The sequence below is a fragment of the Methylopila jiangsuensis genome (genome assembly GCF_027922305.1).
GTDB lineage: Bacteria > Pseudomonadota > Alphaproteobacteria > Rhizobiales > Methylopilaceae > Methylopila > Methylopila jiangsuensis.
Window position 1 is genome coordinate 1 of the sequence record NZ_BSFK01000007.1, and the last position, 53,333, is coordinate 53,333.

Here is a 53,333-nt window from a genome sequence, read left to right on the forward strand (position 1 = left end):
GCGATGGAGGAGAAGCTGCGCTTCGCCATCCGCGAAGGCGGCCGCACCGTCGGCGCCGGCGTCGTCGCTTCCATCATCGAGTGATCTGAGCTCGTCGTTTCAAGCTGCCGGGGCGGGCGCGCCCTGATCTCGTAGACAGGGCGCCGCCCTTACCTCCGTGGAGACCGAAGTAAAATGAACGGTCAGAACATCCGGATCCGCCTCAAGGCGTTCGACCACCGCATCCTCGACAGCTCGACCCGCGAAATCGTGTCGACGGCGAAGCGGACGGGCGCGCAGGTGCGTGGTCCGATCCCGCTCCCGACGCGCATCGAGAAGTTCACCGTGAACCGCTCGCCCCACGTCGACAAGAAGAGCCGTGAGCAGTTCGAGATCCGGACGCACAAGCGTCTGCTCGACATCGTTGATCCGACCCCGCAGACCGTGGACGCGCTGATGAAGCTCGACCTCGCGGCCGGCGTGGACGTCGAGATCAAGCTCTGATCGGCTGAGGAGAAGGACGACGCTCATGCGGTCCGGAGTTATTGCACAGAAACTGGGCATGACCCGCATCTTCACGGATGCCGGCGAACATGTTCCGGTCACCGTCCTGAAGGTCGAGCAGTGCCAGGTCGTGGCGCATCGCACCCTCGAGGGCAACGGTTACGTGGCGCTGCAGCTGGGCGCCGGCGTCCGCAAGGCGAAGAACGCGACGCGCGCCGAGCGCGGCCACTTCGCCAAGGCGGAAGTGGAGCCCAAGCGCAAGGTGGTCGAGTTCCGGGTCTCGCCCGACGCGGTGATCCCCGTCGGCGCCGAGATCACGGCCGACCACTTCGTGGCGGGCCAGCGGGTCGACGTGACCGGCACCTCCACGGGTAAGGGCTTCGCCGGCGCCATGAAGCGCTGGAACTTCGGCGGTCTGCGCGCCACCCACGGCGTGTCGATCTCCCACCGTTCGCACGGCTCCACCGGCGGTCGCCAGGATCCGGGCAAGGTGTTCAAGAACAAGAAGATGGCCGGTCATCTCGGCGCGGAGCGGGTCACGACGCAGAACCTGCGCGTGGTCTCCACCGACGTGGAGCGCGGCCTGATCCTGGTCGAGGGCGCGGTTCCCGGCGTGAAGGGCGGCTGGATCCTGGTCCGCGACGCGGTCAAGACCAAGCTGCCGGACGGCCTGCCGCTGCCGGGCGCGTTCCGCGAGCGCGGCGCCAATGGCGCGACGCCGGCCGAGACCGCTCCCGAGGCCGCCGCTGAGACGGAGAACGCGTGATGGTCGACATCGCAATCACCACCGCCGACGGCGCCGCGGGCGAGAAGATCTCGCTCTCCGACGACATCTTCGGCCTGGAGCCGCGCGCGGACATCCTGCACCGGGTGGTGCGCTGGCAGCTCGCCCGCCGTCAGGCCGGCACGCACCAGACGCTCGGCCGCTCGGACATCGCCCGCACGGGCAAGAAGATGTATAAGCAGAAGGGCACGGGCCGCGCCCGTCACGCCCAGGCTTCCGCCCCGCAGTTCCGCGGCGGCGGGCGCGCCTTCGGTCCGGTCGTGCGCTCCCATGCGCATGAGCTGAACAAGAAGTTCCGCGCGCTCGGCCTGAAGCACGCCCTCTCGGCCAAGCTGAAGGACCAGCAGATCGTCGTGCTCGAGAGCTTCTCGCTCGCCGAGCCGAAGACCAAGGCCCTGAAGGAGCGGATCGAGAAGCTCGGCTTCGTCAACGCCCTGATCGTGGACGGCGCCGAGGTCGAGAACAACGTCAAGCTCGCGGTCCGCAGCGTGCCGTATGTGGATGTGCTGCCGGTCCAGGGCATCAACGTCTATGACATCCTTCGCCGCGACACCCTCGTGCTGACGAAGGCCGCCATCGATGCGCTGGAGGCGCGCTTCAAATGACCGACGTGCGCCACTTCGACGTCATTCGTTCGCCGGTGATCACCGAGAAGGCGACGTTCGCGTCCGAGCAGAACAAGGTGGTCTTCCGCGTCGCGGACACGGCCACCAAGCCGCAGATCAAGGCGGCGATCGAGAAGCTCTTCGACGTCAAGGTCGTGAGCGTCAACACGCTTGTCCGCAAGGGCAAGGAGAAGCGTTTCCGCGGTCGCATCGGCCGCCAGAGCGACGTCAAGCGCGCGATCGTGACCCTCGAAGAGGGCCACTCGATCGACGTGACGACGGGTCTCTGAGCCGGACCGGGGAGGGAGCCTGAACCATGGCGCTCAAGACATTTAACCCGATCACCCCTGGCCTGCGCCAGCTCGTGATCGTCGACCGGTCGGCCCTCTACAAGGGCAAGCCGGTCAAGCAGCTGACCGAGGGCCTGTCGTCCTCGGGCGGCCGCAACAACTACGGCCGCGTCACGGTGCGTTTCCGCGGCGGCGGCCACAAGCGGACCTACCGCCTGATCGATTTCAAGCGGCGCAAGCTCGACGTGCCGGCGACGGTGGAGCGGATCGAGTACGATCCGAACCGCACCGCCTTCATCGCGCTGATCCGCTATGAGGACGGCGAGCTCAGCTACATCCTGGCCCCGCAGCGCCTCGCGGTCGGCGACACCGTCGTCGCCGGCGCCCAGGTGGACGTGAAGCCCGGCAACGCCATGCCTCTCGGCGCGGCGCCGGTCGGCACCATCGTCCACAATGTGGAGCTGAAGATCGGCCGCGGCGGCCAGATCGCGCGTTCGGCGGGCGCCTACGCGCAGATCGTCGGCCGCGACCAGGGCTACGTGACGCTGCGCCTGAACTCGGGCGAGCAGCGCATGGTGCATGGCCAGTGCTTCGCCACCGTGGGCGCGGTGTCGAACCCCGACCACGGCAACATCAGCCTGGGCAAGGCGGGCCGCTCGCGCTGGCTCGGCCGTCGCCCGCACAATCGTGGCGTGACCATGAACCCGGTCGACCATCCGCACGGCGGCGGCGAAGGCCGCACCTCGGGCGGCCGTCACCCGGTCACCCCGTGGGGCAAGCCGACCAAGGGCAAGCGGACCCGTTCCAACAAGGCGACCGACAAGTTCATCGTGTCGAGCCGCCACGCCCGTAAGAAGAAGTAAGCGGAGAGCGGACAATGGCGCGTTCTGTTTGGAAGGGTCCGTTCGTCGACGGCTATCTGCTGAAGAAGGCGGACGCTGCGCGGTCCTCGACCCGCAATGAAATCATCAAGATCTGGAGCCGTCGCTCCACGATCCTCCCGCAGTTCGTGGGCCTCACCTTTGGGGTCTACAACGGCCAGAAGCACGTCCCGGTCAGCATCTCGGAAGAGATGATCGGCCACAAGTTCGGCGAGTTCGCCCCGACGCGCACCTTCTACGGCCACGCGGCGGACAAGAAGTCGAAGAGGAAGTAATCATGGGCAAGCAGTCCGCTCCCCGCGCGCTTCCCGACAACGAGGCGAAGGCCGTGCTCCGCATGGTCCGGATCTCGCCGCAGAAGCTGAATCTGGTCGCGCAGCTGATCCGCGGCAAGAAGGTCGAGACGGCGCTTGCCGACCTGACCTTCTCGCGCAAGCGCATCGCCGGCCAGGTCAAGAAGACGCTCGAAAGCGCCATCGCCAACGCCGAGAACAACCACGACCTGGACGTGGACGATCTCGTGGTCGCGCAGGCCTATGTGGGCAAGTCGATCGTCATGAAGCGGTTCTCCCCCCGCGCCCGCGGCCGGGTGGGAACCATTCAGAAGCCGTTCTCGCACCTGACGATCATCGTTCGCCAGGTCGAGCGCGACGCGGCCAAGGCCTGAGGAGGAGACGATGGGTCACAAAGTCAACCCGATCGGGCTTCGGCTCGGCATCAACCGCACGTGGGACTCGCGCTGGTTCGCCGGCAAGGGCGAGTACGGCAAGCTGCTGCACGAGGACATCAAGATCCGCGACGCTCTGCTGAAGGACCTGAAGCAGGCGGCCGTCTCGAAGATCGTCATCGAGCGCCCCCACAAGAAGTGCCGCGTGTCGATCTACTCCGCCCGTCCGGGCATCGTGATCGGCAAGAAGGGCGCGGACATCGACAAGCTGCGCAAGAAGGTCGCCTCCATGACCTCCTCGGAGGTGCACATCAACATCGTTGAGGTGCGCAAGCCCGAGATCGACGCGACCCTGGTCGCCGATTCGATCGCGCAGCAGCTCGAGCGCCGCGTGGCGTTCCGCCGCGCCATGAAGCGCGCCGTCCAGTCGGCGATGCGTCTGGGCGCCGAGGGCATCCGCATCAACTGCGCCGGCCGTCTCGGCGGCGCGGAGATCGCCCGCACCGAGTGGTACCGCGAAGGTCGCGTGCCGCTTCACACGCTGCGCGCCGACGTCGATTACGGCGTCGCCACGGCCAAGACGGCCATGGGCACCTGCGGCGTGAAGGTGTGGATCTTCAAGGGCGAGGTCATGGAGCACGATCCCATGGCCCAGGACCGTCGTCTGGCCGAAGAATCGGCTGGCGGCGGCGGCCGTCCGAACCGCCGCGACGCGGCGTGATCGGGGGGCGTGGAGACTAAGTCATGCTGCAACCGAAGCGCACCAAGTTCCGCAAACAGTTCAAGGGCCGCATCAGCGGCGCCGCCAAGGGCGGATTTGACTTGAACTTTGGAGCCTATGGCCTTAAGGCCCTCGAACCCGAGCGAGTCACCGCGCGTCAGATCGAGGCGGCCCGTCGGGCGCTCACCCGTCATATGAAGCGCGCCGGCCGCGTCTGGATCCGAGTGTTCCCGGACGTGCCCGTCTCGTCGAAGCCGGCGGAAGTTCGAATGGGTAAAGGCAAGGGCGCGCCCGAGTTCTGGGCCGCCAAGGTCAAGCCCGGCCGTATCATGTTCGAGATCGACGGCGTTCCCGCCGAACTCGCCCGCGAAGCTCTGTCCCTGGCGGCCGCCAAGCTGCCGATCCGGACCCGCTTCGTCCAGCGCATCGCTGAGTGAGGGAGGACGTCATGGCGAAGGCTCAAGACCTTAAGACGCTGTCCGTCGACCAGCTCGACGACGAACTCGTGAAGCTGAAGAAGCAGCAGTTCAACCTGCGCTTCCAGAAGGCCACGGGTCAGCTGGAGAACACTGCGCAGGTGCGCCAGGCGCGTCGCGACATCGCGCGCATCCGCACCGTGGCTTCCGCCAAGCGGGCGGAAGCCAAGTAAGGCCTGAGGAGGACATCATGCCGAAACGCGTCCTTCTGGGGACTGTCATTTCCGACAAGAACGCCAAGACCGTCGTGGTCAAGGTGGAGCGTCGGTTCACGCACCCGCTTCTCAAGAAGACGGTGCGCCGGACCAAGCACTACCACGCCCATGACGAGAACGGCCTGTTCAAGGTCGGCGACCTCGTGTGGATCGAGGAGAGCCGTCCGATTTCCAAGCTGAAGCGCTGGGTCGTCCGTCCCGACGCTGCGGTCGACGCGGCTCCCACGCCGGCCGAATGAATTTCATCTGAAGACCAAGGCCCGCCGGGCGAGGTCCGCTCCTTCGCGAGAGGATACCGGTCCGGGCGTTACGTGAAAGGCTCAAGGCCATGATTCAGATGCAGAGCAACCTCGACGTCGCTGACAACAGCGGCGCCAAGCGCGTGATGTGCATCAAGGTTCTGGGCGGCGCAGGCCGCCGCTACGCCGGCGTGGGCGACATCATCGTGGTGTCGGTCAAGGAAGCGATTCCACGCGGCCGCGTGAAGAAGGGCGACGTCATGAAGGCGGTCGTCGTTCGCACCGCCAAGGACATCCGCCGCCTCGACGGTTCGGTGATCCGTTTCGACCGCAACGCGGCCGTGCTGATCAACAACCAGAAGGAGCCGGTGGGCACCCGTATTTTCGGGCCGGTCCCGCGCGAGCTGCGCGCCAAGAACCACATGAAGATCATTTCGCTCGCGCCGGAGGTGCTGTGATGGCCGCGAAGATCAAGAAGGGCGACAAGGTCGTCGTTCTCGCCGGCCGCGACAAGGGCAAGACCGGCGAAGTGCTGCAGGTGCTCCCGCAGGACGAGCGCGCCGTGGTGCGCGGCGTCAACGTGGTGAAGCGCCACCAGCGCCAGAGCCAGACCCAGGACGGCGGCATCATCGCCAAGGAAGCCGCCATCCACCTGTCCAACATCGCGCTCGCCGATCCGAAGGACGGCAAGGCCACGCGCGTGAGCTTCAAGGTCCTGGACGACGGCCGCAAGGTGCGCGTCGCGGCCCGTTCGGGGGAGCAGATCGATGGCTGAGGCCGCTTACACGCCCCGCATGAAGGCGCATTACGCCGAAGTCGTGCGCCCGAAGCTCCTGGAGGAGTTCGGCTACAAGAACCCGTTCGAGGTGCCCGCGGTCGAGAAGATCGTGATCAACATGGGCATCGGCGAAGGCGTGGCCGACTCCAAGAAGGTGACCAACGCGGTCGCCGAGCTCGCCAAGATCGCCGGCCAGAAGCCGGTGGTGACCAAGGCGCGCAATTCGATCGCGACCTTCAAGCTGCGCGAAGGCCAGTCGGTCGGCGCCAAGGTCACCCTGCGCCGCGAGCGCATGTTCGAGTTCATGGATCGTCTGGTCACGATCGCGCTGCCGCGCGTCCGCGACTTCCGCGGCCTGAACCCGAAGAGCTTCGACGGCCGTGGCAACTTCGCCATGGGCATCAAGGAGCACATCGTGTTCCCCGAGATCGAGTACGACAAGATCGATCAGGTGTGGGGCATGGACGTCATCGTCTGCACGACGGCGAAGTCTGACGACGAGGCCCGCGCTCTGCTGCGCGCCTTCAACTTCCCCTTCAGGCAGTGACGGGAGGATCGCATGGCTAAGAAGAGCGCGATCGAAAAGAACAACCGCCGTCGGCAGCTCGTCGACCGCTTCGCCGCGAAGCGGGCCGAGCTGAAGGCCATCGCCAAGAACGAGAGCCTCGAGCTCGAGGAGCGCTTCGCGGCGCGCCTCAAGCTGGCCGAGCTTCCGCGCAACGGCTCCAAGACCCGCATCCGCAACCGGTGCGAAGTCACGGGACGTCCGCGCGCGTACTACCGCAAGCTCGGCATCTCCCGCATCGCCATCCGTGACCTGGGCTCCAAGGGCCTGGTCCCGGGGCTCCTGAAGTCCAGCTGGTGAGGAGGACGGATCCATGTCTCTGATCGATCCCCTCGGCGATATGCTGACCCGCATCCGCAACGCGCACATGCGGAGCAAGTCGTCCGTCTCGACGCCGGGCTCGCGCCTGCGCCAGCACGTCCTCGACGTGCTGCAGGCCGAAGGCTACATCCGCGGCTACACGCAGACGGAGCTGGCCAACGGCCGCACCGAGTTCGAAATCGAACTCAAGTACTATGACGGCGCTCCGGTCATCCGTGAGATCCAGCGCGTGTCGAAGCCGGGCCGTCGTGTGTACGCCTCGGTGAAGAACCTTCCGCGCGTGGCCAACGGCCTCGGCATCTCGATCCTCTCCACGCCGAAGGGCGTGATGGCGGATCACGACGCCCGCGACAACAACGTGGGCGGGGAGATCCTCTGCCGCGTCTTCTGACGCTGGCGGAGGTTCTTTCCCAACGGATAACGGAGAGCGATTATGTCGCGCATCGGCAAGAAGCCGGTCGACGTGCCGTCGGGCGTGACCGCGACGGTCAACGGCCAGGACGTCAACGTGAAGGGACCCAAGGGCGAGCTCGCCTTCCGGGTTCATGACGAAGTCGTCGTCGAGTTCAAGGACGGCAAGGTGTCGGTTCAGCCGCGCACCGAGAGCAAGGGCGCACGCTCCAAGTGGGGCATGTCCCGCACCATGGTGTCGAACCTCGTCGAGGGCGTCACCAAGGGCTTCGAGAAGAAGCTCGAGATCAGCGGCGTGGGTTACCGCGCGGCGGTGCAGGGCAAGGAGCTCGTGCTCGCGCTCGGCTACAGCCACGACGTGAAGTACCCGATCCCCGAGGGGATCGAGATCAAGTGCGCCAAGCCGACCGAGATCCTGATCTCGGGCATCGACAAGCAGCGCGTGGGTCAGGTCGCGGCCGAGATCCGCGAGTTCCGCGGCCCCGAGCCCTACAAGGGCAAGGGCGTCAAGTACGCCAACGAGTTCATCTTCCGCAAGGAAGGGAAGAAGAAGTAAGGGCCCGGAACCATGGCGAAAAATCTCGCGTCTGAAGCGCGCCGCAAGGCGCGTGTCCGCCGGAGCCTTCTCGCGGCCGCCAACGGTCGTCCGCGTCTGTCGGTGTTCCGGTCCTCGAAGCACATCTACGCCCAGGTCATCGACGACTCCAAGGGCGTCACCCTGGCTGCGGCGTCGACCCTGGACAAGGGCCTGCGCGGCGAGCGCACCGGCGCCGACATCGAGGCGGCGACCGCGGTCGGCAAGCTGGTGGCCGAGCGCGCGGCGGCGGCCGGCGTCAAGGACGTCGTGTTCGATCGCGGCGCCTACATCTATCACGGTCGGGTCAAGGCCCTGGCCGAGGCCGCCCGCGAGGGCGGGCTCAACTTCTGACGCCCGCTCGGCTGGAGGATATTCGATATGGCTCGTGAGCCCCGAGACAACCGCAGGAACGATCGCGAAGAGCGCGACAGCGAGTTCGTCGACAAGCTCGTTCACATCAACCGCGTCGCCAAGGTGGTGAAGGGCGGCCGTCGCTTCGGCTTCGCCGCTCTCGTCGTCGTGGGCGACCAGAAGGGCCGCGTCGGCTACGGTCACGGCAAGGCCCGTGAAGTGCCGGAGGCGATCCGCAAGGCCACCGAGTCGGCGAAGCGCGGCCTGATCCGCGTTCCGCTGCGCGAGGGCCGCACCCTGCATCACGACGTCGACGGTCGCCACGGCGCCGGCCGCGTCGTGCTGCGCGCCGCTCCGGCGGGCACCGGCATCATCGCCGGCGGCCCGATGCGCGCGGTGTTCGAGACGCTCGGCGTGCATGACGTGGTCGCCAAGTCGCTCGGCTCGTCGAACCCCTACAACATGGTTCGCGCCACCTTCGACGCCCTGAAGCACGAGGACAGCCCGCGCTCCGTCGCGGCGCGTCGCGGCCTCAAGGTCTCCACGCTGCAGTCCCGCCGTCGCGACGTCGACGCGGACGCTGTGGCCGAAGGCTGACGGCGGGACAGAGGAGCTCTACCATGGCAGACGCCGCTCAGAAGACATCCGGCAGCGTGACGGTGGTGCAGACCGGCTCGTCCACCCGCCGACCGGCCGACCAGCACGCAACGCTCGTCGGCCTCGGCCTCGGCCGCATCGGCAAGCGCCGCACCCTGGAGGACACCGCCTCCGTCCGCGGCATGATCGCGAAGGTCGCGCATCTCGTGCGCGTCGAAGACGCCTCCGCGGGAGGGAAGTGATGGTCAAGCTTAACGATCTCCGGGACAACCCGGGCGCCACCAAGGACCGGATCCGCGTCGGACGCGGCATCGGCTCCGGCAAGGGCAAGACCGGCGGCCGCGGCGTGAAGGGTCAGAAGTCCCGCACCGGCGTGGCGATCAAGGCGTTCGAAGGCGGCCAGATGCCGCTCTATCGCCGCCTGCCCAAGCGCGGCTTCCACAACCTGTTCTCGACCAACCTCAACGAGGTCAACCTCGGCCGCCTGCAGCAGGCGGTGGAGGCGGGCAAGCTCGACGCGTCGAAGCCGGTGACGGAAGCGGCCCTGATCGAGGCCGGCGTGCTGTCCAAGAAGAAGGACGGCGTGAAGGTGCTCGGCCGCGGCGAACTCACCACCAAGCTCGACCTGGAGGTCTACGCGGTCTCCAAGTCGGTCGCGGACGTGATCGAGAAGCTCGGCGGCAAGGTGACGCTTCTGGCGCCCAAGGCGGATGCGGACGCCGCCTGACATCCTTATCTGAGGATTGCTCCCCCGCGCGGACGGGCCCTACCATCGTGGGGCGCCGTCCGCGCGGGTCTTGGCGTATAGCCAGACCAACAGACGAGGCGATCTATGGCGTCGGCGGCCGAGCAGCTTGCTGCGAACCTTAATTTCTCCGCCTTCTCGAAGGCGGACGAGCTCAAGAAGCGCATCTGGTTCACGCTCGGCGCGCTGCTGATCTACCGGCTCGGCACCTACATCCCGCTGCCGGGCATCAACCCGGCCGCGCTGGCCCAGGTGTTCCAGCAGCAGCAGACCGGCATCATCGGCCTGTTCAACATGTTCTCGGGCGGCGCGGTCGGCCGCATGGCGATCTTCGCGCTCGCCATCATGCCCTATATCTCGGCCTCCATCATCGTGCAGCTGATGACCACGGTCTCGCCGCACCTTGAAGCCCTCAAGAAGGAGGGCGAGCAGGGCCGCAAGATCATCAACCAGTACACCCGCTACGGCACCGTGCTGCTGGCGGTGGTCCAGGCCTACGGCATCGCGGTCGGCCTTGAAGGCCAGCCCAACGTGGTGGTCGACCCGGGCGTGTTCTTCCGCATCGCCACGGTGATCACGCTGACCGGCGGCACCATGTTCCTGATGTGGCTGGGCGAGCAGATCACCGCCCGCGGCATCGGCAACGGCATCTCGCTGATCATCTTCGCCGGCATCGTGGCCGAGCTTCCGGCCGCCGTCGCCGGCACGCTGGAGCTGAGCCGCACCGGCGCGATCTCCACCGCCATCATCCTCGGCGTCGCCGTGATGGCGGTCGCGGTCATCGCCTTCATCGTCTACATGGAGCGCGCCCAGCGCCGGCTGCTGATCCAGTATCCGAAGCGCCAGGTGTCCCAGAACCGCATGACCGGCGGCGAGAGCTCGCATCTGCCGCTCAAGCTCAACACCGCCGGCGTCATTCCGCCGATCTTCGCGTCGTCGCTGCTGCTGCTGCCGACCACGATCGCCAACTTCTCGGCCGCGGGCGCGGGCGGGGGCTGGCTCTCCACGATCACCACGCACCTGGCCCATGGGCGCCCGCTCTACATGGTGCTTTATGTGGCGCTGATCGTGTTCTTCTGCTTCTTCTACACCGCGATCGTGTTCAATCCGACCGAGACCGCGGACAACCTGAAGAAGTACGGCGGCTTCATCCCCGGCATCCGTCCGGGCGAGCGCACCGCGGAGTACATCGATTACGTGCTGACCCGCATCACCGTGGTCGGCGCCGCCTACATGGCCCTCGTCTGCCTTCTGCCCGAAATCCTGATCTCCTATGCGGCCGTGCCGTTCTACTTCGGCGGCACCTCGCTTCTGATCGTGGTTTCGGTCACCATGGACACGGTCGCGCAGGTGCAGGGGCACCTCTACGCCGCGCAGTACGAGGGTCTCATCAAGAAGGCCAAGCTCAGGGGGAAGCGTCGATGAGACTGATCCTGCTCGGACCGCCCGGCGCCGGCAAAGGCACGCAGTCGGAGCGTCTTGTCGGAGCCCATGGCATCGTTCAGCTCTCCACCGGCGACATGCTGCGCGCGGCGGTGGCCGCCGGCACGCCGGTCGGGCTCAAGGCCAAGGATCTGATGGCGCGCGGCGAGCTTGTGCCGGATGAGGTGGTGGTCCAGATCGTGGCCGACCGCGTCGAGGAGCCGGACGCCCGCGAGGGCTTCATCCTCGACGGCTTCCCGCGCACCCTGGCCCAGGCCCAGGCGCTCGAGGCGATGCTGGAGCAGAAGGGGCTGAAGCTCGATTCGGTGATCGAGCTCGCCGTGGACGAGAACGCGCTGGTGGAGCGCGTGGAGCGCCGCGCCCGCGAGGCCGCCGCCGCCGGCAAGCCCACCCGCAGCGACGACGCGCCGGACGTGGTGCGCAAGCGCATCGCCGACTACAAGGCGGTGACGGCGCAGCTCAAGCCGTTCTACACCGAGCGCGGCCTGTTCGCCGCCGTCGACGGCATGGCCCCGATCGAACAGGTCACCGGCCAGATCGACGACGTTCTGGCCCGTGTCGGCGCCCAGGCGGCCTGAGCGTTCGCTAAAAAAGACTTGACGCGCAGCGCCTGAGGCGCTACGCGCAACCCCTCACTGAGAACAAGCCGCGGAGCGAGGCGTTTTCACGCCCGCTCCGCGTGTCTTTGTCTATCCCGCGCAGGGGCCGGCCTCCACCGGACGCGCGCTGACCCTTTCCCGGCCTCGGGCCGGACATATGGAGATCTGAACGTGGCACGTATCGCCGGCGTAAACATTCCGACCAACAAGCGCGTCGTCATCGCGCTGCAGTACATCCACGGCATCGGCGCCAAGAAGGCCGAGGAGATCTGCACCAAGGTGTCGATCCCGGCCGAGCGCCGCGTGAACCAGCTCACCGACGCCGAAGTGATCCAGATCCGCGAGACCATCGACCGCGACTACATGGTCGAAGGCGACCTCCGCCGCGACGTGGCGATGAACATCAAGCGTCTGATGGACCTCGGCTGCTACCGCGGCCTGCGCCATCGGCGCGGCCTGCCGGTCCACGGCCAGCGCACGCACACCAACGCGCGCACCCGCAAGGGCAAGCCGAAGGCGATCGCCGGCAAGAAGAAGTGATTTTGAACCGGGCTCCTTCGGGCGGCCCGGTTTCCGTTCTCGGTCGAGAGCGGTTCTGATTTCGGCCCGGGCTTTGGCGTCCGGGCCCGACGGTTTCGCAGGTATCCCGGTTCGGCGCCGCGCCGGCCGGGATGACGAATATCTCCCGAGCGCCTGGAAGAACGGGCGCGCCTGAAGGATAAAGAGCCACATGGCCAAGGAAGCCCAGCGCATTCGCCGCCGCGAACGCAAGAACATCGCGTCCGGCGTCGCGCATGTGAACGCCACGTTCAACAACACCATGATCACCATCACCGACGCGCAGGGCAACACCGTGTCCTGGTCGTCGGCGGGCGCGCAGGGCTTCAAGGGCTCGCGCAAGTCGACCCCGTACGCCGCGCAGGTCGCGGCCGAGGACGCCGCCAAGAAGGCGGCCGAGCACGGCATGCGCACCCTCGAGGTCGAGGTTCGCGGTCCCGGTTCGGGGCGTGAGTCGGCGCTGCGCGCGCTGCAGGCCGCCGGCTTCATGGTGACCTCGATCCGCGACGTGACGCCGATCCCGCACAACGGCTGCCGGCCGCGGAAGCGCCGGCGCGTCTGACGCGTTTTCGTCGCCTGCGCCCCGGCATGGTCGGGGCGCATGTTCGTTTCGGGCCGCGCCTCGCCGGCGCGCCCCCGCGGGACCAGCGGACCCCGCGGCAGACTGACGAAGGGTGCAGTCGTGATCCAGAAGAACTGGCAAGATCTGATCAAGCCGAACAAGCTTGAGGTCGCCCCGAGCGGCGACGGCAAGCGCATCGCGACCATGGTCGCCGAGCCGCTGGAGCGCGGCTTCGGTCTGACGCTCGGCAACGCGCTGCGCCGCATTCTGCTGTCCTCGCTCCAGGGCGCGGCGGTGACCTCGGTGCACATCGACGGCGTGCTGCACGAGTTCTCGTCGATCCCGGGCGTGCGCGAGGACGTGACCGACATCGTCCTCAACATCAAGGACGTCGCCATCAAGATGCAGGGCGAAGGCCCGAAGCGGATGGTGCTGCGCAAGCAGGGCCCCGGCCAGGTGGTCGCGGGCGACATCCAGGTGGTGGGCGACGTTCAGGTGCTGAACCCGGACCTCGCGCTCTGCACCCTCGACGAGGGCGCGGAAATCCGCATGGAGTTCACGGTCGACACCGGCAAGGGCTATGTCCCGGCGGACCGCAACCGCCCCGAGGACGCGCCGATCGGGCTCATTCCGGTCGACAGCCTGTACTCGCCGGTGAAGAAGGTCTCCTACCGGGTCGAGAACACCCGTGAGGGCCAGATCCTCGATTACGACAAGCTGACGCTGACCGTCGAGACCAACGGCTCGATCACGCCGGACGACGCGGTGGCCTACGCCGCCCGCATCCTGCAGGATCAGCTCGAGGTGTTCGTCAACTTCGAGGAGCCGAAGAAGGAGACCGCCCAGGCCGCCATCCCGGAGCTCGCCTTCAACCCGGCGCTGCTCAAGAAGGTGGACGAGCTGGAGCTGTCGGTCCGTTCGGCCAACTGCCTGAAGAACGACAACATCGTCTACATCGGCGACCTGATCCAGAAGACCGAGGCGGAGATGCTGCGCACGCCGAACTTCGGTCGCAAGTCGCTGAACGAGATCAAGGAGGTCCTCGCGCAGATGGGCCTTCACCTCGGGATGGAAGTCGGCGGCTGGCCGCCGGACAACATCGACGAGCTCGCCAAGCGTTTCGAAGAACACTACTGAGGGTTCGGCCTCGTCCGCCTTTCGGGGCGCGGGCCTGAAGGAGACTAAACCATGTCCATGCACGGCAAGCGGGGCCGCCGTTTCAACCGGCTGCAGAGCCACCGCAAGGCGATGTTCGCCAACCTCGCCATCTCGCTCATCGAGCACGAGCAGATCGTCACCACCCTGCCCAAGGCCAAGGACCTGCGTCCCGTGGTCGAGAAGCTGGTGACGCTCGCCAAGCGCGGCGACCTGCACGCCCGCCGCCAGGCCATCGCCGAGCTGCGTCACGTCCCGACGGTGCAGAAGCTGTTCAGCGCCATCGGCCCGCGCTACAGCGAGCGCAACGGCGGCTACCTGCGCATCCTGAAGGCGGGCTTCCGCCACGGCGACAACGCGCCGGTCGCGGTCATCGAGTTCGTGGACCGCGACGTCAGCGCCAAGGGCGCCGGCGACCGCGCCCGCGCCGAGGCCGAGGAGAGCGCCGCGGCCTGATCCGCGTCGCCGTCCTGATCGCGATTGAGGAAAGCGGCCGGCGACGGCCGCTTTTTTCGTTTCGCCGTCATTCCGCCGCCCGTTGCGCGCTATGTCTCGGGCGATCCTTCGGTTCGAGACTGGAGCCCGCCATGAAGCCTGGCCGCGTGGTCGCCGCCATCGTCCTGTCCCTCGCCGCGCTGGCGCCGATCGGCGGCGCGAGCGCCCAGGAGCGACGGCCGCCGGACAGCGCCGCGGAGATGAAGCTGTCCTTCGCGCCCGTGGTGCGGCGGGTGACGCCGGCGGTCGTCAACATCTACGCCACCCGCACCGAGCGCCGCCGCTCCGCCTTCCTGGACGATCCGTTCTTCCGCCAGTTCTTCGGCGAGGGCAGGGGGCTCGGGCGCGAGCGTGTGCAGCGCTCGCTCGGCTCCGGCGCGATCGTGGGCGAGGACGGCCTCGTCGTCACCAACAACCACGTCATCGAGGGCATGACGGAGGTGAAGGTGGCGCTGTCGGACAAGCGGGAGTTCGAGGCCAGGATCCTGATCAAGGACCCGCGCACCGACCTCGCGGTGCTGAAGATCGGCGACGGCGCCGAAAAATTTCCGACGCTCGGCTTCGCGGATTCCGACGCGCTCATGGTCGGCGATCTGGTGCTGGCGGTGGGCAACCCGTTCGGCGTTGGGCAGACGGTGACCTCGGGCATCGTGTCGGCGGTGGCGCGCACGCAGGTGGGGGTGAGCGACTACCAGTCCTTCATCCAGACCGACGCCGCCATCAACCCCGGCAACTCCGGCGGCGCGCTGGTCGATCTGGATGGCAAGCTGGTGGGCATCAACACCGCCATCTTCTCCCAGTCCGGCGGTTCGGTCGGCATCGGCTTCGCCATTCCCGCCAACATGGTGCGGGTGGTGCTGGCCTCCGCCCGTTCGGGCGCCAAGGCGGTGACGCGGCCGTGGTTCGGCGCCTCGCTGCAGGCGGTGACGCCGGAGATCGCGGACAGCCTCGGCCTGAAGCATCCCGGCGGCGCCCTGATCGCCAATGTGGCGGAAGGCTCGCCCGCCGCCGCCGCGGGGCTGAAGGCCGGCGACCTGATCACCGCCGTGGACGGCCGGCCGGTCGACGACGTGGAGAGCTTCCACTACCGCTTCGCCACCCGTCCGCTCGGCGGGCTCGCGGAGGTGACGGCGAGCCGCGACGGCCGCGACCGGGCGGTGAAAGTGGCGCTGCAGGCGGCCCCGGAGACGCCGGCGCGCGACGTGCGCCGGATCACGGGCTATTCGCCCTTCGGCGGCGCCTCGGTCGCGAATCTCTCGCCGGCTCTGGCGGAGGAGCTGTCCATGGACGGCGCCGCCCGCGGCGTGGTGGTGATGGAGACCGAGGACGGCTCGCCCGCTCAGCAGCTCGGCTTCCAGAAGGGCGACGTGGTGCGCGAGGTGAACGACGCCAGGGTGGCGAGTTCGGCCGATCTCGCCCGGGTCGCCCGCGCCAATCCGCGCTACTGGAAAGTGACGATCGAGCGCGGCGGGCGCACCTTCACCACCGTGTTCGGCGGCTGAGGCGCGCTCGAACCGTTCGACCGTGTGGAAAAGACGGCATAGGAACGGGCCATAAGGCCGAGGGTCCTTCGCCGGACGGAGATCGCAAGCGTCATGAGCAACCTGTTCGAGGCGGCCGGGCTCGAACGCGAGGCCCCGCGGCCGCTCGCCGACCGTCTGCGGCCGCAGACGCTCGACGAGGTGATCGGGCAGGACCACCTGCTCGGCGCCGACGGCGCGCTGGGCCGTCTGGTGGCGGCGGGGTCGGTGGGCAGCCTGATCTTCTGGGGCCCGCCCGGCACCGGCAAGACCACCGTCGGCCGGCTGCTGGCGAAGGCGACCGATCTCGCCTTCGAGCCGATCTCGGCCATTTTCTCCGGCGTCGCGGACCTGAAGAAGGCGTTCGACGCCGCCCGCGGCCGCCGGGCCATGGGCCGGGGCACGCTGCTGTTCGTGGATGAGATCCACCGCTTCAACCGCGCCCAGCAGGACAGTTTCCTGCCGGTGATGGAGGACGGCACGGTGACGCTGGTGGGGGCGACCACCGAGAACCCGTCCTTCGCGCTCAACGCCGCGCTGCTGTCCCGCTCCCGGGTGCTGGTGTTCCGCTCGCTCGATTCGGACGCCATCGGGAAGCTGCTGGCGCGAGCCGAGGCGATCGAGGCCCGGCCGCTGCCGCTGGACGAGGAGGCGCGGCTGGCGCTGATCCGCATGGCGGACGGCGACGGCCGCGCGGCTCTGACGCTCGCCGAAGAGCTCTGGCGCGCCGCCCGGCCGGGCGAGGTGTTCGACGCCGCCCGCGCGCAGGACGTGGTGCAGCGCCGGGCGCCGATCTACGACAAGTCCGCGGACGGGCACTACAATCTGATCTCCGCGCTGCACAAGTCGGTGCGCGGCTCGGACCCGGACGCGGCGCTGTACTGGTTCGCGCGCATGCTGGACGGCGGGGAGGACCCGCTGTTCCTGGCGCGGCGGCTGATCCGCATGGCCTCCGAGGACATCGGCCTCGCCGACCCGCAGGCGCTGACGCTCGCCATCGCCGCCCGCGACGCCTATGAGCAGTTGGGATCGCCCGAGGGCGAACTGGCGCTCGCCGAATGCGTGGTGCATCTCGCCACCGCGCCCAAGTCCAACGCGGTCTATGTGGCCTACAAGCAGGCCCGCGCGGCGGCGAAGGAGCACGGCTCGCTGCCGCCGCCCAAGCACATCCTCAACGCGCCGACCAGGCTGATGAAGTCGGAGGGCTACGGCGCGGGCTACGCCTACGACCACGACGCGCCGGACGCGTTTTCGGGGCAGGATTATTTCCCGGAAGCCATGGGCCGGCGGCGGTTCTACGATCCGCCCGAGCGCGGCTTCGAGCGCGAGCTGCGCAAGCGGCTGGACTACTGGGCCAGGCTGCGGGCCGAGCGCGCCGGCGAGGACTGAGCGCCGACGGGGCGACGACGCCGTCGTCCGATCACGGATCGGGCGGCCTCATCGCCCGCCTGGACGAGGCGTTCGCCACCGCCGGGGACGCGGCGGGCGTTGGCGGTCGGCGCCGGCATCGAAAACCTCGCGGGCGCGGACTTCCGTCGACACGCTCCATGGCGACGAGGCGAGCACCGTGCCTGCGGGAAACGCCGGCGCGGACGCTCGGTCTGCGCTGGCGGCGTCAGGACGTCGCAGCCGGGGCGCGCGCCACAAGTTCGATGGCTATTGTCCACAGCGTTTGGGAGAAAGAACGGCCGGTCCCTCTTGCCCCGCCGCGCCGGAACGGCTAAACGGGCGCTCACGCAAGCGAACGCCGCGTTCGGTCGCTGTGCGCGGGAGCCCGAAGAATGGCTCCTCCCCTGCTGGGGGATAGTTTAACGGTAGAACCGCGGACTCTGACTCCGCTAGTCCTGGTTCGAATCCAGGTCCCCCAGCCATCTCCAAATTCTTGCTCATTCTCTTGGGATTCCAGCCTCCGCGCGGACTGCTCATGGCAGCAAACCATGGCAGCGCCAGCCGGCAGCAGGTTTCCGCTAGAGACCCCGGCGCCTACCTCGTTTGAGGCTTGAGCGCGATGGCGCAGGCTCGGGCCTTGTCGTCGACGCCGAGGGCGCGCATGGCGTGGTAGATGGCGAAGTTACCGACAACGGGCTGGTGAGCTGAAGACGGCGGCGGCGGCGTCAGCGCGACCGCGACGGCCATCGCCTTGTCGTCCGGTATACCGACCTCGATCAGCACGTCGTAGATCTCGGTGTTGAACAAGGTCATGGACCTTCCCCTTCGGATTTCAGTCAAGGTCTCGATAAAGCGAGGCAGGCCAGATCCGGCCGATGACGCCAAGCACGAGCATGACCCTGGTCACGTCCGGACCGCCGATCAGGATGCAGGTGGCGGCGGCAGCCTTCAACAAAGCGTCCACCAGCTCGGAAAATGGCTCTCGACCGATATCGACCAGCGCGACCTCGATCTCGTTCGGCAGCTCGCATACGATCTGCGCGCGAAGATGAAAGCAAGACGCGTCGGATAAATACATTTCGCGCATGGGCGAATATCACTAAATGGCTAACACTGCACTAACAAATGCTTCAGTCGCTTGTAATTTCAGATGTATTAGGCCGAAGATTCAAAATAGTAAGTCATTATTTATTTGTGTTTATCGTCAATTAGCGCTTGCGTTATTTCGCTACCGCTGGACCGCTTGATGACGAACGTTGCCCCGCGGCATGCGGTTGGGGTGACATCGACACGTGGGGCTGGTTGCTCCCGATCCGCTTCCTTCAGACCGCATCTCCGGCGCCTGTGACCCTTCTAGCGCACCGCCGAACGATCGGCCCTGCGGCTCGCTGTGAGGAGTTCCGCTCTACCTCCCCGCTATCTAGACTTGCACCCGCAGGGGAATCTGCTTGCGGAAGGCGTCGCCGCGTTGGCTGGCGGCCATCGTAGATTTTTTGATCGGGGTAAGACGCTCCACGGCCGTTCCTCGGGCCGCCGGGGCGACGGGTGAAGCATGAATCATCAAGCGCTGGCGTCGTTCATCTGGTCGGTCGCGGACCTTCTCCGCGGCGACTACAAGCAGTCTGAATACGGCCGAGTGATTCTGCCGTTCACGGTTCTGCGGCGCCTCGACTGCGTGCTCGAGCCCACCAAAGCCGCGGTGCTGGCCGAGCACAAGGCGAAGATCGCGCTCGGCGTCAACCCCGAGCCGTTCCTGCTGCGCGCCGCTAAGGCCGGCTTCTACAACGCCGATCCGCTCGACCTGCCCAAGCTGATGGGCGATCAGGACAACATCCGCGCCAATCTCAGCCGCTACGTCGAGGGCTTCTCGCCGGCGGTGCGCGACATCTTCGAGCAGTTCGACTTCCACACCCAGATCGACCGGCTCGCCAAAACCGGGCTGCTCTATCAGGTGACGGAGAAGTTCACGCGCGTCGACCTTCACCCCGACAAGGTCGACAACGCCGCGATGGGCGTCGCCTTCGAGGAACTGATCCGCAAGTTCGCGGAGGTCTCGAATGAAACGGCTGGCGACCATTTCACGCCGCGCGAGGTGATCCGGCTCATGGTTAACCTGCTGTTCGTAGAGGACGACGAGGCGCTGACCAGGCCGGGCGTCGTGCGCACTATCTACGACCCCACCGCTGGCACCGGCGGCATGCTGTCGATCGCGGGCGAGTATCTCGCCGAGCACAATCCGCAGGGCCATCTGACCATGTTCGGCCAGGAGCTGAACCCGGAGTCCTATGCGATCTGCAAGGCGGACATGCTCATCAAGGGGCAGGACATCGCCAACATCGCGCCGGGCAACACCCTGTCGGAAGATGGCCACCACGGGCGCCGGTTCGACTACATGCTCTCGAACCCGCCCTTCGGCGTCGAATGGAAGAAGGTCGAGAAGCAGGTCCGCGCCGAGCACGAGCAGCGCGGCTTCGAAGGGCGCTTCGGACCCGGCCTGCCGCGCGTGTCGGACGGCTCGCTGCTGTTCCTCATGCACCTCCTGTCGAAGATGCGCCTGCGCGAGGAAGGCGGCTGTCGCTTCGGCATCGTGCTCAACGGCTCACCGCTGTTCACGGGCGGCGCCGGCAGCGGCGAGAGCGAGATCCGTCGCTACGTGCTCGAGAACGATCTGGTCGAGGCGATCGTCGCTCTGCCGACCGACATGTTCTACAACACCGGCATCTCCACCTATGTCTGGATCCTCAGCAACAAGAAGCCTGAAGGACGCCGCGGCAAGGTCCAGCTGATCGACGCCAGCACCTTTTGGCGCAAAATGCGCAAGTCGCTCGGCTCGAAGCGCAAGGAGATGTCGGCCGAGCAGATTGACACCGTGACGCGGCTGTTTGGCGGGTTCGTCGAGGCGCGGCTCGCGACGCTATTCGACGCCGAGGGCAAGGAGGTCGGCCGTGAGGTCTTGCTCGAGGGCGCGGCCGAACCTGCGGCGCCCGATGGCGGCAAGGTCAAGCTTGCGCCTATCTCCCGCATCTTCCCGAACAGCGCCTTCGGCTATCGCACCATCACGGTCGAGCGGCCACTGCTCGATGAGGCTGGCAAACCGGTGCTCGGCCAGCGCGGCAAGGCGAAGGGTAAGCCGCAGGCGGACTCGAGCCTGCGCGATACCGAGAACGTGCCGCTCGACGAGGACGTCGAAACCTACTTCGAGCGCGAGGTGCTGCCGCACGCGGGCGACGCCTGGATTGACCAAGAGAAGACGAGGACGGGCTACGAGATCCCCTTCACGCGGCACTTCTACGTGTTCGAGCCGCCGCGGCCGCTTGCCGAGATTGATGCCGATCTCGAGGCGGTGACGACGCGCATCAAGGCGATGCTCGAGGGGCTGGCGGCGTGAGCTTCCCACCCTACTGCCACTACAAGCACAGCGGCATCGAATGGCTCGGAGAGCTACCAGTTTCTTGGCAGGCATATCCCGGACGTCGCATTTTCCGCCAAACGCGAATGCCTCGCGCAGACGAAGACGAGCAGCTGTCTGCGTCGCAGAAGTATGGCGTCTTGCCGCAAACTTTGTTGATGCGGTTAGACGACCAGAAAGTCGTCCTCGCCCTCGAGGGCATCGACAATTTTAAGCATGTCGATGAAGATGACTTTGTTATCAGTCTTCGGAGCTTTCAGGGAGGAATAGAAAGATCAAAATACAGTGGATGCGTTAGCCCGGCGTATACTGTTTTGAAATCTAGAATTCCGATACACTCGAGCTTCTTTGCGTATGCTCTCAAATGCAAGCCTTATATCGGCGCCCTTCAGAGCGTTACCGACGGCATCCGCGACGGTAAAAATATTAGCTACGACCAGTTCGGAATAGTCGGACTGCCCTTGCCACCGCTCGAAGAGCAGGCGGTCATCGCCGCCTTCCTCGACCGCGAGACGGCCAAGATCGACGCGCTGGTGGAAGAGCAGCGGCGGCTGATTGCGCTGCTGAAGGAGAAGCGGCAGGCCGTCATCTCCGACGCCGTCACCAAGGGCTTGAACCCCAACGCCCCGATGAAGGACAGCGGCGTCGAGTGGCTCGGCGAGGTGCCGGCGCATTGGGAGGTCGGCCCACTAAAACGATACGTTAAAAACTTCGATGGCCGGCGCATTCCCCTTAGTTCTGAGGAGCGCGGTCATCGAACCGGGTCCGTTCCTTACTATGGAGCATCGGGAATTATCGATTACATCGATGAGCACATCTTTGATGAGGACCTTGTGCTCGTTTCAGAGGACGGCGCCAACCTTGTTACTAGGTCAACACCGATAGCGTTTGTTGCAACTGGACGTTATTGGGTCAACAATCACGCGCATATTCTGAAGCCTCAGGACGGGAGAAATTTATTTTGGGCGGAACGGATTGAGGCGATCAATTTGACGTCAGTAATCACCGGATCCGCCCAGCCGAAACTTACAGCGGACGCCTTGGCTAACCTTCGCGTTGCGGTTCCACCATCAGTGGACGAACGTGAGCAGATTGAAGCTGCAATTGATGGCTGCAGGAACGCTTCTGATCCGCTGTTGGCAGAAGCGCAGCGTGCGATCCTGCTGTTAACCGAGCGGAGATCGACGCTCATATCGCTTGCCGTGACCGGCAAGATCGACGTGCGCGGCACCGCCAACGTGCTGCCGCTCCCCGTCGATCGCGCTCGCGCCCGCGGGCTGATCGCCACCGAGATCATCGAGCGTTCGGCGCATCAGGCGACCTTCGGCCGCGTGAAGCTGCAGAAGATCGTCTACCTCGCGGAAGCCCATGCCGGAGTTTCCGAGGTCGAGGGCGCCTATCTTCGTGAAGCAGCAGGCCCTCTCGATCGCGAGATGATCCGCGACATGGAGCGAGAGGCAGGCGCGCTCGCTGGCGTTCGTGTTGAGCAGCCCGACGGCGTTGGCTCCGCCGTCACCTACCGACTCGGAGATCGACGCGGCACCCGCCGACAGGAACTCGCTGCGCTGCTCGGAGATCGCGCCGCCAAGTTCGACAAGCTGATCGAAGACATCGGCACGATCGGGACCAAGGGCGCTGAGGCGGTCGCGACGCTCTACGCCGTGTGGAACGATGCGCTGATCGACGGCGACACGCCTGCGGACATGGAGATCAAGCTCGCCGTCCTGTCCGAGTGGCACCCTGAGAAGGCCGAGAAGTTCACCATCAACGACCTGCAGATCTGGCTCGACTGGATGCGCCGCCATGGCCTCGTGCCGACAGGCGCAGGTCCGAAGACCACCACCGGCAGGCTGTTCGCATGAGCCAGACAGTCGGCCAGTCGCTGGAGCTCTACTACGTCGATGGTCGGCCGGACGGCATGGTCACGGCGGAGATGTTCAACTGGACGGGGCACGTGCTCACGGCGCCGCGCACCCAGATCCAGGCGGCGCTTGGGCGCACCGAGGCGGCATATACCGGCGTCTACCTGCTGCTTGGCGAGACGGAGGAAGGCCAGCCGCTCGCCTATGTGGGGGAAGGCGAGGACATCAGCAGCCGCATTCGGAGCCACGACGTCAAGCGCGACTGGTGGACGACGGCCGTTTTGGTCACGGCGACCGCGAACCGTCTGAACAAGGCGCACGCGAAGTATCTCGAGTCGCGGCTGATAGAGGTGGCCCGCCGCATCGGCCGCACGCCGCTCGAGAACGGCCCGCAGCCTGCTCGGCCCAGTCTCTCGGAGGCCGATATCGCCAAGATGGAGGCGTTCCTTGAGAACCTCCTGATGGTCCTCCCTGCCGTTCGGGTCGACCTGTTCGTGCAGAGCGCCCGTCCTCCGGCTAAGCCGAGATCGGCGCCCGCGGCAGATCACAAGCCGGAAGCCGTGCGTTTCACCCTCGACCTTAAGAAGCACGGCATCACGGCGACCGCCGTCTATCTCGACGGTGAGTTGGTCGTAGAAAGTGGATCACGGGCGCGCATACGCTGGACGGGGCAGCCCAACAGTTCCTACGAAAAGCTCCACAACGAGCTTGTTCGCGCCGGCGTGCTGGTCCCTGAAGGAGAGCACTGCGTGTTCGCCCAGAACTACGCGTTCAAGAGCCCGAGCGCCGCGGCGGCGGTCATCAAGGGCCGCAACTCCAACGGCCTGACCTCTTGGCGGTTGGAGGGCGCCGACCTGACCTACAAGGAGTGGGAAGCGCAGCAACTTGGCGAGGCGGACGCGCCCCGATGAGCCTGCACAAGGAGATTAGCTTCGAGGAAGAGATCTGCACGCACCTCGCGGCGCATGGCTGGATCTACGAGCCGGGCGCCGCCGCGCATTACGACCGCCAGCGGGCGCTGTTCCCGGCCGATCTCGTCGCATGGGTGCAGCAGACCCAGCCGAAGGCGTGGGAGGCTCTCGGCCGCAGCCACGGCGCTGGCGCCGCGGCGGCGCTGCTGGACCGCGTCCGCAAGCAGATCGAGGATCGCGGCGCTCTCGACGTCATCCGTCACGGCGTCGACATGGTGGGCGTGAAGGGTCGTATCGAGCTCGCGCAGTTCCGCCCCGCCTTCGGAACGAACCCCGACATCATCGCGGCCTATCACGCGAACCGTCTGCGCGTCGTCCGGCAGCTCCGCTACTCCGCGGCGAACGAGAACTCGATCGACGTCGCGCTGTTCCTGAACGGCGTTCCGGTCGCGACCCTCGAGCTCAAGACCGACTTCACCCAGTCGATCTCCGACGCCATCGACCAGTATCGCTTCGACCGGCTGCCGCAGCCAAAGGGACAGGCGCGCGAGCCCCTACTGTCGTTCCCCGGCGGCGCGCTGGTGCACTTCGCGGTGAGCAACAGCGAAGTGCACATGACGACCAAGCTCGCCGGCCCGGCGACGCGGTTCCTGCCGTTCAACAAGGGCGACCATGGCGGCGCCGGCAATCCGACCAACCCGCACGGTCACCGGACCGCCTATCTTTGGGAGGAGGTGCTTGAGCGCGAGAGCTGGCTCGAGATCGTCGGCCGCTATCTCGTCGCCCAGCGGAACGCCAAGAACGCGATCACAGGTCTGATCTTTCCGCGCTATCACCAGCTCGACGCGACCCGCAAGCTTGCGGCGGCGGTGCGCGCAGAAGGACCGGGCGGCAAATACCTGATCCAACACTCGGCCGGCTCCGGCAAGACGAACTCGATCGCGTGGGCCGCGCACTTCCTCGCCGACCTGCACGACGAGGCAGACAGGAAGCTGTTCTCTACGGTGATCGTCGTCTCCGACCGCAACGTCATCGACTCCCAGCTGCAGGACGCGCTGTTCGGCTTCGAGCGCACCACCGGCGTCGTGGCGACAATCCGCAGCGAGGGCGGCGCCAAAAGCGGCCAGCTCGCCGAGGCGCTGGCGCAGGGCAAGAAGATCATAGTCTGCACGATCCAGACCTTTCCTTTCGCGCTCGACGCCGTGCGGGAGCTCGCGGCCACGGAGGGCAAGCGGTTTGCCGTGATCGCCGACGAGGCGCACAGCTCCCAGACCGGCGAGGCCGCGAAGAAGCTCAAGCAGCTGCTGTCGCCGCAGGAGATCGCCGACCTGCAGGACGGCGGCGAAATGAGCGCCGAGGACATCCTCGCCGCCCAAATGGCCGCGCGAGCCGGCGAGACCGGCGTGACCTACGTCGCCTTCACCGCGACCCCCAAGGCCAAGACGCTCGAGCTGTTCGGGCGTCGGCCGAATCCAGACCAGCCGCCCGGACCCGCGAACCTGCCGGCGGCGTTCCACGTCTACTCGATGCGCCAGGCCATCGAGGAGGGCTTCATCCTCGACGTGCTGAAGAACTACACGCCCTACAAGCTGGCCTTCCGGCTAGCGAACGACGGGCAGGACTGGGAGCAGCAGGAGGTCGAGCGCGGCGCTGCGCTAAAGGGCATCATGCGCTGGGTGCGGCTCCACCCCTACAACATCGCCAAGAAGGTCGAGATCGTCGTCGAGCACTACCGCGAGAACGTCCAGCCGCTGCTCGAGGGTAAGGCGAAGGCGATGGTCGTGCTCGGAAGCCGGGTCGAGGCAGTGCGGTGGAAGCTGGCGATCGACAGCTACATAAAATCGAATGGCTACGGGCTCGGCACTCTAGCGGCGTTCTCGGGCGAGGTGAACGACCCGGAGTCGAGCGGAGAGCCGTTCACGGAGGCGAGCGCGACGCTGAACCCCGGCCTCAAGGGACGGGACATCCGCGAGGCCTTCGCCGGCGCCGACTTCCACCTGTTGCTGGTCGCCAACAAGTTCCAGACCGGGTTCGATCAGCCCCTGCTCTGCGGGATGTATGTCGATCGGCGGCTTGCAGGGATACAGGCGGTCCAGACCCTCTCGCGCCTCAACCGCGCCCATCCCGGCAAGGACACCACCTACGTCCTCGACTTCGTGAACTCGTCCGAGGAGATCCTGAACGCCTTCCGCACCTACTACGACACGGCGGAACTCGAAGGCGTCACGGATCCGAACATCGTCCTCGACCTCAAGGCCAAGCTCGACGCCAGCGGTCACTATGACGAGTTCGAGGTGGACCGTGTCGCCGCCGTCGAGATGAACCCGAAGTCCAAGCAAGGCGACCTGATCGCAGCGATCGAGCCGGTGGCGGATCGCCTTCTCAAACGCTTCAAGGCCGCGCAAGAACGTCTGCTGCGCGCCACCGAGCAGGAGGACGTCGTCGGCGCCGGCGAGGCCAAGGACGAGCTCGACGCGCTCCTGCTGTTCAGAGCCGACATGGTCGCCTACCAGAGCGCCTACAGCTTCCTGTCCCAGATTTTCGATTACGCGAACACGGCCGTCGAGAAGCGCTTCCTGTTCTACAAGCGCCTCGTGCCGCTCCTCGAGTTCGGCCGCGAGCGTGAAGGCGTCGACCTCTCGAAGGTGACGCTGACCCACCACAACCTCAAGAACGAGGGCGAGCGCCGCCTAGACGTTTCAGGACGCGACGAGACCAAACTGACGCCCATGACGGGGATGGGGTCGGGCTCCGTGCAGGAAAAGGAGAAGGCGCTCCTCGCCGAGATCATCGCGAAGGTGAACGACCTTTTCGGCGGCGACACCACCGACGGCGACCAACTGAGCTACGTGACGACGCTGCGGGAAAAGATGCTCGAGTCCGAGATCCTGGTGACGCAGGCGGCCAATAACACCAAGGCCCAGTTCGACAACTCGCCGACCCTGACGGCCGAGTTGATGAACGCCATCATCGACGCCTTCGAGGCGCACTCGTCGCTCAGCAAGCAGGCCCTCGACTCATCGAAGGTGCGCGAAGGGCTGAAGGACGTGCTGTTGGGACCGGCGCAGCTTTACGAGGCGTTGCGCGCTCGTGCTGACCAAATGACCGCGGGCGCATGATCGTCTGCTGCTCGGTGCTGCGACTCGCTCACAGACTCACCAGCAGCCGGCGCGACCGGGAGCTGTAGGGTGGGCCCTCGATGTCGAGATTGCGGCCAGCGGCGGCCTGAGCGCGCTGGCGCCTGCCTCGGTGCGTGCAGCTCACCGGCTGAGCGTCACCACATGCCCCAGTTCGGGTTTTTCAGGTTTTCTTCAAGCGTCAGCGCCACCTCCTGGCGCCGGCGGTCTTCCTCGCGCGCGGCTATGATCTCGTCCACCCGCGCCAGAGGCCGACGCAAGGCCGCAGCTGTCCAGCTGTCACCGCGAGCCGGGCGATGCCCGCGCGCATTGAGGAAGTCCGCGATCTTCGAGACCGCGGTGATGTTCTGCGACCGCGCCTCCTCGACCAGCGGCACCAATTCCTCGGCCCGGCCGTCGGCCTTGCGCGCAGTAGCCGCGGCGCCGATCTTCTGCGCCTCGGAGATCTTCGGATTGCCCAGGACGACGCCCTCGGCCTTCTTGCGGGCGAGCGCCTCCTTGGTCAGCCGGCCGATCTCCTCGCCCTCGAACTGGGCCCTACGCGCCTGGGTCTGCACCACGACCGGGTCCGCATCCTCACCGAGCGAGACGTCGATGATGGGGCGGCCCGTGAAGCGGGCCAACTTGGCGATGGTCTCCGCGTGGCGCGAGGCCCGGTCGAGATTCGACACGAGCACCGGGTAGCCCTTCGTCTTCGAGAGCTCGATCGCCTTCCGGAACTCCGGCCGCTTCTGGTCGCTGTCCTCGCCCATGGCCGAGATCCCGGCGTCCTCGAACCGCTGGACGATCCTGTAGCCCGAAGCCTTAGCGAACGCGTCGATCGCCTCCTTCTGAGCCCGCAGTCCGAACCCGCTGTCGGCCTGTGCCTGTGTCGAAACCCTCGTGTAAGCGATCACCCGCTGCATATGTCTACCTGTTGCTCCTCTTAGGGTGTGATGTGATCAGTTCTAAATGACCCCTGTTAGCTATGATAACATCGCCGACGCATTGTGTGCAATGCTAATTGGGGTTTAGTTGTGCGCATCTCGCCAACTGCTCGACATATGACCGCGTGCTCGCACTGACGCACGTTTTCGGCGGATGCGGATGCTGACGATCCCCAACCAGTCCTCGGTCGCGAAGGTCCTTAGGGAGATCGACGATGGCGGCCAGATGAAGCCGTCGCCCTACTATGAGCCCGTGGTCGACGGGATGGAGGAGCTGACGAAGTTCACGCCGCTCACGCGCGACGTCTCCTACTACCTGACCGACCGCTACAGCACGCGGAGGAAGAGCGTCGCGGCGCCGACCGAGCGCGTCGACCTCAAGCGCGCGGACTGACGCGTGCTTGTATTGCGTGCAGCCTAGAAGCTGGCAGGAAGCGCTCGTTCGTCGCCATGATGGGGCAGGCGTCGGGGGGGCGGCATGAGTCAGACGAGTGTTGTCGAGCGGACTGGTAGCCGAGGGTCGGTTTCCGAGGTCGCGTGCGTGTTCTTGAAGCTCGGCCTTACCTCGTTCGGTGGGCCGATCGCGCATTTGGGATACTTCCGCGACGAGCTGGTCGTCAGACGCCGCTGGATCGATGATGCCGGATATGCCGACATCGTCGCGCTCTGCCAGTTCCTACCGGGGCCCGCCTCGAGTCAGGTCGGCTTCGCGCTCGGCATGATGCGTGCCGGCGCCCTCGGGGCGTTCGCGGCATGGGCCGCCTTCACGCTGCCCTCCGCGGCCCTGATGGTCGCCATCGCATATGGAGCCGAGGCATTCTCCGGTCCGCTCGGATCGGCAGTCGCCCACGGCCTGAAGCTGGTTGCTGTCGCGATCGTCGCACAGGCAGTCCTCGGTATGGCGCGGTCGCTGCTTCCGGATCGGACGACCGCGACCATCGCTGTGGTCGCCATCGCGGCGATCGTCTTCGGCGGGCCTTGGGGCCAGCTCGCCGCCATCGCCATCGGCGCAGTGGTGGGGCTGATGTTGCGGGACGAAGCCGCCGCGGCGCCCATAGGGTCTTCACCTTCGTTCGGTATAGGCCGCGGCCTCGGGATCGCGTGCGCGATCGCGTTCGTCGTGCTGATGTTCGGTCTACCGCTTTTGCGCGCCTCGACGGACGCGCATTCGATGGCGCTCTTCGACTCCTTCTACCGATCCGGGGCGCTGGTCTTCGGCGGCGGTCACGTCGTCCTTCCGCTCCTACAGGCCGAGACGGTTCCGCCGGGATGGATCGACGCCAGCACTTTCCTGACAGGCTATGGCGCCGCGCAGGCGATGCCCGGCCCGCTATTCACCTTCGCGGCCTTCCTCGGAGCTGCGATGGGCCCTGAGCCGAACGGCGTCGTCGGTGCGACGATCGCGCTCGTTGCAGTGTTCCTGCCTGGGCTCCTCGTGCTCGTCGCTGCGCTGCCTTTCTGGGGCGCCATCCGGGAGCGCCCGACCGCGCGGGCCGCGCTCAGAGGCGCAAACGCTGCGGTCGTGGGCGTTCTCGCTGCAGCGCTATACGACCCCGTCTGGATAAGCGCTGTGCTGTCGCCGAGGGACTTCCTGATCGCGGCGGCTGGCTTCGCAGCGCTCGTCGCTTGGCGGGCCGCGCCCTGGACGGTAGTCGTGGGGATCGTCGCAGCGACCGTCTCGCTGTCGTTGGCGCTAGGTTGACGCCCATCCTGATGCGCCTCCCCAAGGATGCGTGACATAGGCGACTCAGAGAGAGCGAAGTTCCGCACCCGGGAAAGTATCGCGGGCGAGCGAGAACTATTTTTGCCCAAGAAGATCAGCAGATCCGACCCGACGCGCTGGCGGTCGCTTCTCGAAAAACACCGTTTTCGATGATACTCGCATGATACTCGACCTACACTCGGCACATACCAGAATGGTCGACGACAAGATCCAAGGATGAACTCCGGGGCGACAGAACCCATACTCGAACCCCTTCAAGCATGTTGACTTCTTCTAGGACTTCGACCGCCACGTCGTTGGTCCGGCCCTCTCCTACCAATGTCAAAAGGAATACCTTCCGCAATTAAAAATCGGGACGTGTTAGATCAGCGTCTTACGATTTGCAGAAGGGTCATTTCAAAATGGGGCGCCTCGTTGGCTACATGCGCGTGTCTACCTCCGAGCAGGATCTCGCGCTCCAGAAGCACGACCTCGAGAAGATGAGCGTGGACGCGATCTTTCACGACGTGACGTCGGGCGCCAATCCGAAGCGACCGGGGCTCAGAGACGCCCTGAACGCTTTGCAGCAGGGCGACACGCTGGTCGTGTGGCGTCTCGACCGGCTCGGGCGCTCGATGCGTCAGTTGATCGACACCGTCGAGGAGATCCAGAAGCAGGGAGCCCACCTCAAGAGCGTGAACGAGGCGATCGATACAGGCACAGCCACGGGACGTATGCTGCTCCACGTTCTGGGTGCTCTTGCCGAGTTCGAGCGTGAGACGATCCGCGAGCGCGTCACCGCCGGCATGGCGGCGGCCAAGCGCGACGGGCGGCATGTGGGGCACCCCCAATCGATGAGGCCGGACACGGTGGCGGTGGCGCGCGGGATGCTCGACGAGGGCAAGAGCTGGCAGGAGGTCTCCCGCATCTTCAACGTGTCGCCCTCGACCTTGTCGCGTGCGTTGCGGCGGCAGACCGGCCCCGCCATACAAACCCAGAACGTCGGATGATGTGATTTCTGGGGATAGAGCACATCTGGTGTGTCGACACGCTTTCCACCCAACATATTGGGTTGCATATTTCGCGTCATAGTTGGTTCGATGAGAACGAAGCGGCACTTTCCCGTTTCGTTCGCGTGGAGGCCACATGCCGCAGCAGGACGACGCGTTCGCTCGGTTCTCGACGCTTCCGCACGATGATCTCGTGCGGAAGGTTGAGGCTCACGTAAAGGCGACTGGAGAGCCTGAGACGCTGGCGGACCTCTTCCACGGGAGGATCTCGAAGGACGAGAAGTTCGTCATCTTGGCGAAGGTCAACGTCCCGCAGAGCCGGCGCCCCAACCGCGACTACGCACCGTGTCCGATGTGCGTCCCGAACAAGTTCCTCGAAGGCCGCCTCTGCTGGTTCCCGAGGCTCGAATGCGTGGCGCTCATCGGGCATGACTGCGCCAACAAGGAGAACTCGCAAGACGCCGAGAGCGAGTGGCAGCGGAGGCGGCGAGAGAAGGAGGAGACGGACTTCCTCCTCGACCACCTACTGCTGGTGCAGGACATGGTCGCCGTGCTCGAAGACTTCCGCCCCGTCGCGATCGCCGCGCGCGACTTGTTCCGCCATTTCAGGTCGAAGGCCGGATCAGTCCATCGAGAGCTACGTCATGTAGCAAAGACCGGTGCCCAGTTGTCTGTCGCGGAGAAGGTCTGGGGACAACTCCAAGCCGTTGGCCCTTCGGGGTTCGGCGGCGCCGCAGGACACACGCGGACGATCACCTTCGGGCCCCTACACGGGGTCACCGCGGTCCAGCGCGACTTCGACCCGGTTCGGAGGGTCGATGCTGCATACGAGCGCCTGAAGCCCCTGCTCTGCGACGACGACGACGCGGTTCTTGCGATGATCGAGGGCCTCGATGAAAAGGAGCGGCACACCGCCGTGGTCTTCATCAAGGAAGCCGAACGTGAGTTCGGCAAGGTCCTCGCCATGATCAAGGACATGCGGAACTTCTTCGCGGCCGACAACCTGAAGCGGATTGATGCGTGGGGAACTCACGAGGACAACCCACATCAGATCCGGGTCGATGACCGGCGGATCATTGGGAAGAACGAGATCTACATCACCGGCGACGGCGCCCGGGCGCTTCTAAGTCCGGACCCGGTCCTCTGGAGCTTTCAGGCCGCCTGGCCGAAAGCAGCCTGACCAACGCGGTGCCAGCGACGCGCGAGGACGACGCCGTAAGCGCCACCTAGCCGACCCGGAGATGCGACAGGTCGAGATCGCCGTAGGTGATGGAGTCGATCACCGGCGCGTCACGGCGGACGCGATCCTCGGGCACCTTTCCATAGCCAGACGTCTGGAGCTTCGTCATCGCGTGGCCGACGATCGGCGCGATCTCCTCGTCGAGGTATCCACCGCCTCGCATCGCGTCGATCGCGGTGTGCCGGAACGAGTGCGACGACAGCCCGGGCCCGTCCTTCACGCCGATGCGCGCAAGATGGCGCGAGAACTCGCGGCTGTAGTCCGCGATCCACTGGCCGCGCGAGTTCTTCGCCGCAGCCGGGAACAACCTCTCGGCACCCGCGGCCTTCATCGCCTCGACGTGGCGGATGAAGCCCAGTCGCACGAGTTCGGGATGAACCACGACCACCCGCTCGCTCGACACCGTCTTGAGCGACTTCCCGCCGCCCCCACGCTTTGTCACGAAGATCGTGTGGCGGTCGTGCTGCTCGAACACATCCTTGACGAGTAGCTGGGCGACTTCGCCCTGGCGCATGCCCGTGAACATCTGGACGAGCGACGTCCAGAACCAGTGGTCCCGCGTCACGTCGCCGGCGAACATGTCCGAGGAGAAGATGGTCTGGAGCTGCTCCGGCGTGAACGTCTCCGGCGGGCGTTCCTCGACGTTGAGATATAGGCCGTGACACGGGTTCACCTCCCGGTCGAGGTGCCCTTGATTGATCGCCCACTTGCAGAACGCCCCTACGGCGCTCAGCCAGCGATTGATGGTCTTCGCGGACACGAACGGCTTCAAGTCCTCCTCGAGGTTCCGGTTGGCCTCAATGACGTCCTCCATCGACTTCAACCCCTTGAAGGCCTTCGTGTCGGAGGCCCGCCGAGGATACTCACGGCACAGATCCACCCAATCCCGCACGCTGGCCTTGGTGATGGCGTCGATCGTCGCCCGGTCCGGCAGCGTCGAAGCGAAGAGTCGGAACGCGTATTTCGACTGCGCCAGCGTGTCGGCGTTGCAGTTCTCGGGGTTGTGCTTCTCGAACTTGTCGAAGACCTCGAGGATCCCCTCGCCCGGCTTGGCCCGCGGCGTCCGCGGCGCCGAGACCAGCGGGTCCTTGACCGCGCCCGTGAAGTCGCCGTCATCAAGTTCGTCGCCGCGCCGAAAGGCCTCGATCATGCCACGCTGGACGGCGCTCGCGATCTTCTTCCGGGCGACAGTTCCCGGTTTGGCGTCCAGATGCTTCTCGCGGATAAAGTTCTCGACGTCCTCCCGAACCGTGCTTTCGCCGAAGCGCCCCGCCTCGGCACGCATCGCCGCGTTCAGCTCGGCGCGCACGGTGGCGTGATAGGCGACCTCCCGCTCGGCCTCCAGCATGATGCCGTGAGCCTCGTCCTCGTCGTGCTCACGGCGGAGGAACGCCCACATCGCAGCTCGATCGGCATCTGTTACGACCCCCATCCGCAACCACGTGTCGAGAGCGATCCTCTCGTTGTAGGCACCTAGCGCGGCCTCATGGAGGTCGTCCTCGGTCAGTGCGACACGAGCAGGAAGCCCTTCCAGCTGGGCCTTGAAAATCCTGTCGTAGCGCGCTCCAGCCGGCTTCATCGCGATCTTCGCCGCGCGTAGGTCGGTGGTGTTCAGCGACACCCAGATCCTCTCCTTCGGCAGCTTGCCGCTCGAGGGATAGAGGTGGCGCAGCTCCTTCGGGATCACGATCCGGAGGTAGTAGTGGCCATTGCGGTTCACGAGACCGGCAGGGAGGGTCGACACGGGCACAGCGCGACTCCACAACACGTTGATGGCAGCACTTTATGGCAGCAAAAACCGCAGATCAAGATAGAGACGACGCTCTTTCTCTCGGGTTTCAAGGATTTCGTCCCGTATAGATTATAATCCAGGTCCCCCAGCCAGCTTTCTCCTAAGATATTAAAGCGTGACGGTTTTTTACCTGCGTGTTCGCGCGTGGTCGTAACGCGTTGTCAGGCGTCATGATCTGGGCCTCGCTCGGTCGACTAAGGCCGCGTGCCCGCTACGATCGCGGCCCGGAGCATCTGCCTCAGGTCGGCCCGCGCATGGAGTCGATCCTGACGCTGGCGGGCAGCGCGACGAAGCCGGATGGAGTCCGGACCTTCGTGCGTCTCGGCGACGCGCGCGGCGCGACGAAGACGATCGGCATACGCCCTCAAACGCGTCTCACCGCATTGGCGCGTCGCGCTCGACGAGCAAGGCCGCGGTCGGAAGCTGTCGCCTGCGGGTTTGGCGAAGCGCCCGCGCATTGGAGCCCGGTCCGCGCGCCCCACGCGGAGACGGCCGGAAACACTGAGGCCCATGTCCGCGACGACTCGCGTTGACTCTTGTGCAAGCGGAGATATTTTAGAACAAAATAGGAACATGAAGATGGCGGCGCATGAAACCACATTGGGGGAGTTGAGGGCCGCCATCGCAGGGTGCGAGCAGGGCGGCGCGCTTCGTGGCGTGCGCCTGTTCGAGCTTGGAGCGCCGGAACTCGACGCGGGTCTTGGCGGGGGTCTCGCGCGCGGCGCGCTGCACGAGGTCTATGCGCGGGGCGCAGGGGACGCCGCAGCGGCGGCGGGCTTCGGACTGGGGATCGCGTCGAGGGCCGCTGGGGGGCGCGCGCTGGCATGGGTTCGACAGGACCTCGTCGACGTCGAGACCGGCGAGCTCTATGGCGGCGGTCTTGCGGCCTTCGGCCTTGATCCCGGACGGGTTGTTCTCGTCAGGACAAGAAACGCGGTCGAGACGCTCCGCGCGTTGGAGGAGGCGGCCCGATGCGCGGCTCTGGGCGCCGCTGCGGTCGAGCTGTGGGGCGAGCCGGGGGCGCTGGACCTGAGGGCGAGCCGTCGCCTGTCGCTTGCGGCCAGGGCCTCGGGCGTCACCGTCGTCATGATCCGGCTGAACGCCAGCCCCGCTCCGAGCGCCGCAGCGAGCCGCTGGAGCGTCGCCGCGTCCGCATCCGCGCCGCTGGAGGCCGACGCTCCCGGCGGACCCGCATTCGAAGCCGTCCTGCTGCGCCACCGCGCCGGGCTCGCCGCCCGAAGCTGGCGACTGGAGTGGAACCGTGACCGCGCATCCTTCATCGCCCCGCCGCTATCTCGCTCTCTGGTTTCCGTTCCTGCCTACGGACAGAGAGCGGCGGACAGCGACGGAGCGTGGCGACGCGCCGGCTGAGCCCTTCGCCCTCATAAAGCCGGTGAAGGGCGCGCTCAGGCTCGTGGCGTCGAGCCGCGACGCGCTGGCGCTTGGCCTTGCGCCGGGCGTCACCCTCGCCGACGCCCGCGCGCGGACGCCGAATCTGGTGGTCGCGGATCACGACCCCGCGGCGGACGCGGCGCAGCTCGCCCGTATGGCTGAGGCCTGCGACCGCTGGACGCCGTCCGTCGCGCTCGATCCGCCTCACGGCCTGATCCTCGACGTGACCGGCTGCAGCCATCTGTTCCGCGGCGAGGGCGCCATGCGCGCGCAAATCGTCGGGCGGTTCCGCCGGGGCGGCTTCGCCGTGCGCGCTTCGCTGGCCGGCACGCCGGACGCGGCGCGCGCGCTCGCGCGCTTCGGCCAGGCCGCGGTCGTCGCCCCGGGCGAAGAGGCGGCGGCCGTCCGGCCCCTGCCGGTCGCAGCGCTCGGACTGGATGGCGACGCCTGCCGCGCGCTTGCGCTCGCCGGATTGAAAACGATCTCCGACCTTGCGGACAGGCCGAGCCGTCCGCTCGCGGCCCGTTTCGGCGAGGATCTGATCACCCGGCTGCGGCGGACCTTGGGTCTGGAGGATCGGCGCATCGACCCGCTGCGGCCACGTCCGGCGATCGTCGTCGAGCGGCGCTTCGCCGAACCGATCGCCCATACGGACGCGGTCGAGGACGCGCTCCGGACGCTCATCGCGGAAGCCGCAGCACGGCTGGAGGCGCAAGGCCTTGGCGGGCGGAGCTTCGAGGCGGGCTTTTTTCGCGCCGACGGCGCGGTGCGCCGGGTCAGCGTCGGGACCGGCCGTCCGTCGCGCGATCCGGTCTCCGTGTTCCGCCTATTCGCGACCCGTCTCGACACGCTGACAGATCCGCTCGACCCAGGCTTCGGGTTCGACCTGGTCCGGCTCGTCGTTCCGGTCGCGGAGACGCTGGCCGAGGTCGAGCCGCGGTTCGACGGCGGCGAGAGGGCGCATGACGAGGTGTCCGATCTCGTCGACCGGCTGGTCGCGCGCTATGGCCCCGCGCGGGTGCTCGGCTTCCAGAGCGCCGACACGAACGACCCCGCGCGCGCCTCGCGTCTCGTGCCGGCGGCTTCGGCCGCCGCGCCGGCGCTCTGGCCGGTCTCGGAGAGCGGGGAGCCGCCGCTCAGGCCGCTGCGTCTGTTCGACCGTCCACAGCCGATCGACACGATCGCGGAGACGCCGGACGGCCCGCCGCTGCGGTTCCGCTGGCGGCGCGTCCTGCACAGAATCGCCCGCGCCGAAGGGCCGGAACGCATCGCGCCGGAGTGGTGGCGGGCGCCCGATGCCCCGACGCGCGACTACTACCGGGTCGAGGATGCGGAGGGCCGCCGGTTCTGGGTGTTCCGGGAGGGGCTTTACGGGCGCGAGACCGCCGAGCCGCGCTGGTATCTGCACGGGCTGTTCGCATGAGCGCTCCGAACACGGCTTACGCGGAGCTCGCCGCGTCGACGAATTTCTCGTTTCTGCACGGCGCGTCGCATCCCCAGCATATGGTGCTGACCGCCCTGCTGCTTGGCCAGACCGGGATCGGCGTCGCCGACCGCAACACGCTGGCCGGCGTGGTGCGCGCCCACAGCGCGCTGAAGCAGTTGCGCGCCGAGGGCGCGCCGCCGCCGGAGAAGACCCGGCAGGGCTCGGGGCCCGGCGAAGTGGTCTTGGTCGAAGCGCCCTGGGCGCCCGACGCGCCGTTCTCGCGCGCGGAGCTGAAACGGCGGGCGGAGGCGTTCCGGCTTGTGGTGGGAGCGCGGCTGGTCTTTGCGGACGGCGCGCCGGACGTGATCGCCTATCCCGTCGACCGCGCGGGCTGGGGCCGGCTTTGCCGCCTGCTCACGCGGGGCAATCTCCGCGCCGGCAAGGGCGCGTGCGTCCTCCGCCTCGACGATCTTCTGGCGGACGCCGGGAGCCTTCTGCTGATCGTCGTGCCGGGGCGCTCTCTCGACGGCCTTGGTCCGGCGCTGGCCGGAATCGCGGAAGCGGCCCCCGGCGCGACCTGGCTCGCCGCCGCCATGCACCGCCGCGGCGACGATCGCCGACGGCTGGCGCGGCTGCAGGCGACCGCGCGTAACGCGGGCGTTCCGCTCATCGCGGTGAACGACGCGCTGTATGACGAGCCCGGCGCGCGCGACCTTCAGGACGTCCTCACCTGCATCCGCGAGGGCCGCACGGTCGAGACCGCGGGCCGGCTGCTGGAGACGAACGCCGAGCGCCACCTGAAATCCCCGGAGGAGATGGCGCGGCTGTTCCGCGAGGCGCCCGAGGCGATCGCCGAGACGCAGAATCTGCTCGTGCGCATCGACTTCACGCTCGACGACCTGAAATACGATTATCCGGACGAACCCGTTCCGCCGGGATGGGAGCCGCAGGACTGGCTTGAGGAGCAGACCTGGCGCCGCGCCGCGATCCGTTACCCGGACGGGGTTCCGCCCAAGGTCGCGGCGCTGCTGCGCGACGAGTTCGCGCTCATCAGGAAGCTCGATTACGCCCGCTACTTCCTGACCATCCTCGACATCGTGCGGGCGGCCGAGGACCGGGGCATCCTCTGTCAGGGGCGCGGATCGGCGGCCAACTCCGCCGTCTGCTACGCCCTCGGCATCACCGCCGTCGACCCGGCGGAGCATGATCTGCTGTTCGCCCGCTTCCTGTCGGAGGAGCGGCGGGAGCCGCCGGACATCGACGTGGATTTCGAGCATGAACGGCGCGAGGAGATCATCCAGCACATCTACGAACGCTACGGACGGCACCGCGCGGGCATCGCCGCGGCCGTCATCCGCTATCGGCCGCGCAGCGCCATGCGCGAGGTGGGCAAGGCTCTGGGCCTGACCGAGGACGTCACCGCCCGTCTCGCCTCGACCCAGTGGGGGAGCTGGGGCGCCGAAATCAGGGACGAGCACATCCGCCAGACCGGGATCGACCCGGCGAACCCCGCCATCCGCCGCGCGCTCGGCCTCGCCCGAAGGCTGCTGGGGTTTCCCCGCCACCTTTCGCAGCACGTGGGCGGCTTCGTGCTGACCCGCGGCCGGCTCGACGAGACCGTGCCGATCGGCAACGCCGCGATGGCGGACCGCACCTTCATCGAATGGGACAAGGACGACATCGACGAACTCGGCCTGATGAAGGTCGACGTGCTCGCGCTCGGCATGCTGACCTGCATCCGCAAGGCGTTCGACCTCATCCAGCAGCATGAGGGACAGCGGCCCGATCTCGCCGCGATCCCGAAGGACGACCCCGAAACCTACGCCATGCTGCAGCGGGCGGATTCGATCGGCGTGTTCCAGGTCGAGAGCCGCGCGCAGATGAACATGCTTCCGCGGCTGAAGCCGGCGGCGTTCTACGATCTCGTCGTCCAGGTGGCGATCGTGCGGCCCGGCCCCATCCAGGGCGGCATGGTGCATCCCTATCTCCGCCGGCGCATGGGACTCGAGGAGGTGCGCTTTCCCGCCCCGGCGCCCGAGCACGGACCCGCGGACGAGCTTCGGCAGGTGCTCGCCCGAACGCTCGGCGTGCCGCTGTTCCAGGAGCAGGCCATGCGGCTCGCCATGGTCGCGGCCAGGTTTTCCGACGTGGAGGCGAACCAGTTGCGCCGCGCGATGGCGACCTTCCGCAACGTGGGCACGATCCAGAATTTCGAGACGCTGATGGTCGAGCGCATGGCGGCGCGCGGCTACGACCGGGCCTTCGCCCAGCGCTGTTTCGAGCAGATCAAGGGCTTCGGCTCTTACGGCTTCCCGGAAAGCCACGCGGCCTCCTTCGCCAAGCTGGTCTACATCTCCTCATGGATCAAACGTCATCACCCGGCGGTCTTCGCCTGCGCGCTGCTCAACTCCCAGCCCATGGGCTTCTACGCCCCGGCCCAGATCGTGCGTGACGCGCAGGAGCACGGCGTGGAGGTGCGCGCGGTCGACGTCAACTCCAGCGCCTACGACAACGCGCTGGAGCGGAACGGCGACGCGCTCGCCCTGCGGATCGGGCTCCGGCAGGTGGCGGGACTGGCGGAGAGCGATGCGCTGCGCCTGACGGAGGCGCGTGGCGAAGGCTTCCCCGACATGGAGACGCTCGCCGCCCGGAGCGGCCTTTCCGGACGGGCGCTGCGGCTGCTGGCGGCGGCCGATGCGTTCCGCTCCCTCGGCCTCGACCGACGCGCCGCGCTCTGGGCCGTGCGCCGTCTGCCGGACGACCGGCCCTTGCCGCTGTTCGCCGCCGCCGCCGCCCGTGAGTTGGGGGACGAACCTGCGGTGGCGCTGCCGGACATGCCGCTGGCCGCGCATGTGGCGGCGGACTACCAGTCGATGCGCCTGTCGCTGAAGGCGCATCCGATGGCGATCCTGCGGCCGGCCTTCGCCCGGGACCGCATCGCGACCTGCGCGGAAACCATCGGACGTGGGGATGGCGCCGTCTGCCGCACCGCCGGGGTGGTGCTGGTGCGCCAGCGTCCCGGCGCGGGGAACGCCATCTTCGTCACGCTGGAGGACGAAACCGGCGTGGTCAATGTCGTCATCTGGGCGCGCGTCTTCGAGCGCTTTCGCCGCGAGGTGATGGGGGCCCGCCTGCTGCTGGTCGAAGGCCGCGTGCAGAAAAGTCCGGAGGGCGTCGCCCATCTGCTGGCGAGCCGCCTCGTGGACCGTTCGGCAGAACTGCGCCGGCTGTCGGACGAGACGGATGTCATGGCCGAACGCGCCCGCGCCGATGCGTTCGCCCAGCCCCACCCGCCGCCCGGCGCCTCAGGTCATCCCCGCGACGTTCGCATCCTGCCGCGTTCCCGTGATTTTCACTGACGATGCGAACGCCCGATCGAGACTTGCGGCGCGGTCGGCGACGCCAAGCGCCATTCCGATCACCTCGCGCAAGCTCGACATGCCGCTGACGATGAAGATCGATCTCAGCGGTTCGTCTCGCTGGAGACATGGCAGGCCGCGCAGGATCGCCGGACGGGCGGCGCGAAGGCGCCCGTCCGCAAGGATTTGCGAGAGGATTGCCCGCTGCGCGGTTTCATGATCTGCGCCTTTTGCGGCAGAGCCTTCGCCGCGTGCCGGTCGAAAGGCCCAGCCCGATCTACGCCTGCCACCTTTGCGGCGCCAAGGGCTGGCGTGAGTGTCGGAAGTCCGTGCGCAAGGAGCGGATCGAAGCTGACTTCGAAGCGCTGCGACCAGCCTCGTCCTTGCACAAAGACTGTTCGGTCCCGCGCTCGCGATTCTGCGCGATCTGCGGGATGCGCGGCTGACATCCGGCAAGGAGCGGATCGCGGCGGTTCAGGACGAGCTGCGCGCCATCGACCATAAGGTTGATCAGTTGCTCGACCGCATCGTTGACGCGAGCGGTGATTCCGTCGTCGCGACTTACGGGAAGCGCGTGCGCGAACGGGAGGCGCAGAAGGCCGTCACGAAGGAGAAGATCGCCTCCTGCGGTCGGCCGCTCGCGTCGTTCGCCAACACGTATCGAACCGCCTGCGACGTCCTTGCAAACCCTTGGAAGCTGTGGCGTTCCGAGCGCCTCGAAGACCGTCGCGCGGTGCTCAGGCTCGTGTTTGCTGATCGTCTCGCCTACGCGCGGAACGAAGGCTATCGAACCGTCAGAATATCAATGACGTTCAAAATGATAGGAGACTTCAAAATGCGCAAAAGGGACGTGGTGGAGCCGAGGGGATTCGAACCCCTGACCTCTGCAGTGCGATTGCAGCGCTCTCCCAACTGAGCTACGGCCCCGCGTCCCGAAGGCGCGTCATTTACCGGGGGGCGCCTGGCGGTGTCAAGCGGGCGGCGGCGGTTTTGGCGCCGCAGCGCGGCGGTCTTGCCCGGCCGTGAGGCGGTCGCTACATCTCGAAGCCCGCCGGCTTCCGATCCCGCTTCCCAGGACAGACACCCATGCGCGCGCTGCTCGACGTCGTTCTGCTCGCTTTGCAGCTCTACACGTGGCTGCTGATCGCGGCGGCGATCCTGTCCTGGCTGGTGGCGTTCAACGTGGTCAACACCCGCAACGGCGTGGTGGCCGCCATCGGCGACTTCCTCTACCGCATCACCGAGCCGCTGCTGCGGCCGATCCGCAACGTCATGCCGAATCTCGGCGGGATCGACCTGTCGCCGGTGGTGCTGCTGCTCATCATCTTCCTGATCGAGCGCGTCATCGTGCTCTATCTCTATCCTAACGTGTTCTGACGCCCTTAATCCCGTGTCTCCGTTTCAGGCGGGCGACGGCGTTCTGTCCGTGCGGGTGCGGCTGACGCCCCATGGCGGCCGCGATTCGATCGACGGGATCGAGACGCTCGCCGACGGGACCGCCGTGCTGCTCGCCCGGGTGCGGGCCGCGGCGCAGAACGGCGAGGCCAACGACGCGCTGCGCGCCCTGCTCGCCAAGGCGGCCGGCGCGCCGCGCTCCCGGGTCGCGCTGAAGCGCGGCGCCTCAAGCCGCATCAAGCTGTTCGAAATCGACGGCGAGCCCGCGGCGATCGAAGCCCGGCTGAGGGCCGCGACGGGCTGACGGGCCCTTGAAGACCGGGACCTCACGCGTAGACTTGCGGCCCATGAGCCAAGCCTCGCCCGCCCTTGAAGCCTTCACCGACGAGATGATCCGTCTCTGCGCGAAAAAGGGCTATCACCCCACCGCGTTCAAAGGCATGCGGGAGCGTCACGGCACGCTGGAGGCCATGAGGCGGCTGGTCCGGAACGGCGATGTCCAGAGCGGGTTTCTCCGACTGACCGAGCTCGGCCTGCAGGACTGGACGATCGAGGCCGCCATCCTCAGGTTCAAGCCGGAGTTTGATCGAACGGATATCGAGTGCGCCCGCTGGCGGCTCGCGCAAGCGAGCAGGGCTGTGTGACGCGTGCGGCGAGGACGCCGCGGAAAGATCCCGCTTTCTTGACGGCGGCGGCCCTGCGGTCTATAGGGGCGCCTTCTCATTCAGGCGCGCTTTCGCGTGGCCGCGGGCCTTCACGGTCCGATGCGCCGGGCGGTTCGCGGGCCAGACGCCATCATCCAGGAGTTCTGCCATGTCGCGGCGTTGCGAACTGACCGGCAAGGCCGTGCTGAGCGGTCACAAGGTCAGCCACTCGAACCACAAGACCAAGCGCACCTTCCGTCCCAACCTCGTGCAGGTCTCCCTGCTCTCCGAGACGCTGGGCAAGCCGGTGCGTCTGCGCGTCTCCGCCCACGCCCTGCGCTCGGTGGAGCATCGCGGCGGTCTGGACGCGTTCCTCGCCAAGGCCTCCGAGCTGGAGCTCAGCCAGAACGCCCGCGAGCTGAAGCGCAAGATCGCTAAGGCCTCCGAGGCGCCGGCCGAGCAGGCCGCCGCCTCCTGATCCTTTCATGAGCGGGCGGGCCTCGTCGCGCTTCTCGGCCGCCGCGCGTGATCTGACGCTGCCTGTCGCCGCGATGACCCTGGTCGTCGCGGCGTCGAACGTTCTGCTGCAGCATCCGGTTCAGGTCGCCGGGCTGGACGACAAGCTGACCTGGGGCGCCTTCACTTATCCGGTCGCCTTTCTGGTCACGGACCTCACCAACCGCCGCTTCGGCCCGGACGCCGCCCGGCGCGTGGTCTATGTGAGCTTCGCGCTCGCCGTGGCGCTGTCGATCGGGCTCGCCACGCCCCGAATCGCGCTGGCGTCGGGCGCGGCCTTTCTCGTCGGTCAGTTGCTGGATGTGAGCGTGTTCGCGCGCCTGCGCCGGCTCGCCTGGTGGCGGGCGCCGCTGGCGGCGAGCCTCTTGGGCTCGGCCGTGGACACCGCCCTGTTCTTCACGCTGGCTTTCGCCGGAGATGCGGGCATGTCCGCGCCGGTGTCGCTGGCGGGAACCGGCGTGATGACGCCGCTGTGGGGCAGCCTCGCAACGTTCGATTTCCTGGTGAAGGTCGCCGGCGCGCTGGTTCTGCTCGCGCCCTACGCCGCGCTGATGGCGAGCGTGCGTCCCTTCGAGTCCGTAGCGCCCGCCCGCTGAGCGCGGGAGATTCCATCGGCGCCCGTCGCGCCATATCCAAATGTGGTCTCAGAGCCCGTTTGGAACATGCGGAAGCATGCGATTCAAGCTCCCGTCACGCTCGCCGAAGGCGGGCGTCCACGATCTTCCGCCACGAAATTTTTAAGCGTTCACGTCGTGGAGGCCCGAGACACGCTCGGGAACGACGCCAAACGCAAGTTTCCGAACAGGCTCTCAGAGATCCGCGCCTCGGGCGGTCCTGTCCGCCGGCGCGCCGACCACGAAGGACGAGGCCTGGATCACCGCCAGCCCCACTTCCGTGCGCACCGCGATCTTCCACGGCAGCAGCGCGCGGGTTCCGGCCACGGGCGCGAGCCAGATCTCCATGTCCCTGTTGCTTTCGAGGAACGTCACCTGCTTGCGGCCGGGCTTGTGGCCGGCGATGGCCTTGTAGCTCGCCTTGCACACCACCGCCTTGCCGGAATACTGCCCGGCGCCGGATTTGGCGGCCTTCACGTCCTCGGTGCGGTCGTAGCGCAGCGTCACGTCGAAGCGCTGGCGGCCGTCGAACACGGGCAGCACCCGGTCGCAGGCGGCGGACGTCAGCGGATCGGCGCCGGCGGGGGCCGGCATCATCAGCGCGCTGACGGGATCGACGATTCCCTTCTTGTCGGCCTCCGTCAACGGCACGATCCCGTTGGTCTTCGACGGCGGCTCCACCGAGAGCTGGCTCACGGCGTCGGAGGCGAGCGCGAAGCGGATGACCTGACCCTTGTCGCCGGATTTGGTGTTGATGGCGTAGGCGCTGGGGACGGGCCGCGCGGCCTCCAGCACGCCGCGGGAGGTGGCCGCGCCCCGGCCGCCGGTGAGGAAGCGCGCGAGGCCCGTAAGCCGCACGCTGACGTTCATGTCATAGGCCTTGCCGTCCACGCCGGCCTGCATCGAGGCGGCGCCGATGCTGAAGCCCGCCAGCGTCAGGTCATAGCGGGCCCGCACCCGCGTCTCCTCGGCGGAGGCGGCGGTGGCGCTCATCAGGAGCGCGGCGGCGGAGACGGCGGCGATGCGGGAGACCACGAACATCCTCGGACAGATGGGTGCGGCGCGGGCGACATCAGAATCGGTTCAGGGCCCACGCGTCTGCCTGAAGGCTAGGGCAGAAGCGGGCTTTTGTGAGGCCCGTCGCGCTTGCCGGGCCGGGGAGGATGGCTTTAAGCCCTCAGGCGAGCCGATCCCGCCCGCCAAGGACGTTCGCCCATGACCTCTCCCGCCCCGACCGTGGTGTTCGACCTGGACGGCACATTGGTGGAGTCCGCGCCGGATCTGGTGGGCGCGCTGACCGCCGCGCTCGCCGCCGAGAACCTGCCGCCCATCCCCGAATCCGAGGTGCGGGCCATGCTGGGCGCGGGCGCCCGGGCGCTGGTGGAGCGGGGCCTGAAGGCGGCGGGCGTCACCCTGCCGGAGCCGCGCGTGCTGGAGCTCTACCGGGTGTTCCTCGATCATTACGATGCCCACATGGCCGACCGCAGCCACCTGTTTCCCGGCGCGGAAGGAGCGCTCGACCGGCTGGCGGGGAGGGGCGCGCGGCTTGCGGTCTGCACCAACAAGCTGGAGCGCTTCGCGGTGAAGCTGCTGGGCGAACTCGGCGCCGCGGAGCGCTTCGGCGCCATCGTCGGCGGCGACACCTTCGGCGTGGCGAAGCCCGACGCGGCGCCGGTGCTGGGCGCGATCCGGGCGGTGGGCGGCGATCCGGCCCGCGCCGTGATGATCGGCGACAGCATGACCGACGTCGCCGCCGCCAGGGCGGCCGGAATCCCTTGCGTCGTCATGAGCTTCGGCTACACGCCCGTGCCCGCCCGCGAGCTCGGCGGCGACGTGACGATCGACCGTTTCGACGAACTGGACGCGGCGCTGGCCGGGCTCGGCCTGCTCTGATCCTGTGGACAGGGGAGGCGGCGACGGATTTTTCGCGCGCGGACGATTGAAATCCGCGCCGAACCGTCGTAATGAGCCCTCCTCGCAACGGAGCCCGAATAGCTCAGCGGGAGAGCACACCCTTCACACGGGTGGGGTCACAGGTTCGATCCCTGTTTCGGGCACCATTTTTCCTAAAAAAATCACGTCGCGCGTTCCGCAAGCGAGCCGTGCGCCCTCGTCTTGGCGACAGGTTCGGCTGCGCGTGAAGCGTTCGCTCCGGTTCGAGCGCGGTCGTCAACGCCGTCCAGACATGGACCCGCGCTCATGCGCCGCCCGGTGCGGGCGGGGCGTAAGCGCGGGGGCGCACGGTCAGCGGATGCCGCCGCTTACGGTGATGTTTTCGCCGGTCACCCAACGGGCGTCATCGGATGCGAGGAACGTGACGACACTGGCGATGTCGTCGGGCCGGCCGGCCCGACCGAGCGGGGTCTGAGCCACCAGTCCGGCTTCCATCTCCGAGCCCGCAATGCCGGCGCTCTGCGTGCCTTCCGTCACCACGTATCCCGGGCTGACCACATTCACCCGGATTTTGCGGGGGGCCAGTTCGTTCGCAAGCACGCCCGAAATGGCGTTCACCGCGCCTTTGGTCCCGGCATAGGCCGCCGCGTTCGGCGAGTTCACATGCGTGATGGCCGAGGAAATGGTGATGACGCTCGCGCCCTCTCCCAGATGCGGCGACGCGGCCTGAGTGGCCAGCAGGACGCCGAGCACGTTGACGTCGAACTGGCGCCGGTAGTGCTCCTCCGTCAGTTCCTCGATCGACGCGAACTCGTAGACGCCTGAGTTGTTGACCAGCACATCGAGTCGGCCGAACCGCTCCACCGCCGCATGGATCAGCGCCTGCGCGTCGGCGACCTTGGACACGTCGCCCTTAACGGCGACGGCCTTTCCGCCCGCTGCGGCGATGGCGCCCACGACCGCGTCCGCCCCCGCCTTGCTCGACGCGTAGTTGACGATGACGGAAGCGCCGTCGTCCGCCAGAGCTTTGGCGATCGCCGCTCCAATGCCCTTGGATGCTCCGGTCACCACCGCGACCTTGCCTTTGAGCTTCGACATAATCTCACATCTCCGATGTGGGCGACCGTCGGCCTGACGGCCTTTGTCCCATTGTTCGGAAATATGGAACTATGATCCGTCGATCAAGGCCCTATATGATGAAAACATGAGGCCCCTGATTCACCCGGCGATCGAAGATGTGCGCCCGGAAGCGATCATCCACGCGCTGTCCGACCCCAACCGCGCCGCGATCTTCGCGAAGATCATGCGGGCCGGCTGCGTGCAGGCCTGCTCCGCCGTGGCGGCGTTGGGCGATCGGGTGATCCCCAAGTCGTCGCTCTCCAATCATTTCAAGGTGCTGCGCGAGGCCGGCCTGATCCGCAGCGAACGTCACGGGGTCGAACTGCGGAACCATTCGCGCTGGGCGGAAGTGGAGGAGCGCTTTCCCGGTCTCCTGCCAGCCATCATCAACGCCTACGCGTCGAACGCCCCGAGCGGCGCGCAGGGAGCCGGTCCGTCCAAGGGCGAGTGATCTGACAGTGAGAACGGCGGTCGCCGTTGCGCCGCGCGCCGCCTCCGCCAAACGATGTCCGGCGGGAGGACGTTTGGTTGGAACTTTCGCGGCGGTGGATCGCTTCCTTCGTAAACAGGAGGAAACCATGGACCGCACGCAGGACATCCGTGATCGCGCCTACCAGATCTGGATCGAGGAAGGGCAGCCCAGCGGTCGCGAGCGCGAGCACTGGGAGCAGGCCAGCCGGGAATTGGGCGACGACGGCGGCGAGGCCGCCTCCAAGCGGCAGGCGGCGCCGGGCACGGCGGTCGGCGGCGGCGAAAAGGCGGCCGCTGCGCTGTCTGGGAGCGATGCTCCTCCGCGTCGCAAGCCGGCCTAATTTCACGGTTGTCGCCGCGCCGACGGGATCGGATCGGCGCGGCGGAGACCGGGGCGCAAACCCGGCGATTGAACCGCGCCGGAGCCCGGAGCGACTAAGCGGTCGTCAATGCGGCTGGGTCGGGAGGGTGTACCCGCCGGTGCGGATGCGTTCGGGCAGGCGCTCCACGAAGCTCGCGGTCGCTTCCTCGCCGAAAAACAGCACGAACTCCTTCAGCGCCGCGAACAGCGCGGCGTGGGCCACGCAATCGGGCGCGAGGCCGTCGAGCAGCGCTTCCTCCCAGGCCTCGTCCAGATAGACCAGAGCCGCGCGGCGGTCGTCGGTCACCGCGTCGTCAGTCTTCGAATCGTTCTGCGCCATTCCATGTCCTTCCGTCCCACCCTGAATCTAGCGGAACGCGGCGCAAAGTGGATCGATTCTGGAAGAAACGGTTAACGCCGAAGGGACAATTCGACAGGTTTCCCGGCTTTCACGGCCCGTAGCGCTCGCTGACGTCGGTCGCCACCGCCTTCGCCTCGGCCAGGAACCGGCGCGCGGCGAGCTCCGCCGCCGGCGTGCAGGCGCGGTAGCTGCGGGCCCAGGCGCGGTAGCTGTCGTTGAAGGCGCCGGCCAGGCGGTCCCGCCGCTCGGGCGATGCGCCTTCCGCCAGCACCAGGCTCGCCATGCGCTCGCGCCAGACGCCCGCGTCCGAGGCCCCGCACACGGCGCGCAGGTGGTGAAGCCCGCCCAGCACCTGAGCCAGCCGGATGAGCTGCGGCTCGTAGGGCGGCGCGGACGCGGGCGCAGGGGAGGGGGCGTTCGCGGCCGGCGGGGCCTTGGGCGGCGTCCTGCGCTCGCCCGCGCCCGATTGCGCCGCGGCCTCGCCTGAGGCGGCCAGCGCGAACACGAACAGGAGAAGGAAGCGCGCGGCCGTCGTCACGGGCGCGACTGTGCCGCGAGGCTCTGGCCGTGACAAGCGCGTCAGCCCGCCCTCTCCACCGCCGCGGCCACCAGCGGCCCGAGCCGTGGCGTGGTCTCGAGCGCCGCGAGCGCGTCCGGCGCGAACCAGCCGACCTCAAGCGCCTCGGGGCCGGGAACGCCGTCGCCCGCGCGCCAGCGGCCGGCGAAGGCCAGGATCGTCACATGTCGCTCCACCGCGCCGTCGTCCGCCTTCAGGATCACGTCCACCACGTCGATCAGCCCGGCGATGTGGGCCGAGACCCCGGTCTCCTCGGTCAATTCGCGCAGCGCCGCCTCGGCGGCGGTCTCGCCCAGCTCGATCATGCCGCCCGGCGCGGACCAGACGCCGCGCATGGGAGCCGCCCCCCGGCGCGCCAGCAGCGCCCGGCCGTCGCGCACGCAGATCAGGCTCGCGGCGACGAACGGGCGCGACGGCCGGGTCCGCAGGGTGTCGTCTCCGCTCATGCCCGGGACAGATCGCCGTGGATGACCGCGTCCGCGCGCGCGAGCAGCGGCCGCGTCTCGGCCGCGAATCCCGGGGCAAGCCGCGGAACGGCGTCCGCCGGCGCGTCGCGCAGCCGGCCCTGCGCCGCTGAAAGCCAGCCGTTCAGGTCGGCGATGGCGGCGTCGAAGGCGGCGCGAATCCGCGGATCGGCGGCCTCGTAGGCGGCGATCGCCACATGGCGGCCGCTGAGCGCCGAACGTTCGAAATGCGCCCGGTAGGACAGCGGCGCCCAGTCGAGCACGTCGTCGACCAGTTCCGGCATGTCGCCGAGCAGTTCGAGCAGCATGATCATTTCATTGAAATGGTTGAGGTAATCCGTCGCGAGCCCGGTGTCTGGGTCCACGTTGGCCTGGATCATCTCCTCCCGCGAGGGCGCGGCGGGAGGGGCAAGCGTCTCGATTTCGGATGCGACGGCGGACATAGACGAACGTTCCAGAGGCGCCTCGGTCGAGGGGCGCCAAGATCATCCTAGGCATCCGCTTTCGCGGGCGTTAAGCCTAAGGCCACGGTCGGGTCAGGAAAACTTCGTATGTGTGGACGTTTCGCGCAGACGAGCGGCAGAAAGGCCATCGAAGCCCTCGTCGGATCGATGGAGGGCGACGATCTACCCTCCCGCTACAACATCGCGCCCACCCAGCCCGTGGCGGCGGTTCTGGCGGAGAACGGCGTCCGGACGCTCGCGGCCCATCGCTGGGGGCTGGTGCCGAGCTTCGCCGCCGACGAACGCGCGCTGCCGGTGATGTTCAACGCCCGCGCCGAGACGCTGGCGCAGAAGGCGGTGTTCCGCTCGGCGCTGCAGCGCCGGCGCTGCCTCGTGCCGGCGGACGGCTGGTACGAATGGAAATCGGTCGGCCGATTCAAGCAGCCCTATCTGATCCGGCGGCCGGACCGGCGCCCGTTCCTGTTCGCCGGCCTGTGGGAGAGCTGGACCCGCCCGGACGGCTCCGAACTGCGCTCGGTCGCGATCGTCACCGTCACCGCGAGCCCGGACCTCGCCGGCATCCACGAGCGCATGCCGGCGGCGCTGCCGGAGGAGATGTTCGAAGCCTGGCTCGACACGCGGGTGGACGGCCGCAGCCTTGCGCTGCGGGGCTTGCACCCGGCACCGGTCGGCGCCTTCGAGGCGGTCGCGGTCGGCGCCCGGGTCAACCAGGCCTCCAACGACGATCCGGAGGTGCAGCGGCCGGTCTATCCGCCCAAAGAGCCGCTGGAGCTGGCGCAGCCGCGGCTGATCTGAGACCGGAGCGTCAGCCCTTGGTGGAGAGCGCCCGGCCGCGGGGCGAAATGCGCTCGGCGTCCTCGTAGAGCACGGGCCGCACGCATTCGCTGGGGACGCGCACCACATAGGTGCGCTTGATCCAGCGGCAGGCGGCGTAGCCGTAATCGCCCGCGTAGCAGACCTGCTCCTTGTAGGGCGTCTTGAACACGCGGACGGGCTCGCAGCGGCGCGCCGCCTCGTGCCCGGCCTGGGCCGCGCCGCCGGTGACGAGCAACTGCAGGGCGAGCGCGAACATCAGACGTCCGGCCAGACGGGTCATCGGGGCTACTCCATACACAAACCCACGCAAACGCCGCCCACCTTCGCGCCTGCGGCGTTAAGGGCGGGTTTCCGACAGGATCGCGCCGGGGTTGAGCAGGCCCTTGGGGTCGAGCGCCCGCTTCACCGCCCGCATCAGGTCGAGCTCCACGTCGGACTTCACCTCCGCCAGCAGCCCGCGCTTCAGCCGGCCGACGCCGTGCTCGGCGGCGACCGAGCCGCCGTAGCGGGCGACCACCGCATGCACCACCCGGTTCATGGCGTCCCAGCCGGCGAGATAGGCCGCCTTGTCGGCCCCCACGGGCTGGGACACGTTGAAGTGGATGTTGCCGTCGCCGATGTGGCCGAACGCCACCACCCGCGCGTCCGGCGCGTGGTCCGCCACCGCCGCCGTCGCCTCCGTCACGAACTCCGCGACCGAGGACAGCGGCACGGACACGTCGTGCTTGATGGAGCCGCCTTCGTGGCCCTGCACCTCCGACAGCCCATGCCTTATGCGCCAGAACGCCTGCGCCTGCTCGCCCGAGGCCGCGATCGCCGCGTCCTCCACCACGCCGGCCTCGAACGCCTCGCCGAGGATGGTCTCCAGGGTCTCGGCGAGGCCGCCCTCCAGCGGGGAGGACAGCTCCAGCAGGATGTACCAGGGGTGCGGGCCCTCCAGCGGATCGCGGGTTCCGGCCATGTGGCGGAAGGTGAAGTCGAGCCCGATGCGCGGCATCAGCTCGCAGCCGGTGAGCGTCGGCCCCGCATGGGCGCGGGCGATGCGGAACAGCTCCACCGCCGCCTGGGGCGAGGCGAGGCCCGCCAGCGCGGTCGCGGTCTCCCGCGGCGCCGGATAGAGCTTCAGCACCGCGGCGGTGACGACGCCCAGCGTGCCCTCCGAACCGATGAACAGGTGCTTCAGGTCGTAGCCGGTGTTGTCCTTGCGCAGCCGTCGCAGCCCGTTCCAGATCCGCCCGTCCGGCAGCACCGCCTCCACGCCCAGCACCAGATCGCGCATGTTGCCATAGGCCAGCACCGCGGTGCCGCCGGCGTTGGTGGCGATGTTGCCGCCGATGGTGCAGCTGCCTTCCGAGCCGAGGCTCAAGGGGAACAGCCGCCCGGCCTCCGCCGCCGCCTCCTGCGCCCGCTGCAGCGTGACGCCCGCCTCCGCCACCATAAGCGCGCCGCCGGCGTCCACCTCGCGGATGCGGTCGAGCTTCGCGGTGGAGAGCAGGATCTGCGCGCCGTCGGGGGAGGGGGTCTGGCCGCCCACCAGCCCGGTGTTGCCGCCCTGGGGCACCACCGCCACGTCGTTGTCGTAAGCGAGCGCAAGGATGGCGGACACCTGCTCCACCGTGCGCGGCGTGAGCGCCAGCGCCGCCTTGCCGCGATAGAGGCCGCGCGGCTCCACGAGCTTGGGGGCGGCGGCGTCCCCGTCCAGCGCGTCGCGGTCGGCCACCAGGGCGCGGAAGCGGGCTTCGAGTTCGGGCGTCATCACAGGCTCGCGTAAGGCGTCAGGGGCGGGGGGCGGCGGCGCGGGCGAGCCGGTCGCGGATCGCTTCGCCGAGGCCGGCGGCGGGAATGGGCGCGACCGCGATCACGGCCGCGCGGCGATCGAGGGCGCGCAGGGCGCCGAACAGGCGGGCCGCGGCTTCCGCGGCGTCCCCGCGTGGCGACAGGTTGATCACGGCCACGGCGTCGCCCTCGCCGGGCAGGGGCTCGGGCCCGAAGGCGAGCAGCGCCTCGCCGGGCCTCACGCTTTCGGCGTCGAGCCGCAGCGCCGCATCGGGCGCGTAGTGGGAGGCGAGGGCGCCGGGGGCCATGGGCGCCTGCGCCGGTGCGGAGCCGGCGTCCAGCGGGCGCCCCAGCGCGCGTTCGATCTCGTCGCGGGCGATCCCGCCCGGCCGCAGCAGCCGCACCCGGCCGTCGAGGCAGGCGAGAATGGTGGACTCCACCCCCACCGAGGCGGCGCCGCCGTCGAGCACCGCGTCGATGCGACCGTCGAGGTCGCCGAGCACATGCTCCGCCGTGGTGGGGCTCACCCGGCCGGAGCGGTTGGCGGAGGGCGCGGCGATGGGGCGACCCGCCGCCTCGATCACGGCGCGGGCGATCGGATGGCCGGGAACCCGGAGCGCGAGCGTGGGCAGCCCGGACCGCGCGAGATCGCTCACCGCGCAGCCGTCCAGGGCTGGCACCACCAGCGTCAGCGGGCCCGGCCAGAACGCGCGCGCCAGCCGGTCCGCGTCGGCGTCGAACGCGCCGAAGCGGCGCGCTTCGGAGAGAGAAGACGCATGCGCGATCAGGGGGTTGAACGCCGGCCGCCCCTTGGCGGCGTAGAGCGAGGCCACCGCGCGCGGGTCGGTGGCGTCGGCGCCGAGGCCGTAGACGGTCTCCGTGGGGAAAGCCACCAGCCCGCCCTGCGCCAGCAGCCGGCCGGCCTCCGCCGTCTCCGCCGGGCCGAGGCGGCGGGTGACGCGAAGCGGGGTCTGCGGCGCTGCGGTCTGGGTCACGTCCTGACGGATCTCAAAAGGCTGAACGGCAGGTTCTTGTGCGCTCCGGGGCTTCCGCGCGCAAGCGGAGAGGGCGGCGCCCGGACGGCGTGGAGCGAGACGACCCCTTCAGTGAGCCCAAGCCGATCTGCTCGACCGCGGGCGTTCGGCTTTCGGCGCCGGCGAGCCCTGAGGGGCGTCGCATTGAGCTTATCCGGACGTCGTCGATCCATGGTCGTGTTGTGGAACGCTTTCACATGATGTTTCGTTGTAAAAACACATCGTCGGATGTCGATGAGCGAATATTCGCCTAAAGATGTCCAACCAAAGTCGTGCAGGAGTTTTAATCATGCACCCTCTGTCTGGCACCCCGTTCGCGTTCTGGATGACCGCCATGTCCTGGTGGCTCCACGCGCAGAGCCGATAAAGCAGGTCGAGAAGACCTTCCGGCGCCGGGTGCGGCGAGAAAAGGGCGTCCCATGGGGCGCCCTTTTCTTATGCGCGGTTCACGACAGCCAGATCTCCAGCGTGCCGCGCCTTGGCGCCGTGGAGCGCCTGCGGAAGTCCTGCGTGAGCGGCGCGGCGCCGTCCATCTGCTTCAGCGCGCTTTCGAGCTTCGCCGCGGCGGCCTCGTCGCCGTCGTAGAAGAACCGCACCAGATCGCGCCGCACCGCACGGGGCACGCCGCGCACGGCGGCGACGTCCACGCCCTGCTCGCGCAACGCGTGGGCCAAGCTCGCCGCCCGGCGCCGCGCTTCCGGATCGTTCGCGCGCACATGGATGAACACCCGCACGCCTGTGGCCTCAGAGGCGGAGGCCGCGCTTTCCGCAGGAGGACGGCCGGAGGTCTCGTCCGTCTGCGCTGACGCCAGCTCCTCCTTCGCGTCAGAGGGCGAAAGCGGCGCCGTGAGCTCGGAAATCTCGCGCTGCAGCGCCTCCCGTTTCGCGGTCAGATCGCGCAGGCGCGCTTCCTCCGCCTCGGCGGCTTCCGTCGCGGCGCGGAGGCGGCGTTCGATCGCCGCAAGCTCGGTCCCGGAGGGTGCGGCCGCAACCGCGCCGGCGGTCGCGGCCGCAGGGCGCGATTCGTCGCGGGGCGCTTCAGACGCCGGTTCGCCGGACCCGGCGGCCCAGGCCGCGAGCGCGACCGTCGCCAGTCCAAGAGCCAGAAGCATTGGACGTTTTGGCCACTTGGCCGCTTTCGCCTCCCGCTGCATGAAGGCGGAAGCGCCGGTGAGCGGCGTGCGGTCCTGTGACTTCGCCCTGTCGGCCGTCATGGATTGCTCCTCTCCCGCTCC

The 53,333-nt window shown here is 67.7% G+C and carries 63 protein-coding genes, 3 tRNA genes and 1 pseudogene; 52 read left to right on the forward strand and 15 right to left on the reverse strand.

Annotated features, from left to right (window positions below):
- The 31 genes from PKE85_RS07040 to PKE85_RS07190 form a co-directional block, all read left to right on the forward strand.
- Window positions 1–84 (forward strand): EF-Tu C-terminal domain-related protein (locus PKE85_RS07040; protein ID WP_465252849.1); only part of this gene is annotated, 84 nt, incomplete at its 5' end.
- A 90-nt stretch (window positions 85–174) separates the two neighbouring features.
- Window positions 175–483 (forward strand): 30S ribosomal protein S10, encoded by a 309-nt coding sequence (rpsJ, locus tag PKE85_RS07045; protein WP_020185793.1) that lies wholly within the window; start codon window positions 175–177, stop codon window positions 481–483.
- A 25-nt stretch (window positions 484–508) separates the two neighbouring features.
- Window positions 509–1,249 (forward strand): 50S ribosomal protein L3, encoded by a 741-nt coding sequence (gene rplC / locus PKE85_RS07050; RefSeq protein WP_271204099.1) that lies wholly within the window; start codon window positions 509–511, stop codon window positions 1,247–1,249.
- The gene (gene rplD / locus PKE85_RS07055; protein ID WP_271204100.1) at window positions 1,249–1,872 is read left to right on the forward strand and encodes a 50S ribosomal protein L4; all 624 of its coding nucleotides are present in this window, start codon (window positions 1,249–1,251) and stop codon (window positions 1,870–1,872) included. The genes rplC and rplD overlap by 1 nt, the downstream gene beginning before the upstream one ends.
- A complete protein-coding gene (locus PKE85_RS07060; RefSeq protein WP_271204101.1) occupies window positions 1,869–2,162 on the forward strand; it encodes a 50S ribosomal protein L23 in 294 nt (97 codons plus the stop codon). The genes rplD and PKE85_RS07060 overlap by 4 nt, the downstream gene beginning before the upstream one ends.
- Before the next feature lie 26 nt (window positions 2,163–2,188).
- Entirely contained in the window at window positions 2,189–3,025 is an 837-nt protein-coding gene (gene rplB / locus PKE85_RS07065) for a 50S ribosomal protein L2 (protein WP_271204102.1), read from the forward strand.
- A 14-nt stretch (window positions 3,026–3,039) separates the two neighbouring features.
- Entirely contained in the window at window positions 3,040–3,318 is a 279-nt protein-coding gene (rpsS, locus tag PKE85_RS07070; RefSeq protein ID WP_271204103.1) for a 30S ribosomal protein S19, read from the forward strand.
- A 2-nt stretch (window positions 3,319–3,320) separates the two neighbouring features.
- Window positions 3,321–3,710 (forward strand): 50S ribosomal protein L22, encoded by a 390-nt coding sequence (gene rplV, locus PKE85_RS07075; protein ID WP_271204104.1) that lies wholly within the window; start codon window positions 3,321–3,323, stop codon window positions 3,708–3,710.
- A 10-nt stretch (window positions 3,711–3,720) separates the two neighbouring features.
- Window positions 3,721–4,431 (forward strand): 30S ribosomal protein S3, encoded by a 711-nt coding sequence (gene rpsC / locus PKE85_RS07080; RefSeq protein WP_271204105.1) that lies wholly within the window; start codon window positions 3,721–3,723, stop codon window positions 4,429–4,431.
- Window positions 4,432–4,454: 23 nt separating this feature from the next.
- Window positions 4,455–4,868, forward strand: a complete 414-nt coding sequence (rplP, locus tag PKE85_RS07085) for a 50S ribosomal protein L16 (protein WP_271204106.1) — start codon at window positions 4,455–4,457, stop codon at window positions 4,866–4,868.
- 11 nt (window positions 4,869–4,879) lie between these two features.
- Window positions 4,880–5,080 (forward strand): 50S ribosomal protein L29, encoded by a 201-nt coding sequence (gene rpmC / locus PKE85_RS07090; protein ID WP_271204107.1) that lies wholly within the window; start codon window positions 4,880–4,882, stop codon window positions 5,078–5,080.
- A gap of 17 nt (window positions 5,081–5,097) precedes the next feature.
- Window positions 5,098–5,361, forward strand: a complete 264-nt coding sequence (rpsQ, locus tag PKE85_RS07095; RefSeq protein ID WP_271204108.1) for a 30S ribosomal protein S17 — start codon at window positions 5,098–5,100, stop codon at window positions 5,359–5,361.
- A gap of 89 nt (window positions 5,362–5,450) precedes the next feature.
- On the forward strand, window positions 5,451–5,819 hold the full coding sequence (rplN, locus tag PKE85_RS07100; RefSeq protein ID WP_271200990.1) for a 50S ribosomal protein L14: 369 nt from the start codon (window positions 5,451–5,453) through the stop codon (window positions 5,817–5,819).
- The gene (rplX, locus tag PKE85_RS07105) at window positions 5,819–6,136 is read left to right on the forward strand and encodes a 50S ribosomal protein L24 (RefSeq protein ID WP_271204109.1); all 318 of its coding nucleotides are present in this window, start codon (window positions 5,819–5,821) and stop codon (window positions 6,134–6,136) included. Before rplN ends, rplX begins: the two co-directional genes overlap by 1 nt.
- The gene (gene rplE, locus PKE85_RS07110) at window positions 6,129–6,686 is read left to right on the forward strand and encodes a 50S ribosomal protein L5 (RefSeq protein WP_271204110.1); all 558 of its coding nucleotides are present in this window, start codon (window positions 6,129–6,131) and stop codon (window positions 6,684–6,686) included. Before rplX ends, rplE begins: the two co-directional genes overlap by 8 nt.
- A gap of 12 nt (window positions 6,687–6,698) precedes the next feature.
- Window positions 6,699–7,004 carry a 30S ribosomal protein S14 gene (gene rpsN, locus PKE85_RS07115; RefSeq protein ID WP_271204111.1) on the forward strand — a complete coding sequence of 102 codons (306 nt, stop codon included), beginning with the start codon at window positions 6,699–6,701 and terminating at the stop codon, window positions 7,002–7,004.
- A 13-nt stretch (window positions 7,005–7,017) separates the two neighbouring features.
- Entirely contained in the window at window positions 7,018–7,416 is a 399-nt protein-coding gene (gene rpsH / locus PKE85_RS07120; protein WP_271204112.1) for a 30S ribosomal protein S8, read from the forward strand.
- Between the two features lie 42 nt (window positions 7,417–7,458).
- Window positions 7,459–7,992: a 50S ribosomal protein L6 gene (rplF, locus tag PKE85_RS07125; protein ID WP_271204113.1), complete on the forward strand. Its 534-nt coding sequence runs from the start codon at window positions 7,459–7,461 to the stop codon at window positions 7,990–7,992.
- Between the two features lie 12 nt (window positions 7,993–8,004).
- Window positions 8,005–8,364 (forward strand): 50S ribosomal protein L18, encoded by a 360-nt coding sequence (rplR, locus tag PKE85_RS07130; RefSeq protein WP_271204114.1) that lies wholly within the window; start codon window positions 8,005–8,007, stop codon window positions 8,362–8,364.
- A 27-nt stretch (window positions 8,365–8,391) separates the two neighbouring features.
- Window positions 8,392–8,961, forward strand: a complete 570-nt coding sequence (gene rpsE, locus PKE85_RS07135; protein WP_271204115.1) for a 30S ribosomal protein S5 — start codon at window positions 8,392–8,394, stop codon at window positions 8,959–8,961.
- 23 nt (window positions 8,962–8,984) lie between these two features.
- Complete coding sequence (gene rpmD, locus PKE85_RS07140) at window positions 8,985–9,203, forward strand: 50S ribosomal protein L30 (protein WP_271204116.1); 219 nt, start codon at window positions 8,985–8,987, stop codon at window positions 9,201–9,203.
- The gene (gene rplO / locus PKE85_RS07145; RefSeq protein ID WP_271204117.1) at window positions 9,203–9,688 is read left to right on the forward strand and encodes a 50S ribosomal protein L15; all 486 of its coding nucleotides are present in this window, start codon (window positions 9,203–9,205) and stop codon (window positions 9,686–9,688) included. The genes rpmD and rplO overlap by 1 nt, the downstream gene beginning before the upstream one ends.
- A 105-nt stretch (window positions 9,689–9,793) precedes the next feature.
- Entirely contained in the window at window positions 9,794–11,131 is a 1,338-nt protein-coding gene (secY, locus tag PKE85_RS07150) for a preprotein translocase subunit SecY (protein WP_271204118.1), read from the forward strand.
- Window positions 11,128–11,727 carry an adenylate kinase gene (locus PKE85_RS07155; RefSeq protein WP_309299069.1) on the forward strand — a complete coding sequence of 200 codons (600 nt, stop codon included), beginning with the start codon at window positions 11,128–11,130 and terminating at the stop codon, window positions 11,725–11,727. Before secY ends, PKE85_RS07155 begins: the two co-directional genes overlap by 4 nt.
- Window positions 11,728–11,919: 192 nt before the next feature.
- Window positions 11,920–12,288, forward strand: coding sequence for a 30S ribosomal protein S13 (rpsM, locus tag PKE85_RS07160; protein WP_271204119.1), 369 nt, complete (start codon window positions 11,920–11,922; stop codon window positions 12,286–12,288).
- 190 nt (window positions 12,289–12,478) lie between these two features.
- The gene (gene rpsK, locus PKE85_RS07165) at window positions 12,479–12,868 is read left to right on the forward strand and encodes a 30S ribosomal protein S11 (RefSeq protein ID WP_020178186.1); all 390 of its coding nucleotides are present in this window, start codon (window positions 12,479–12,481) and stop codon (window positions 12,866–12,868) included.
- Window positions 12,869–12,988: 120 nt separating this feature from the next.
- A complete protein-coding gene (locus PKE85_RS07170) occupies window positions 12,989–14,005 on the forward strand; it encodes a DNA-directed RNA polymerase subunit alpha (RefSeq protein ID WP_428981329.1) in 1,017 nt (338 codons plus the stop codon).
- A gap of 51 nt (window positions 14,006–14,056) precedes the next feature.
- A complete protein-coding gene (gene rplQ, locus PKE85_RS07175; protein ID WP_271204120.1) occupies window positions 14,057–14,479 on the forward strand; it encodes a 50S ribosomal protein L17 in 423 nt (140 codons plus the stop codon).
- Between the two features lie 131 nt (window positions 14,480–14,610).
- A complete protein-coding gene (locus PKE85_RS07180) occupies window positions 14,611–16,020 on the forward strand; it encodes a DegQ family serine endoprotease (protein WP_271204121.1) in 1,410 nt (469 codons plus the stop codon).
- Window positions 16,021–16,113: 93 nt separating this feature from the next.
- Window positions 16,114–17,427 carry a replication-associated recombination protein A gene (locus PKE85_RS07185; protein WP_271204122.1) on the forward strand — a complete coding sequence of 438 codons (1,314 nt, stop codon included), beginning with the start codon at window positions 16,114–16,116 and terminating at the stop codon, window positions 17,425–17,427.
- Between the two features lie 408 nt (window positions 17,428–17,835).
- Window positions 17,836–17,909: transfer RNA gene (locus PKE85_RS07190), tRNA-Gln, on the forward strand.
- 112 nt (window positions 17,910–18,021) lie between these two features.
- Here the strand turns inward: PKE85_RS07190 and PKE85_RS07195 are convergent.
- Window positions 18,022–18,240 carry a hypothetical protein gene (locus PKE85_RS07195; protein WP_271204123.1) on the reverse strand — a complete coding sequence of 73 codons (219 nt, stop codon included), beginning with the start codon at window positions 18,238–18,240 and terminating at the stop codon, window positions 18,022–18,024.
- 19 nt (window positions 18,241–18,259) lie between these two features.
- A complete protein-coding gene (locus PKE85_RS07200) occupies window positions 18,260–18,514 on the reverse strand; it encodes a hypothetical protein (RefSeq protein ID WP_271204124.1) in 255 nt (84 codons plus the stop codon).
- A gap of 465 nt (window positions 18,515–18,979) precedes the next feature.
- Between PKE85_RS07200 and PKE85_RS07205 the strand changes: the two genes are divergently transcribed.
- From PKE85_RS07205 to PKE85_RS07220, 4 genes are read left to right on the forward strand one after another with little or no spacing between them, the layout of a single operon-like run.
- Window positions 18,980–20,815, forward strand: a complete 1,836-nt coding sequence (locus PKE85_RS07205) for a type I restriction-modification system subunit M (RefSeq protein ID WP_271204125.1) — start codon at window positions 18,980–18,982, stop codon at window positions 20,813–20,815.
- A complete protein-coding gene (locus PKE85_RS07210; RefSeq protein WP_271204126.1) occupies window positions 20,812–22,698 on the forward strand; it encodes a restriction endonuclease subunit S in 1,887 nt (628 codons plus the stop codon). Before PKE85_RS07205 ends, PKE85_RS07210 begins: the two co-directional genes overlap by 4 nt.
- Window positions 22,695–23,609 (forward strand): GIY-YIG nuclease family protein, encoded by a 915-nt coding sequence (locus tag PKE85_RS07215; protein WP_271204127.1) that lies wholly within the window; start codon window positions 22,695–22,697, stop codon window positions 23,607–23,609. The genes PKE85_RS07210 and PKE85_RS07215 overlap by 4 nt, the downstream gene beginning before the upstream one ends.
- The gene (locus PKE85_RS07220; protein WP_271204128.1) at window positions 23,606–26,728 is read left to right on the forward strand and encodes a type I restriction endonuclease subunit R; all 3,123 of its coding nucleotides are present in this window, start codon (window positions 23,606–23,608) and stop codon (window positions 26,726–26,728) included. Before PKE85_RS07215 ends, PKE85_RS07220 begins: the two co-directional genes overlap by 4 nt.
- A 155-nt stretch (window positions 26,729–26,883) precedes the next feature.
- Here PKE85_RS07220 and PKE85_RS07225 read toward each other — a convergent pair whose 3' ends face one another.
- The gene (locus PKE85_RS07225) at window positions 26,884–27,651 is read right to left on the reverse strand and encodes a recombinase family protein (RefSeq protein WP_271204129.1); all 768 of its coding nucleotides are present in this window, start codon (window positions 27,649–27,651) and stop codon (window positions 26,884–26,886) included.
- 169 nt (window positions 27,652–27,820) lie between these two features.
- Between PKE85_RS07225 and PKE85_RS07230 the strand changes: the two are divergent.
- The 4 genes and pseudogenes from PKE85_RS07230 to PKE85_RS07245 all read left to right on the forward strand — a co-directional run.
- Window positions 27,821–28,066: pseudogene (locus PKE85_RS07230) on the forward strand (arsenical resistance protein ArsH); the annotation flags it as partial.
- A gap of 84 nt (window positions 28,067–28,150) precedes the next feature.
- Entirely contained in the window at window positions 28,151–29,374 is a 1,224-nt protein-coding gene (gene chrA / locus PKE85_RS07235; RefSeq protein WP_271204130.1) for a chromate efflux transporter, read from the forward strand.
- Window positions 29,375–29,796: 422 nt separating this feature from the next.
- Window positions 29,797–30,384 (forward strand): recombinase family protein, encoded by a 588-nt coding sequence (locus PKE85_RS07240; RefSeq protein WP_271204131.1) that lies wholly within the window; start codon window positions 29,797–29,799, stop codon window positions 30,382–30,384.
- A gap of 136 nt (window positions 30,385–30,520) precedes the next feature.
- The gene (locus PKE85_RS07245) at window positions 30,521–31,564 is read left to right on the forward strand and encodes a hypothetical protein (RefSeq protein WP_271204132.1); all 1,044 of its coding nucleotides are present in this window, start codon (window positions 30,521–30,523) and stop codon (window positions 31,562–31,564) included.
- A 46-nt stretch (window positions 31,565–31,610) separates the two neighbouring features.
- Here PKE85_RS07245 and PKE85_RS07250 read toward each other — a convergent pair whose 3' ends face one another.
- The gene (locus tag PKE85_RS07250; RefSeq protein WP_271204133.1) at window positions 31,611–33,368 is read right to left on the reverse strand and encodes a site-specific integrase; all 1,758 of its coding nucleotides are present in this window, start codon (window positions 33,366–33,368) and stop codon (window positions 31,611–31,613) included.
- Between the two features lie 558 nt (window positions 33,369–33,926).
- On the opposite strand from PKE85_RS07250, the gene PKE85_RS07255 reads away from it, so the two are divergent.
- From PKE85_RS07255 to PKE85_RS07265, 3 genes are read left to right on the forward strand one after another with little or no spacing between them, the layout of a single operon-like run.
- Window positions 33,927–34,787: a hypothetical protein gene (locus PKE85_RS07255; RefSeq protein WP_271204134.1), complete on the forward strand. Its 861-nt coding sequence runs from the start codon at window positions 33,927–33,929 to the stop codon at window positions 34,785–34,787.
- A gap of 43 nt (window positions 34,788–34,830) precedes the next feature.
- The gene (locus tag PKE85_RS07260; protein WP_271204135.1) at window positions 34,831–36,231 is read left to right on the forward strand and encodes a Y-family DNA polymerase; all 1,401 of its coding nucleotides are present in this window, start codon (window positions 34,831–34,833) and stop codon (window positions 36,229–36,231) included.
- Complete coding sequence (locus PKE85_RS07265; RefSeq protein WP_271204136.1) at window positions 36,228–39,593, forward strand: error-prone DNA polymerase; 3,366 nt, start codon at window positions 36,228–36,230, stop codon at window positions 39,591–39,593. Before PKE85_RS07260 ends, PKE85_RS07265 begins: the two co-directional genes overlap by 4 nt.
- 851 nt (window positions 39,594–40,444) lie before the next feature.
- Here PKE85_RS07265 and PKE85_RS07270 read toward each other — a convergent pair.
- Window positions 40,445–40,520 (reverse strand) — tRNA-Ala (locus PKE85_RS07270).
- A gap of 159 nt (window positions 40,521–40,679) precedes the next feature.
- On the opposite strand from PKE85_RS07270, the gene PKE85_RS07275 reads away from it, so the two are divergent.
- From PKE85_RS07275 to PKE85_RS07295, 5 genes are all read left to right on the forward strand, one after another.
- Complete coding sequence (locus tag PKE85_RS07275; RefSeq protein WP_271204137.1) at window positions 40,680–40,970, forward strand: YggT family protein; 291 nt, start codon at window positions 40,680–40,682, stop codon at window positions 40,968–40,970.
- A gap of 13 nt (window positions 40,971–40,983) precedes the next feature.
- Entirely contained in the window at window positions 40,984–41,292 is a 309-nt protein-coding gene (locus PKE85_RS07280) for a DUF167 family protein (protein WP_271204138.1), read from the forward strand.
- Window positions 41,293–41,335: 43 nt separating this feature from the next.
- A complete protein-coding gene (locus tag PKE85_RS07285; protein WP_271204139.1) occupies window positions 41,336–41,632 on the forward strand; it encodes a hypothetical protein in 297 nt (98 codons plus the stop codon).
- A 169-nt stretch (window positions 41,633–41,801) separates the two neighbouring features.
- A complete protein-coding gene (gene rpmB, locus PKE85_RS07290; RefSeq protein ID WP_271204140.1) occupies window positions 41,802–42,110 on the forward strand; it encodes a 50S ribosomal protein L28 in 309 nt (102 codons plus the stop codon).
- A gap of 7 nt (window positions 42,111–42,117) precedes the next feature.
- Window positions 42,118–42,744 carry a queuosine precursor transporter gene (locus PKE85_RS07295; RefSeq protein ID WP_271204141.1) on the forward strand — a complete coding sequence of 209 codons (627 nt, stop codon included), beginning with the start codon at window positions 42,118–42,120 and terminating at the stop codon, window positions 42,742–42,744.
- Window positions 42,745–42,957: 213 nt separating this feature from the next.
- Here the strand turns inward: PKE85_RS07295 and PKE85_RS07300 are convergent, their stop codons facing one another.
- Window positions 42,958–43,803 carry a DUF3108 domain-containing protein gene (locus PKE85_RS07300; protein WP_271204142.1) on the reverse strand — a complete coding sequence of 282 codons (846 nt, stop codon included), beginning with the start codon at window positions 43,801–43,803 and terminating at the stop codon, window positions 42,958–42,960.
- A gap of 174 nt (window positions 43,804–43,977) precedes the next feature.
- On the opposite strand from PKE85_RS07300, the gene gph reads away from it, so the two are divergent.
- Both gph and PKE85_RS07310 read left to right on the forward strand, forming a co-directional pair.
- Window positions 43,978–44,655, forward strand: coding sequence for a phosphoglycolate phosphatase (gph, locus tag PKE85_RS07305; RefSeq protein WP_271204143.1), 678 nt, complete (start codon window positions 43,978–43,980; stop codon window positions 44,653–44,655).
- Window positions 44,656–44,747: 92 nt separating this feature from the next.
- Window positions 44,748–44,822: transfer RNA gene (locus tag PKE85_RS07310), tRNA-Val, on the forward strand.
- 184 nt (window positions 44,823–45,006) lie between these two features.
- Here the strand turns inward: PKE85_RS07310 and PKE85_RS07315 are convergent.
- Entirely contained in the window at window positions 45,007–45,753 is a 747-nt protein-coding gene (locus tag PKE85_RS07315) for a glucose 1-dehydrogenase (RefSeq protein ID WP_271204144.1), read from the reverse strand.
- Between the two features lie 106 nt (window positions 45,754–45,859).
- Between PKE85_RS07315 and PKE85_RS07320 the strand changes: the two genes are divergently transcribed.
- The gene (locus PKE85_RS07320) at window positions 45,860–46,225 is read left to right on the forward strand and encodes an ArsR/SmtB family transcription factor (RefSeq protein WP_271204145.1); all 366 of its coding nucleotides are present in this window, start codon (window positions 45,860–45,862) and stop codon (window positions 46,223–46,225) included.
- A gap of 127 nt (window positions 46,226–46,352) precedes the next feature.
- On the forward strand, window positions 46,353–46,586 hold the full coding sequence (locus PKE85_RS07325; RefSeq protein WP_271204146.1) for a DUF2934 domain-containing protein: 234 nt from the start codon (window positions 46,353–46,355) through the stop codon (window positions 46,584–46,586).
- A gap of 105 nt (window positions 46,587–46,691) precedes the next feature.
- Here the strand turns inward: PKE85_RS07325 and PKE85_RS07330 are convergent, their stop codons facing one another.
- The 4 genes from PKE85_RS07330 to PKE85_RS07345 all read right to left on the reverse strand — a co-directional run bounded on the left by PKE85_RS07330 (window position 46,692) and on the right by PKE85_RS07345 (window position 48,451).
- Complete coding sequence (locus tag PKE85_RS07330; protein ID WP_271204147.1) at window positions 46,692–46,946, reverse strand: hypothetical protein; 255 nt, start codon at window positions 46,944–46,946, stop codon at window positions 46,692–46,694.
- A gap of 109 nt (window positions 46,947–47,055) precedes the next feature.
- Window positions 47,056–47,505 (reverse strand): TIGR02301 family protein, encoded by a 450-nt coding sequence (locus PKE85_RS07335; RefSeq protein ID WP_271204148.1) that lies wholly within the window; start codon window positions 47,503–47,505, stop codon window positions 47,056–47,058.
- Window positions 47,506–47,546: 41 nt separating this feature from the next.
- A complete protein-coding gene (locus PKE85_RS07340) occupies window positions 47,547–47,990 on the reverse strand; it encodes an NUDIX hydrolase (protein WP_271204149.1) in 444 nt (147 codons plus the stop codon).
- A complete protein-coding gene (locus PKE85_RS07345; RefSeq protein ID WP_271204150.1) occupies window positions 47,987–48,451 on the reverse strand; it encodes a hypothetical protein in 465 nt (154 codons plus the stop codon). The genes PKE85_RS07340 and PKE85_RS07345 overlap by 4 nt, the downstream gene beginning before the upstream one ends.
- A 108-nt stretch (window positions 48,452–48,559) precedes the next feature.
- Here PKE85_RS07345 and PKE85_RS07350 point away from each other — a divergent pair, with 108 nt between their 5' ends.
- Complete coding sequence (locus PKE85_RS07350; protein WP_271204151.1) at window positions 48,560–49,267, forward strand: SOS response-associated peptidase; 708 nt, start codon at window positions 48,560–48,562, stop codon at window positions 49,265–49,267.
- A gap of 10 nt (window positions 49,268–49,277) precedes the next feature.
- Here PKE85_RS07350 and PKE85_RS07355 read toward each other — a convergent pair whose 3' ends face one another.
- The 4 genes from PKE85_RS07355 to PKE85_RS07370 form a co-directional block, all read right to left on the reverse strand.
- Window positions 49,278–49,568 (reverse strand): hypothetical protein, encoded by a 291-nt coding sequence (locus tag PKE85_RS07355; RefSeq protein ID WP_271204152.1) that lies wholly within the window; start codon window positions 49,566–49,568, stop codon window positions 49,278–49,280.
- Between the two features lie 57 nt (window positions 49,569–49,625).
- Window positions 49,626–51,044, reverse strand: a complete 1,419-nt coding sequence (locus tag PKE85_RS07360; protein WP_271204153.1) for an FAD-binding oxidoreductase — start codon at window positions 51,042–51,044, stop codon at window positions 49,626–49,628.
- A 19-nt stretch (window positions 51,045–51,063) separates the two neighbouring features.
- A complete protein-coding gene (locus PKE85_RS07365) occupies window positions 51,064–52,059 on the reverse strand; it encodes an L-threonylcarbamoyladenylate synthase (RefSeq protein WP_271204154.1) in 996 nt (331 codons plus the stop codon).
- A gap of 485 nt (window positions 52,060–52,544) precedes the next feature.
- Window positions 52,545–53,312 (reverse strand): hypothetical protein, encoded by a 768-nt coding sequence (locus tag PKE85_RS07370; RefSeq protein ID WP_271204155.1) that lies wholly within the window; start codon window positions 53,310–53,312, stop codon window positions 52,545–52,547.
- Between the last annotated feature and the right edge of the window lie 21 nt (window positions 53,313–53,333).

Bases quoted from the DNA above. Each gene is read 5' to 3' on its own strand.
- rpsJ (WP_020185793.1), top strand. From the start codon at position 175: ATGAACGGTCAGAACATCCGGATCCGCCTCAAGGCGTTCGACCACCGC.
- rplC (WP_271204099.1), top strand. From the start codon at position 509: ATGCGGTCCGGAGTTATTGCACAGAAACTGGGCATGACCCGCATCTTC.
- rplD (WP_271204100.1), top strand. From the start codon at position 1,249: ATGGTCGACATCGCAATCACCACCGCCGACGGCGCCGCGGGCGAGAAG.
- PKE85_RS07060 (WP_271204101.1), top strand. From the start codon at position 1,869: ATGACCGACGTGCGCCACTTCGACGTCATTCGTTCGCCGGTGATCACC.
- rplB (WP_271204102.1), top strand. From the start codon at position 2,189: ATGGCGCTCAAGACATTTAACCCGATCACCCCTGGCCTGCGCCAGCTC.
- rpsS (WP_271204103.1), top strand. From the start codon at position 3,040: ATGGCGCGTTCTGTTTGGAAGGGTCCGTTCGTCGACGGCTATCTGCTG.
- rplV (WP_271204104.1), top strand. From the start codon at position 3,321: ATGGGCAAGCAGTCCGCTCCCCGCGCGCTTCCCGACAACGAGGCGAAG.
- rpsC (WP_271204105.1), top strand. From the start codon at position 3,721: ATGGGTCACAAAGTCAACCCGATCGGGCTTCGGCTCGGCATCAACCGC.
- rplP (WP_271204106.1), top strand. From the start codon at position 4,455: ATGCTGCAACCGAAGCGCACCAAGTTCCGCAAACAGTTCAAGGGCCGC.
- rpmC (WP_271204107.1), top strand. From the start codon at position 4,880: ATGGCGAAGGCTCAAGACCTTAAGACGCTGTCCGTCGACCAGCTCGAC.
- rpsQ (WP_271204108.1), top strand. From the start codon at position 5,098: ATGCCGAAACGCGTCCTTCTGGGGACTGTCATTTCCGACAAGAACGCC.
- rplN (WP_271200990.1), top strand. From the start codon at position 5,451: ATGATTCAGATGCAGAGCAACCTCGACGTCGCTGACAACAGCGGCGCC.
- rplX (WP_271204109.1), top strand. From the start codon at position 5,819: ATGGCCGCGAAGATCAAGAAGGGCGACAAGGTCGTCGTTCTCGCCGGC.
- rplE (WP_271204110.1), top strand. From the start codon at position 6,129: ATGGCTGAGGCCGCTTACACGCCCCGCATGAAGGCGCATTACGCCGAA.
- rpsN (WP_271204111.1), top strand. From the start codon at position 6,699: ATGGCTAAGAAGAGCGCGATCGAAAAGAACAACCGCCGTCGGCAGCTC.
- rpsH (WP_271204112.1), top strand. From the start codon at position 7,018: ATGTCTCTGATCGATCCCCTCGGCGATATGCTGACCCGCATCCGCAAC.
- rplF (WP_271204113.1), top strand. From the start codon at position 7,459: ATGTCGCGCATCGGCAAGAAGCCGGTCGACGTGCCGTCGGGCGTGACC.
- rplR (WP_271204114.1), top strand. From the start codon at position 8,005: ATGGCGAAAAATCTCGCGTCTGAAGCGCGCCGCAAGGCGCGTGTCCGC.
- rpsE (WP_271204115.1), top strand. From the start codon at position 8,392: ATGGCTCGTGAGCCCCGAGACAACCGCAGGAACGATCGCGAAGAGCGC.
- rpmD (WP_271204116.1), top strand. From the start codon at position 8,985: ATGGCAGACGCCGCTCAGAAGACATCCGGCAGCGTGACGGTGGTGCAG.
- rplO (WP_271204117.1), top strand. From the start codon at position 9,203: ATGGTCAAGCTTAACGATCTCCGGGACAACCCGGGCGCCACCAAGGAC.
- secY (WP_271204118.1), top strand. From the start codon at position 9,794: ATGGCGTCGGCGGCCGAGCAGCTTGCTGCGAACCTTAATTTCTCCGCC.
- PKE85_RS07155 (WP_309299069.1), top strand. From the start codon at position 11,128: ATGAGACTGATCCTGCTCGGACCGCCCGGCGCCGGCAAAGGCACGCAG.
- rpsK (WP_020178186.1), top strand. From the start codon at position 12,479: ATGGCCAAGGAAGCCCAGCGCATTCGCCGCCGCGAACGCAAGAACATC.
- rplQ (WP_271204120.1), top strand. From the start codon at position 14,057: ATGTCCATGCACGGCAAGCGGGGCCGCCGTTTCAACCGGCTGCAGAGC.
- PKE85_RS07180 (WP_271204121.1), top strand. From the start codon at position 14,611: ATGAAGCCTGGCCGCGTGGTCGCCGCCATCGTCCTGTCCCTCGCCGCG.
- PKE85_RS07185 (WP_271204122.1), top strand. From the start codon at position 16,114: ATGAGCAACCTGTTCGAGGCGGCCGGGCTCGAACGCGAGGCCCCGCGG.
- PKE85_RS07195 (WP_271204123.1), bottom strand. From the start codon at position 18,240: ATGACCTTGTTCAACACCGAGATCTACGACGTGCTGATCGAGGTCGGT.
- PKE85_RS07200 (WP_271204124.1), bottom strand. From the start codon at position 18,514: ATGCGCGAAATGTATTTATCCGACGCGTCTTGCTTTCATCTTCGCGCG.
- PKE85_RS07205 (WP_271204125.1), top strand. From the start codon at position 18,980: ATGAATCATCAAGCGCTGGCGTCGTTCATCTGGTCGGTCGCGGACCTT.
- PKE85_RS07215 (WP_271204127.1), top strand. From the start codon at position 22,695: ATGAGCCAGACAGTCGGCCAGTCGCTGGAGCTCTACTACGTCGATGGT.
- PKE85_RS07220 (WP_271204128.1), top strand. From the start codon at position 23,606: ATGAGCCTGCACAAGGAGATTAGCTTCGAGGAAGAGATCTGCACGCAC.
- PKE85_RS07225 (WP_271204129.1), bottom strand. From the start codon at position 27,651: ATGCAGCGGGTGATCGCTTACACGAGGGTTTCGACACAGGCACAGGCC.
- chrA (WP_271204130.1), top strand. From the start codon at position 28,151: ATGAGTCAGACGAGTGTTGTCGAGCGGACTGGTAGCCGAGGGTCGGTT.
- PKE85_RS07240 (WP_271204131.1), top strand. From the start codon at position 29,797: ATGGGGCGCCTCGTTGGCTACATGCGCGTGTCTACCTCCGAGCAGGAT.
- PKE85_RS07245 (WP_271204132.1), top strand. From the start codon at position 30,521: ATGCCGCAGCAGGACGACGCGTTCGCTCGGTTCTCGACGCTTCCGCAC.
- PKE85_RS07255 (WP_271204134.1), top strand. From the start codon at position 33,927: ATGTCCGCGACGACTCGCGTTGACTCTTGTGCAAGCGGAGATATTTTA.
- PKE85_RS07265 (WP_271204136.1), top strand. From the start codon at position 36,228: ATGAGCGCTCCGAACACGGCTTACGCGGAGCTCGCCGCGTCGACGAAT.
- PKE85_RS07275 (WP_271204137.1), top strand. From the start codon at position 40,680: ATGCGCGCGCTGCTCGACGTCGTTCTGCTCGCTTTGCAGCTCTACACG.
- PKE85_RS07285 (WP_271204139.1), top strand. From the start codon at position 41,336: ATGAGCCAAGCCTCGCCCGCCCTTGAAGCCTTCACCGACGAGATGATC.
- rpmB (WP_271204140.1), top strand. From the start codon at position 41,802: ATGTCGCGGCGTTGCGAACTGACCGGCAAGGCCGTGCTGAGCGGTCAC.
- PKE85_RS07295 (WP_271204141.1), top strand. From the start codon at position 42,118: ATGAGCGGGCGGGCCTCGTCGCGCTTCTCGGCCGCCGCGCGTGATCTG.
- PKE85_RS07300 (WP_271204142.1), bottom strand. From the start codon at position 43,803: ATGTTCGTGGTCTCCCGCATCGCCGCCGTCTCCGCCGCCGCGCTCCTG.
- gph (WP_271204143.1), top strand. From the start codon at position 43,978: ATGACCTCTCCCGCCCCGACCGTGGTGTTCGACCTGGACGGCACATTG.
- PKE85_RS07315 (WP_271204144.1), bottom strand. From the start codon at position 45,753: ATGTCGAAGCTCAAAGGCAAGGTCGCGGTGGTGACCGGAGCATCCAAG.
- PKE85_RS07320 (WP_271204145.1), top strand. From the start codon at position 45,860: ATGAGGCCCCTGATTCACCCGGCGATCGAAGATGTGCGCCCGGAAGCG.
- PKE85_RS07325 (WP_271204146.1), top strand. From the start codon at position 46,353: ATGGACCGCACGCAGGACATCCGTGATCGCGCCTACCAGATCTGGATC.
- PKE85_RS07330 (WP_271204147.1), bottom strand. From the start codon at position 46,946: ATGGCGCAGAACGATTCGAAGACTGACGACGCGGTGACCGACGACCGC.
- PKE85_RS07340 (WP_271204149.1), bottom strand. From the start codon at position 47,990: ATGAGCGGAGACGACACCCTGCGGACCCGGCCGTCGCGCCCGTTCGTC.
- PKE85_RS07345 (WP_271204150.1), bottom strand. From the start codon at position 48,451: ATGTCCGCCGTCGCATCCGAAATCGAGACGCTTGCCCCTCCCGCCGCG.
- PKE85_RS07350 (WP_271204151.1), top strand. From the start codon at position 48,560: ATGTGTGGACGTTTCGCGCAGACGAGCGGCAGAAAGGCCATCGAAGCC.
- PKE85_RS07355 (WP_271204152.1), bottom strand. From the start codon at position 49,568: ATGACCCGTCTGGCCGGACGTCTGATGTTCGCGCTCGCCCTGCAGTTG.
- PKE85_RS07360 (WP_271204153.1), bottom strand. From the start codon at position 51,044: ATGACGCCCGAACTCGAAGCCCGCTTCCGCGCCCTGGTGGCCGACCGC.
- PKE85_RS07370 (WP_271204155.1), bottom strand. From the start codon at position 53,312: ATGACGGCCGACAGGGCGAAGTCACAGGACCGCACGCCGCTCACCGGC.